This window comes from Kribbella steppae, assembly GCF_004342025.1.
GTDB lineage: Bacteria > Actinomycetota > Actinomycetes > Propionibacteriales > Kribbellaceae > Kribbella > Kribbella steppae.
Window position 1 is genome coordinate 506,640 of the sequence record NZ_SLWN01000002.1, and the last position, 54,857, is coordinate 561,496.

The following is a 54,857-nucleotide window of genomic DNA, read 5'->3' on the forward strand; positions in this document are numbered from 1 at the left end:
GCCTCCGTCCGCCCGCTCACCGCCCCGGAATTCATAGCCCTCGAGGACCCCCACCCAACCCGCAAGTGGCCGCCGCCCCAAGCCGGCTGACCCCGCCGCAAGCACGAGTCCACTGGGGTGCGGCGGCTGACCCCGGCCCGGCCAGGCGCAAGCACAGCCGTCACCTTGGGTCCTGCGCCTGTCGGAAAGCCGACAGGGGTGGGGTGTTGACAGGCGTTGGTTGGTTCGCGAACGATGAGAGCGCTCTCACCTGGTCGTTCGATGATCCACCGTCCCTCGTCGTTCGGACCTGAGCGCCGGTTCGCGGGGCTGGTGTGCCCCGGTAACGCAGCGGCTCGGCCGTGCCGGCGCCTCGCCTTCTCGTACGGGACAACCTGAGGAGGAACTGTGCGCATCAAGCATCACCTGCTGGCGATCGCCGTGGCCGCGGCGAGTATCGCCGGCGTACTGACGGCAACCAACGACAGTCCGGCGGCGGCCGTCCCGGCAACCATTCCACTGCAGATCACCAACAACTCGGGCCGCGGGGACCCGGTGTACATCTACAACCTGGGGACCAACCTGGCCACCGGGCAACAGGGCTGGGCCGATGCCGCAGGCAACTTCCATGCCTGGCCGGCCGGGGGCAATCCGCCGACTCCCGCGCCGGACGCGTCGATCGCCGGCCCGGCCAACGGGCAGTCGCTCACCATCCGGATGCCGAAGTTCTCCGGCCGGGTGTACTTCTCGTACGGCGAGAAGCTCGTCTTCAAACTCACCACCGGCGGACTGGCGCAACCCGCCGTACAGAACCCGAGCGATCCGAACCGCAACATCGTGTTCAACTGGTCCGAGTACACGCTCAACGACTCGGGACTGTGGATCAACAGCACCCAGGTCGACATGTTCTCAGCGCCGTACGCCGTCGGGGTGCAGCTCGCCGACGGGTCGACCAAGACCACCGGCCACCTGAAGCCCGGCGGGTACAACGGGTTCTTCGACGCACTCCGCGGACAGCCCGGCGGCTGGGCAAACCTGATCCAGACGGCGCCGAACGGGTCCGTACTGCGGGCGCTCTCACCCCTGTACGGCGTTGAGACCGGCGCGCTACCGGCGAACGCGATGGACGACTACGTGAACCGGGTTTGGGCCAAGTACAGCTCGGAGACGCTGACGGTCACACCGTTCACGGACCAGCCGAGCATCAAGTACTTCGGCCGCGTCTCCGGCGATGTCATGAACTTCACCAACAGCTCGGGCGTGGTCGTCACATCGTTCCAGAAGCCTGACTCGGTCAGCATCTTCGGCTGCTTCAAGTTGCTCGACGCACCGAACGACCAGGTCCGCGGCCCGATCTCGCGCACTCTCTGCGCCGGCTACAACCGCTCCACTCTGCTGGTGAACCCGAACCAGCCCGACCCCAACAACGCCGGCTTCTACCTCGACACCGTCACCAACCACTACGCACGCAAGATCCACGCCCAGATGGCCGACGGCAAGGCCTACGCGTTCGCCTTCGACGACGTCGGCGCGCACGAGTCCCTCGTCCACGACGGCAACCCCCAGCAGGCGTACCTGACCCTCGACCCCTTCAACTGACCCCAGTCCGCCCCGGTCCACCGCACCCACAGCGCACCGAGCTGCGGGTGCGGTGGACTGCTGTGCGGGCGAGTGGTCCCGAGACCTTGACGCACGCCTTGGTTAGTGGCAGCTTACCGTTCGTGGGGACTTACGGATTGCTCGAGGTGGCCGGACCCGTGCTGGATGCGCTGGGGGATCCGACCCGACGGGCGATTCTGGAGACACTGCGGCGGGGCGGGCCGAGTTCGGTCGGTGGACTGGCCGAGCGGATCCCGGTCAGCCGGCCGGCGATCTCGCAACACCTGAAGGTGCTCGGGGCGGTGGGCCTGGTGGATCACGAGTCACGCGGCACGCGGAACATCTACCGCGTCGACCGCACCGGCCTCGACGAACTGCGGGCCTGGCTGGACCGGTTCTGGGACGACGCCCTCGAGGCGTACGCCGACCACATCCGCCGCACCGAGTCCGGCGGCGAGCAATAGTTGGGAGGAGGAACGGGGATGAGCGTGGATCAAGGGTTGGCGCCGTTGGTGAAGAAGGTCATGGTCCCGGTGGGGCCCGAGCGGGCCTTCGAGGTGTTCACCGCGGAGATGTCTGCGTGGTGGCCGATGGCAACACATTCGGTCGCCCAGGAGAAGGCGCGTGAGGTGCGGCTCGAGGGCGCCGTGGGTGGGCGGATCGTTGAGTACGACGACGACGGAGAGGTTGGGTCGTGGGGGACGGTCTCGGACTGGGATCCGCCGAAGTCAGTCAGCTTCACCTGGCATCCGGGGACTGATCCGCTGCAGGCAGGCCACGTGACGGTGACGTTCACCGCAGTGGACGAGGGGACCGAGGTCGAACTGGTCCACACCGGGTGGGAACGGCGGCCGGACGGCGTTCGAGCCCGCGCCGGTTACGACACCGGCTGGGACTACGTCCTCGGCGCGTACGTGGCGGGCGTGGAGTAGCGCGGGTCCACGGCGGGCGCTCACCAGAAGCGCGCTCGCCGTACCCGACATGCCGATTGCTCGACGGCGGGTGGGTTTGCGGCTGATAGTGGGCGGATGGTGAATGCTCCGGTCGATGCCCGTGGGTTGGAGGCTTCGCTGCGGCCGCATGGGGAGTCGGTGATGCTGCCGCAGGAGGCGTACACCGATCCCGCCGTACTCGCGTGGGAACGACGGCACTTCTTCGCCGGGAGCTGGAGCTGTCTCGGCCGGGTGGACGAGTTGGCGTCGGGTACGACGCATCGCGCGGTGAACGTGGGCGACATCGCGGTCGTCCTGACCTTCGGGGATCGGCCGCGTGCGTTCGCCAACACCTGCAGGCATCGCGGGCATGAGTTGTTGCAGTGTGACCAGGCGAGCGATCGTCGGTCCGTGGTCTGCCCGTATCACGGGTGGTCGTACGAGCTCGACGGTTCGGTGAAGGCGGCACCGCGGATGGGTGAGGCGTTCGACCCCACGCCGTACAAGCTGGTCGAACTGCCGGCCGAGGTCTGGCACGGGTGGCTGTTCGTGAACGCGACCGGTACGGCGGGACCGTTCGCCGAGCATCTTGGCGGGATCACCGAACTGGTTGCGCCGTACCAGCCGGAGACGCTGGTGCTGAAGGCGAGGCATCAGTATGACGTCGCGTCGAACTGGAAGACGGTGGTCGAGAACTACCACGAGTGCTACCACTGCCCGCTGATCCATCCCGAGCTGTGCAAGGTGTCGCCGCCGACCTCGGGTGACAACTGGAACCTGCCGGGCGCCTGGGTCGGCGGACTGATGGACCTGCGACCGGGTGTCGAGACGATGTCGCTCGATGGGCGGTCGGGTGGGGTGACGCTACCCGGGGTGGATCCGCGCCGGGTGAACTACCTCGGCCTGTTCCCGAACCTGCTGCTCTCGCTGCATCCGGACTACGTGATGACGCATCGCCTGGAGCCGCGCGCGCCGGGGGTGACGGCGATCGAGTGCTCGTGGTACTTCCCGGCCGAGGTGAGCGATCCGTCGTACGCCGTGGAGTTCTGGGACGTGACCAATCGCGAGGACTGGGCGGCGTGCGAGTCGGTCCAGCGTGGGGCGGAGTCACCGCATTTCCGGCCCGGGCCGCTGGCACCGGCGGAGGACGCGGTCTACCAGTGGGTGACGATGATCGCGCGCGGATATCTGGGCAAGCCGCTCAGCAACTGAGATCACCCGATCCCGGGCGTCAGCCGCGCTCGCGCCACTCCTGGCCGCCGTCGGCAGGCGGGGAGATTACAGTTCAGCGCCGGCAGATCGGGACTCAACCTTTTGCTCTCGTCCGGTCATCACAAGTCTGACCGAGATGGATGAGATGGGGGTTGGGATGGATCCAGGACGCGACCACGAGTTCGCCGAGTTCGTGGACGGGCGGTTCACCGCACTGCAACGGTTCGGGTATCTGCTGACCGGGGAATGGCATCTGGCCGAGGATCTGGTGCAGACCTCGCTGACCAAGGTGTGGTTCCACCGGAACTCGTTGCGTAGCGGCAACGCGCTGGAGAGTTACACCCGGACGGTGATGGTGAACACCAGCACCCAGTGGTGGCGGCGGAAGTGGCGGGGTGAGACGCCGACCGAGCAACTGCCCGAGCCGCACGCCCGGGAGCAGTACGGCACCGTGGACGACCGCGACTTGTTGCTGCGGGCACTCGCCACACTCCCCCGGCGTACCCGGGCGACGCTGGTTCTGCGGTACTTCGAGGACCTGCCGGAGGCCGAGATCGCCCAGATCATGAACTGCTCGATCGGCACCGTGAAGTCCAACGTCTCCCGCGGGCTGGCCAGGCTCCGCGAACACGAACTGATCACCGCAATCCCCGCCACGGTCCAGAAGGAGGGCTGACCATGACCGACGATCTCAAGCACCAGTTCGAGCAACTTGTCGCCGATCCGCCACCGCCGAGCGGGGTCCCGAGTGAGGCCGTGTTCGCCAGGGTTCGTTCGGTACGGCGCCGTCGTACCGCCGGTGTGGTGACCTTGGCCGCGGCCGCGGTGGTTGCCGTCGCCGTTGCCGCCGGCAACCTCACCGACATCAACAGCAGCCCGCCGGTGACCGGCACGCCGGGCGCACCGACAACGGTCGTCACTGGACCGCCGACCGCCAGCCCGACAACGCCGGCTTCCCCGACCACGACGCCGGACACCAAGACCGGGAGCACCCCGGCGACAACGGCGGGTCCCACCGTTGGGTCGAGCCCGGGCAAGGGGACGACCACGGGCGCGGGGACGACGACCGGCACCGGGACCACGACGACCCCGCCGGCGCAGCCGCCGATCGATGTCGACGTCAAGCTGACGCCGTCCATCAACGGACGGACCGTCACCATGGACGTCACGGTCTCGGGCACCGTGCTCAGGCCGACGACTTCGGAAGGAACGGCCCTGCCCGCCGATACCTCGTTCCTCAACCTGTCCGGCGGCACGAACTACACCTGGGGCGACGGCAAGGATCCAGGCGGTTCGGACGGCGGTGCGGTGACGTGTGAGTACTCGAAGAAGCGGACCACCGGCCGCGAGACCTACCCGATCGATTCACACACCTACACGAAGCCGGGCACGTACACCTTCCACTACACGGTGGAGTACTGCGGCACCGACGGACCGTTCGAGACCACCAAGACCATCAAGCTGGTGATCAAATAGTCCAGGCGTGATCCGAGGTGCCGGTGGTCGGCAGACCGGCCGCCTTGAGGTCACTGCGGAGCTCCCGGGGCAGGGCGAACGTCAGGCTCTCCTCGGCCGTGGTGACCTCTTGGACCTCGGCGTACCCGCGCTCGGCCAGCCAGCGCAGGACGTCGCGGACCAGCACCTCGGGCACACTCGCGCCGCTGCTGACGCCGACCGAGTCGACACCCTCCAGCCAGGCCTCGTCGATCTCGGCGGCGTAGTCGACCAGGTAGCCGGCCTTGGCGCCGTGCTCGACGGCGACCTCGACCAGGCGCACCGAGTTCGAGGAGTTGCGGGAGCCGACCACGATCATCAGGTCGGCCTCCGCGGCAAGCTTCTTGACCGCGGCCTGGCGGTTCTGGGTCGCGTAGCAGATGTCGTCGCTCGGCGGGTCCTGCAGGTTCGGGAACCGCTCCCGCAGCCGCCGTACCGTCTCCATCGTCTCGTCGACCGACAGCGTGGTCTGGGACAGCCAGACCACCTTCTCCGGGTCACGGACCGTCACGTTCGGTACGTCGCTGGGGCCGTCGACGAGGTGGACGTGATCCGGCGCCTCGCCGCTGGTCCCGATGACCTCCTCGTGGCCCTCGTGGCCGATCAGCAGGATGTCGTAGTCGGTGGCGGCGAACCGCTTGGCCTCGTGGTGGACCTTGGTGACCAGCGGGCAGGTCGCGTCGATCGTCTTCAGTTGCCGCGCGGCCGCCTCCTGGTGCACGACCGGGGCGACGCCGTGTGCGGAGAATATCACCGTCTCGCCCTCGGGCACCTCGTCGGTCTCGTCGACGAAGATCGCGCCGCGCGCCTGCAGGGTCTGCACGACGTGCTTGTTGTGCACGATCTCCTTGCGCACGTAGACCGGCGGCCCGTACAGGTCGAGCGCCTTCTCCACCGCCACGACCGCCCGATCCACGCCGGCGCAGTACCCGCGTGGGGCAGCGAGCAGCACCCGCTTGGTCCTCACCGCGGTCGTCGTACCAGGGTCTTCAGGCTGGGCAGTCACGTCCCCCATGGTACGGGCCGGATTCAGGGCCGCCCGAACCGCCCGGATTTGTGACCAGCATCACCACGACAGGTACGTTGCTGACCGCAACGAGGAGCCGTCCGCCCTGTCCGGACGGCTCCCCCGGGAGGTGTTCCAGTGCCTCAATCATGGGGGCGAAACGCCTTGTCCGCAAAGGAATTACGGCTCGCCCAGTCCCGGATCGCCGCGAAGTCCGCCGCGGTCAGCCCACGATCCGCCTCCACCCAATGCAGGAGGTGCGAACGGTGCGCCTTGGCGAGAGCGAAGCGGTCGTGCCGGTTCAGCTCGTCGTCCACCCAGACGAACGGACGGTCGCCGACCCATTCCGCGACGTACGGCGTCTTCCATGACCCTCGTCGTACCCCTGCAATCGATTCCCGAGGCGGCCAAACGATCACCGGCAGCTCAGGCAGGCCGAGACGAGGCCCCAGCAGGCGATTGGCGCCATGCTCCCAACTCGTCGCCCAGACGAGGTCGAACACGTCCGCGAGCGCGTTGAGCTCCACGCCGTGCTGCTGGTTGAGCAAGACCACCCAGGTCTTGTCGCCCTCGACGATCTCGTGCCGCTCGTATCCGGCCGGGATCTCGCGCGCACGGTACGGATTCAGCGGACCGTCGAAGTCGAGCAGCAACAGAGGGCGCACGTGATCAGGCCTTGCGATAGGTGAGTACGGCGACGCCGCTCTGGTAGACCTGGTGATCGGTCAATTCCAGGCGTCGTACGGCGAAATCGGCCCCATCGAACAGTTTGATGCCGGCGCCGATCACCACCGGGTTGACCTTGATGACCAGGCGGTCGATCTCGGGCCAGAGGGTTTCGGCCAGCCCACCGCCGCCGCACAGCCAGATGCCGAGACCGTCCTCCTGCTTGAGTTCGCGGACCTTCGCGACCGGGTCGGTGGAGACGAACTCGACCGTGGGATCGGTGCTTTCGGTCAGCGTCCGGGAGAAGACGTAGTTGCGCAGGCGCGGGTAGCTGTTCGTGCTGCCGAGCGCCTTACCCAGCTCCCAGGACTTCCGACCCATCAGGACAGTGTCGAAGACCGTGTTGGGCGCGTCGAGACCGAGCAGTTCGCGTACGGCGCCCGGCAGCGTCTCGGGGTACGCCGAGATCAGCGGCGCCGAGTGATCGCCCTGGGACAGGAAGAACCCGCCCGGACTGACGTCGGTGGGGTCGCCGCCGCTCGGGTCCGCGATGTAGCCGTCGAGCGTGGCCGCGATGAAGTAGGTCAGTTCTCGCATGGTCGCCTCTCTTGATCAAACCACTTTGATCAAAGTACTCTGATCAAAGTGGTTTCGACAAGGAGAACACCATGAGAACCAATCCGGAGCGGCGGACAGCGCTGGTCGACGCGGCGATCGAAGTACTCGCAGCCGACGGCGCGCGCGGGTTGACCTTCCGATCGGTCGACGTCGCAGCGGGTGTGCCGAACGGGACGACGTCGAACTACTTCGCCAACCGCGACGACCTCCTACTGCAGGCCGGAATGCGGATCCACGACCGGTTGGGCGCTGATCCGGCGCACCTCGATCAGCCGCCGTCCACCGAGTTCCTGACCTCGTTGCTCCACCTGCTGCAGGAACGGCTGTCGAAGGATCGGGTCGGCTATCTGGCGCTCCTCGAGCTTCGGCTCGAGGCCACCCGACGGCCTGCGCTCCAAGAGGCCCTCGCCCAGCGGGTGCGGGAGAACCTGGACGAGAACATCCGGCTGCACCAGGAGCACGGCCTGCCCGGCGATCCACTGCTGCTCTACCTAACCGTCGGCGGGTTCATGCTCGAAGAGCTCACTCTGCCCGGCGTACTCCCCGATGGACTGCTCGAGAAGGTGATCCGGCAACTGGTGGGATCCACGCCCGGGTGAGGTGGCGTGCGGGGGTTTGTCGGCGCGGGGTCGTAGGGTCTGGGCGTGGCATTGGAGACCTCGCCGGATGCGCCTGCAGCCGTTCGCACGATCGCGAACGGTATTGCCAGCTGGATCAACCAGCTCGGCGCTGTCTGGGTCGAGGGACAGCTGACCGACGTGTCGATCGGCCGCGGGACGACCACGGTCTTCGGCACGTTGCGGGACACCGACGCGGATATCTCGTTGCGGTTCACCTGCAACCGCCGGGTGTTCGAGGCGGTCGATCCGCCGGTCACCGACGGTTCGCGCGTGGTGGTGAACGCGAAACCCAACTTCTTCGCCCGTCGCGGCACGCTCGCGCTCGCGGTCAACGAGATCCGGCACGTCGGCATCGGTGAGCTCCTCGCCCGGATCGAGCGGCTGAAACAACTCCTTGCGGCTGAAGGTTTGTTCGCGTCGTACCGGAAGAAGTCTTTGCCGTTCCTGCCGCACACGATCGGGTTGATCTGCGGGCGGGACTCGGCGGCGGAGCGCGACGTACTGGAGAACGCGAAGCGCCGGTGGCCTGCGGTGGCGTTCCGGGTGGAGTACGCGTCGGTGCAGGGGCCGGCGGCGGCCGGTGAGGTGATGACCGCGCTGCGGAAGCTGGATGCGGACGAGTCGGTCGAGGTGATCGTGATCGCGCGCGGCGGCGGGTCGCTGGAGGATCTGCTGCCGTTCTCGGACGAAGGGCTGATCCGGGCAGTGTCTCAGGCGGGTACGCCGGTGGTGAGCGCGATCGGGCACGAACCGGACTCCCCCTTGCTCGACCTGGTCGCGGATCTGCGCGCGTCGACGCCGACGGATGCGGCGAAGCGGATCGTGCCGGATGTGCGCGAGGAGCTGGACGGCGTACGGCTGCTGCGGGAGCGCGGTGTGCGAGCGATCACCGGCTGGCTGGAGCGGGAGATGCATGCGCTGGCGGCGATTCGCAGCCGGCCGTCGCTGGCGGCGCCGGTGACGGATCTGCAGCGGCGATCCGACGAGATCGGAGCTTTGGTCGAGCGGAGCCGGCGAACGCTGACACACCGGCTGGATCGGGCGAGTGACGACATCACCCACCGGTTGGCGAGCGTACGGGCGTTGTCCCCGAAGGCGACGCTGGAGCGCGGGTACTCCGTGCTGCAGTTGGCCGACGGGACCGCCGTACGGGAAGTGGCGCAGGTGGCGGCCGGCGATCTGCTGCAGGCGCGAGTCAGTGACGGCCGATTCGCGGTCGAAGTCAAGTCCGAGGAGGACACGTGAGCGGCGACCGTCCGGAGATTTCCTACGAGCAGGCCCGGGAGGAACTGGTCGAGGTGGTGCGCAAACTCGAAGCCGGCGGCACCTCCCTCGAAGAGTCGCTCGCCCTGTGGGAGCGCGGCGAAGAACTCGCCGCCACCTGCCAACGCTGGCTCGACGGCGCCCGCGAACGCCTGGCCAAAGCCCAAGCCGCCCACGAGGAAAAGCCCAACTGAGCAACACGATCCGAGCGACCTGGCGCTGCTCCGCGCGCTGCGGCTTCACCGAGATCGCCGCGCGAACCTGCTTCTCGCTGACCAATCTACGGAGATCAGGCTGACCCTTCGGGCGGACTAGGGTGCGGGCTTTGCTCGGCACTGCTACGGCGGAGAAGCTGACCGGGAACGCCACCGACATCGTGACGATCAAAGGCAGGTTCAAGCCCCCTCGCCGCCGCTGACCGCGCCCAGCAGGATTGTCGCCACGGTGCGGAGGCCGGATTTCATCCGGCTGAGGTCGAAGCCCTCGTCCCGAAGGGCGTTGTGCAGGTCGGCGGCGAGCGGAGCAAGTACGACGTGGGCCATGTAGTCGGCGTCGAGAGCCGGGCGGGCCTCTTCGATCAGGAGGGCCAGGTGTCGGTGCCAGAGACGGTAGGAGCCGATCCGGTAGCGGGCGCCGTCTGAGGCGTTCTCGCTGTCCATGAACAGCTCGACATGGCGGTCGAGGAGGTCGAGGTAGGCGTCCAGGAACGCCGTCACCCGGTCGACCGCGGGAGCGCCAGGCCCTAGCGGCGGTGGGCCGGTGAGGATCTTGGCCTGGAGTTCCTGCTCCCGCTCGTCGAGGAGCGCCACCGCCAGGCCGGCCCGGTCGCCGAAGCGGCGGAACACCGTACCCTTGCCGACACCCGCCGCCGCGGCGATCGCGTCCAGCGACACGTTCTTCACGCCGTGCTCGGTGAACAGGCGGTCGGCCGCCTCCAGCACCCTCAGCCGGTTCCTCCGCGCGTCGGCTCGTTCCGGGCGCGACTGACCCACGACCGGGAGACCCTGTTGTGAAGCGGACTGTGGTCCGGTACTGTCGTTCATAAGACGGACTGTAGTCCGCTAAAGACCCTGGAGGAAGTATGAGCAACACCCCCGCCCGGATCGCGATCGCTTTCCACTCCGGGTACGGCCACACAGCTCGCCAAGCAGAGGCAGTCGCAGCCGGCGCAGCCAGCGTGCCGGGAGCCGTCGCCGACCTGGTCCCGCTCGACGAGCTCACCGAGGACGTCTGGAGCCGGCTCGCCGCCGCGGACGCGATCGTCTTCGGCGCCCCGACGTACATGGGCAGCCCGAGTTGGGTGTTCAAGAAGTTCGCCGAGGAGAGCGTGCGCGCCTGGGCCGACAACCTGGCCTGGCGGGACAAGATCGCCGCCGGGTTCACCAACTCGAAGGCGATGTCCGGCGACAAGCTGAACAGCCTGGTCGACCTCGCCGTGTTCGCCGCCCAGCACGGGATGATCTGGGTCGGCCTGGACATCTACCCCGGCTGGGCCGAGAGCACCGCGAGCATCGAGGACCTCAACCGGCTCGGCAGCTGGCTCGGCGCGATGGCGCAGTCCGACGCCGACCTGTCGGCCGAGAAGGCGCCGCCGGCGACAGACCTGCGCACGGCGGAGGCCCTCGGCGTCCGGGTCGCGACCGTCACGCTGCGGCAGCTGAGGGGAGCACTGGCGGCCTGATGGCGTGGTTGGTACTGCTCGCGGCGGCCGCGTTCGAGATCGCGTTCGCGCTCAGCCTCAAACCGAGCGAAGGATTCAGCCGGCTCTGGCCGACCGTCGGCGTACTGGTCTTCGGCGTCATCTCCGTCGTCCTGCTGGCGAAGACCTTGGATCGCCTTCCGGTCGGTACGGCGTACGCGGTCTGGACCGGCCTGGGGTCGATCGGCGTCGTGACGCTGGGCGTCCTGCTGTTCGACGAGCCGCTCACGCCGGCCCGCCTGGCCTGCATCGCGCTGATCGTCACCGGCGTGGTCGGGCTACGGCTGGTGGGCGCGGATTAGCGGTCCGCCAGGCCATCACAAATGGCCGCCTGGCCCCGTGCCACGCGTGGTGCCGCTCCGTGGCGCGCATTGTGATGGCCTCGCGGTCCGCCCCTTGTCAGGGTGTTGCGCGGTGGCGGCGGTGTGGGCCGCGGGTCGGCAGTGGCGTGGGGTGCGTGTCGTCGAAAGCGCCGGGCGTGAACGCGCGCAGGGCCGGGTCGTAGCCGGCGACGAGCCGGCGGTAGTCGTCCCAGGTCTCGACCTGGAGCGGAACGTTGCCTATGGCATCAACCTGGGTGACCGGGTGGTGGCCGAGCTCGATCAGCTCCCAGAGCTCGGCGTCGCTGCGGAGCTGCCGCAGCTCGCCGAACAGCTCCCGGCCGAACCAGCACGGGTGCCCGCGACCGTTGTCGTACCGGCTCACTCCGATCGGGGTGGCCGGTCCGCCGACCTCGGCGACCAGCGACCACACCGTGGCCGATGTCACGCCCGGCTGGTCGCCGAGCATCACCACGATTCCGTCGGTACGGCGGTCGACCACGTCCAGCGCGGGCACGATCGACGAGCTGCCGGTGTCAGCGTGCGGTGACTCGACCACCCGCACCCCGTCGAGGTCGATCCGGTCGCGGATCTGCTCCGACGCGGTACCCAGCGTCACGATCAACTGGTCGAAGCCACACTGACGGGCGGTGTCGAGGGCCGCACCGAGCAGGGTGTCGCCGTGGTAGGACAGCAATTGCCGCGGTACGCCGAGGTGCGGCGAACCTGCCGCGGCGAGCAACAGCCCCGTGACAAACATGCTCGGGTCAACCCCCGACCTGGGTTGCAGAAATCAAAGCAGAGCTCCCTCTGATTTCCCCGAGCACAGAACAAGCCGAAGAATCGATGGAACCCCGCTGCTGCCCCAGGTGTCAACGTTCGTCCGGAACGTGGTCAGGAATTGATCAGCGCAGCACCGAAGCAAACGCTTCAAGGGCCGGGTAGCCGGCATTCCCGACCACGATCGTGGTGACACCGGAACCGACCAGCACCAACGCGTTCTCGTTCTTGCGGTCGAGCAGCACCTTGCGCTGCCAGGTGACACCCTCGACGCTCGACGTACCGTCGTCGGTGGTCTTGCCGAGTTCCTCGGACTGGAATTTCGGACCGGTCACGTTGGACTGTTCCAGGCCGACGTACTTCTTCTCGTTCGTGACAATGCCCAGGTGCCAGGTGATCGGGCTCTGTTCGGGAGTGCGGAATTCCACGCTGGTGGCGGACCAGCCGGCCGGCATCGGGGCCGGGCCGCGGACCCAGGGGGCGACCTTCTTCGCGTCCTCCAGCTGCGCGGTGTAATCGATCGCGGTGATCTTCTCCGCCTTCGGCCGCCAGGTGACGATCATCAGGAACGCCACCACGACGAAACAGGCCAGCAGCGCCCAGACCATGTTGGTCAGCGTGCGGGCCTTGGCCCGGTCCTTGCGGTTCTGTTCCCGGTAAGCGATCGCCTCGGCCCGCGCCCGGGCCTTCTCCCGCGCCGCGGCCGCCGCGCGCGGATCCTGCGCCGCCTGCGGGTCCTCCGTCGCCGCGGGTGCGCCGTCGCCGGATGGGCCCTGACCTGTCGAACTCATACGACGAGTGTCGCATCTCGCCTGAACGGGCTCCGAAGGAGTTGGCTACGATCCGGTGCCATGAGCGAGCGCAGCGAGCGAACACGAAGCAGAGCCGACTTATCGCTCATGCTGGAGCCGAGCGCCAGCGAGGTGGAAGCATGAGCGATCCGACGACGCCACCTGCCCACCTCGAGGTCGAGGCGGACGCGCCCGACCGGAACCTCGCCCTGGAACTGGTCCGGGTCACCGAGGCCGCGGCGATGGCGGCGGGCCGCTGGGTCGGTCGCGGCGACAAGAACGGCGCGGACGGCGCGGCCGTGAACGCGATGCGCACCCTGATCGGCACCGTCGGGATGAACGGCACGGTGGTGATCGGCGAGGGCGAGAAGGACAACGCCCCGATGCTGTACAACGGCGAGCAGGTCGGCTCCGGCGACGGCCCGGAGTGTGACGTCGCGGTCGACCCGGTCGACGGTACGACGCTGGTCGCGAAGGGGATGAACAACGGCATCGCCGTGATGGCGGTGTCGGCGCGGAACTCGATGTACGACCCGTCCGCGGTCTTCTACATGGAGAAGCTGGTGGTCGGCCCGGAGGCGGCCGACGTGGTCGACATCCGGCTCCCGGTCGCGGAGAACATCCGCCGGGTGGCGAAGGCGAAGGGCTCCACGGTCGACGACGTCACCGTCGTACTGCTGGACCGCCCGCGGCACGAGGACCTGGCCACCCAGATCCGGGCCACCGGCGCGCGGATCAAGTTCATCAGTGACGGTGACGTGGCCGGTGCGGTCGAGGCGGCCCGGCCGGATACCGGTCTGGACATGCTGCTCGGCATCGGCGGTACGCCGGAAGGCATCATCGCGGCCTGTGCGATGAAGTGCGTGGGCGGACTGATCCAGGGCCGGCTCTGGCCGAAGGACGACGAGGAGCGGCAGAAGGCGATCGACGCCGGCCACGACCTGGACCGGGTGCTGACCACCGACGATCTGGTCTCCGGGGACGACTGCTTCTTCGTCGCCACCGGGATCACCGAGGGCGAGCTGCTGCGCGGCGTCCGGTACGGCCGGTCCACCGCGCGTACCCACTCGCTGGTGATGCGGTCGCGCAGCGGCACGATCCGCAGCATCGAGAGCGTGCACCAACTGGAGAAACTCCGCGCCTACTCCGCCATCGACTTCGAGCACGCCAGATGACAGTGCTCTTGGCCGGGCCTCCGGCGCCGGCAGGGTCACGGGGCTTTGACTCCCGGCCTTCCCTCGTCGCTCCAGTCGCGGTGCTTTTGGCCACGCCTCCGGCGCGGCGGGTCCTTCCACTCCTCAGTCCAGGCCGGGAGGTCCCGTGACCGCGCCCGTCCTCGTTGTTGGGGAGGCTCTCGTGGACATTGTCGGTGCCGCGGGAAAGACCACCAGGAACGGCAACGGCAAGACCAAGGCGACGCCTGGCGGCTCGCCGGCCAATGTCGCTGTCGGGCTGGCGCGTCTCGGCGTACCGACCCAGCTCGTCACCCGCTTCGGCACCGATCCGTACGGCGACCAGCTCGGCGCTCACCTGTTCGGGAACGGCGTCCAGCTCGCGCCCGGCTCGGTGGAGCCCGGTTTCAGGACCAGTACGGCGACCGCGACGCTCGATGCGGCCGGGGTGGCGTCGTACCAGTTCGACATCACCTGGGAGCCGCCGGCGCTCTCGCTGTCGCGGGGTTGCCCGGCGATCCACACCGGGTCGATCGCGACTGTGCTCGAGCCGGGCGCGGAGGCGATCCACGCCTTCCTGAAGTCGATGGCGGAGCAGCCGGTGACGGTGACGCTCGATCCGAACGCGCGGCCGACGATCACACCGGACCCGGTGTCGACGTGGGCCGCCGTACGTGAGCTGGCCGCGCTGTCCGACCTGGTGAAGCTGAGCGACGAGGACTGCGAGTTCCTGCGGCCCGGACAGTCGGCCGACGAGATCGCGGCGGAGCTGCTGAGCGTCGATCGGACCCGGTGCGTGGTGATCACGCGCGGCGGGGACGGCGCGATCGGGATCAGCGCGGACGCGCGCGTCGAGGTGACGGCGCCCGCGATCACGGTGATCGACACCGTCGGCGCCGGCGATTCGTTCATGTCGGCGTTGATCGCGGGCCTGCACACGCGCGGTCTGCTCGGTGCGACGCGGCTGGAAGGACTGACGGCGTCGGACCTGCGTGATGTGGTGGACTACGCGGTGAAGGCTGCCGCGATCACGTGCACGCGGCACGGGGCCGACCCGCCGTCGGCTGCTGAGCATGTTGCGACCTGGGGTGCTTGATGTCAGCTGATACGTGGTCCTCGGAGCTCGAGAGCAAGGGCAGCGTCGTCTTCCCGCCGCGGCGGGGGCGGCTGGCGGTCCGGCTGGCCGGGTTCGCACTGCTGATGGTGATGTCGGCGTGGACGAATCTCGACCATCTGCGCAACGACGACATCTCCGGGACGCTCGGCGTACTGCGGCTGACCGCATTGGCCGCCTTCGTCTACGGCACCGGCCTGACGCTGTGGCAACTGATCACCAATCGGCCGGTCGTCAAGGTCGACGCCGACGGCATCACGCGCGGCCGCAGTCTGCGCTGGTCCGGCATCACCAGCATCGACGACCCGGCCGGTCTGCCCGGCATCCGGACCGTGCAGATTCGCCCCGCTGATCGGCGGGCCCGGCCGTTGACCATCCCGCAGGACAACGTCGGTGACCTGGACGCCCTAACGCCTTGGCTGCGCTCACTCCACGACCGGCATCGCGCCTAGTTGACTGCGCTCCGGACCGCGCTGAGGTGTTCCCGCGCCCTGGTCGCGGCGAGCTCGGGGTCGCGGTCGCGGATGGCGTCGGCGATCGCCTCGTGCGCCGCCTGATCGTGGCGGTGGCGGTGCACCTGGTCGAGCTTCAGCATGTCGAGCATCGCCCGGCGGATCCGCGGTACGAAGGTGTCGAACAGTTCGGTCAGTACGGCGTTGTGCGCGGCGGTGACCACGGCCCGGTGGAAGGCCAGGTCCGCCTCGACGTACCAGTCGTCGGGTGACTTCTCGGAGGCCTTCTTCCGGTCCGTCAGTGTGTACCGGAAGTTCTTGAGATCGGCCGGCGTACGACGGCTTGCCGCCAGCCGGGCCGCCTCGGTCTCGATCGCAAGCCGCCCTTCCAGGACGTCGGTGATGTCGGCCTTGCGGAGGACCTTGTCCCAGTCCTCCGTGGCCTGATGCGCGATGACGAACACACCGGCGCCCTGGCGGCTCTCGAGCACCCGGCGGCCGGCCAGTTCACGGACCGCCTCGCGGATCGTCGACCGGCCGACACCCAGCTGTGCGGCCAGCGTGGTCTCGCCCGGCAGCTTCTGGCCGAGCTGCCACTCGCCGCTGCCGATCCGGCGGAGGAGCTCCTCGGCCGCCTGCTCTGCGAGTGGGTGACGGCGGATCATGCGGCTCAGTCTAGGGCGTCTGAAGTTCTCAGCTTGTCTGAGGAGTTGATCTCGGGTTAGCGTGTTCCGCATGTCCTGGAACCTTCTCCTTCTTGGCCGCCACGGCGGGAGCTGATTCGACCGGCACCCCCACCGTGGAGTGCTGTCGCCTGCCGGTCTCAGTTGCGAGCCGAAGGAAGAGATCGATGGACTGGAACCGCCAGCAGCACTCCACCATGCCCAGCCACCGCTACCGCGACATCTTCGCGAAGGTGCCGGTCGCACCCGTCGACCGCGAGTGGCCGGACCGCCGGATCACCACCGCCCCGCTCTGGGTGCCGGTCGACCTGCGGGACGGCAACCAGGCGTTGGCCGACCCGATGGACCCCGAGCGCAAGCGTCGGTTCTTCGAGCTGATGGTTGCCATCGGCTACAAGGAGATCGAGGTCGGGTACCCGTCCGCCTCACAGACCGACTTCGACTTCGTCCGGCTGCTGGCGACTGGTGATCTCGTGCCCGCCGATGTCACGGTCGTGGTCTTCACACCGGCCCGGCCGGAGTTGATCGAGCGGACCGTCGAGTCGATCGCCGGGATGCGCGGTCAGGTGGTCATCCACATGTACGCCGCCACGGCTCCGACCTGGCGGGACGTCGTACTGCGTCGTACCAAGGACGAACTGGCGTCGCTGATCTACGCCGGCGCCGAGGACATCCTGCGGCTCGCAGGTGCACAGGAGAACGTGCGGTTCCAGTTCTCGCCGGAGGTGTTCAACCTGACCGAGCCGGACTTCGTACTGGAGTTGAGCGATCAGCTGACCAAGCGGTGGGATGCGACGCCGGAGCGGCCGGTCATCCTCAACCTGCCCGCGACGGTCGAGGCCGCAACCCCGAACGTGTACGCCGACCAGGTCGAGTACATGGACAAGAACCTGCCCCGCCGCGACAGCGTCATCCTGTCGGTCCACCCGCACAACGACCGTGGCACCGGGATCGCCTGCGCGGAACTCGCCGTACTCGCCGGCGCGCAGCGGGTCGAGGGCTGCATCTTCGGCAACGGTGAACGCACCGGGAACGTCGACATCGCCACCCTAGCGCTCAATCTGCACGCGCAGGGCGTCGACCCGATGATCGACTTCTCCGACATCGACGGGATCCGCGAGACGGTCGAGTACTGCACCCGGATGCCGATCCATCCACGGCACCCGTACGTCGGGGACCTCGTCTACACGGCGTTCTCCGGGACCCATCAGGACGCGATCCGGAAGGGGTTCGCGGAACACCGGCGGCGGTCCTCCTCCGGCGGTGATGTGGCCTGGGATGTGCCTTATCTGGCGATCGATCCGGCCGATTTGGGTCGCGGGTACGAGGCCGTCGTACGGGTGAACAGCCAGTCGGGGAAGGGCGGGATCGCGCACGTGCTTGAGACGACGTACGGCGTACGTCTCTCGGCTCACCAGGAACGCGAGTTCGCGCGGCACGTGCAGCGCCGTACCGACGAGACGGGCCGGGAGGCGAGTGCGGTGGAGCTGAAGGAACTGTACGAGGAGGTTTTCGGGTGCTCGAACTGAAGGACGTCGACTTCGTCCGGGACGGCAAACTGCTGCTTGCCAGGGTGTCGTTGACGATCGGCGAAGGTGAGCGGTGGGCGCTGCTCGGGCCGAACGGGGCAGGCAAGAGCACACTGCTGGGTTTGTGCGGGGCGGTCACGCATCCGACCCGCGGGACCGTCGAGATCCTCGGCCTGCGCCTCGGCACCGTCTAAAGTGACCTTGCTCCGGGGGGAGTCGAGGGCTGGGGGATGCCATGGCTGTGATGGGGGACGCGTCCGCCGAGGTGTGGGCCGAGGAACTGCGACGCACTGGTCGGGTGGTCTTTCCACAGCGACCGCGAGCCTTCGTGTTCAAGGCCGTCATCACCGTCTGGCCTGCCGTCATGGCGGTGAACGCGTCCCCCAGCATGCTGGAAGAGGGAGGCTTCTCCCGCGTCCTGGCGTTCTTTCTGTTCGCCTTGTTCATCGGCTCTGCCGGCTACCTCGTCTGGCAGGCAATCACCCGGCGGCCCGTTCTGACCGTCGATCGCGCAGGCATTCGCTCCGGCCGGAAGTTCATGCCCTGGATCGAAATCGGCGCGATCGGCATTCCCCACGGCCCCGGATTCCTCCAAACCCTCCCGATCATCCCGGCCAACGTCTGGGCCAAGGACCTCACCCTCAGCCAGGAGAACGTTCGGGACGTTCTCGCTCTTGCCCGTTGGCTGGAGGAAGTACTGAAGGAGCAACGCCGCCTGGCCGTCACCGATGACCTTGCGTCCGACTAGGACACGACGCAGATCCGCAACCCCTAGGCGGCCGGGTCAGGCGAGGCCGAGGCGTTTGGTGAGGCGGGGGCCTCGTTTGATTTTGATTTCGCCGAGGATGGCGGTGCCGCGGATGTGGAAGGTGGTCGGCTTGCCGGGGGTGCTGGGGCCGGCGGGGCCGGACTGTTGTTCGGAGACGGAGCCGAGGATGGGGTTGCTGTCGAGGTGGACGATTGCGTTCTGCGGGACGCGGATCTTCACGTCGGCCAGGATCGACTTCACCTCGACGTACACCTCGTCGTACGGAAGCTGGGCCTCGGTGTAGTCCAGGGTGATGTCGCCGAGGACGGCGTTGACCTCCTGGTGCTGGGGTGCGAGCCAGTTGCCGGTGCGCTTGGTCTCCGACATGAACGCGTTGATCACCGGTCCCGTCTGGACCGTGACCCCGGCGTACTGCTGCGTGCTGACGGCCGGCACACCCGGAACGGCGAGGCCGTTCGGGAGGTCGGCGGTGATCTCGACCAGTTCGCCGTACGTCTTGGAGGCGAACAGGGTCTCGAGTCGCTCCTCGAGCTCGGCGTACGACAGCCGCCCCTCGGCCGCGGCCTCCCGCAGTACGTCGGCGACTTCCTCGCGCTCCAGGTCCGACACCCGGCGCCGCATCGCCAGCTCGTCACCGGTCAGTGGTGCCGGCGGCTGCGCGGGCACGGAATCCTGCGGTCGGTTGTCCTGGGGAACCTCATCCTGAGCCACACCAAAACCTTACGCGCGGGCACGGCGCACGGCAGCCAGGTGTCCTCCCCGATTCAACCCTGATCCGATCCCTGAGGCTGGCCTAACCTCAGTCGGCAGGACGCGGCGAACTAGGCTTTGGGGAGTTCAGACCACTTGTGATGGAGGTACGCCGGTGTCCGCCGACTTCAGTTACTCCGACCTGTTGCCGCTCGGTGCCGACGACACGGAGTACCGACTGCTGACGACCGAGGGCGTGAGCACGTTCACGGCCGGCGACCGGACCTTCCTGCAGGTGCAGCCGGACGTGCTGCAGGCGCTGACCGCGGAGGCGATGCACGACATCTCGCACTACCTGCGGACCGCGCACCTCGAGCAGCTGCGCCGGATCATCGACGACCCGGCGGCCTCCGGGAACGACCGGTTCGTCGCACTCGACCTGCTGAAGAACGCGAACATCTCGGCCGGTGGCGTCCTGCCGATGTGCCAGGACACCGGCACGGCGATCGTGATGGGCAAGAAGTCCGAGGGCGTACTGACCGGCGCGGTCGACGAGGAGTGGATCAGCCGCGGTGTGTACGACGCCTACACCAAGCTGAACCTGCGCTACTCCCAGATGGCCCCGCTGAATATGTGGGACGAGAAGAACACCGGCTCGAACCTCCCGGCGCAGATCGAGCTCTACTCCACCCCGGCCAAGGGCGACCCGGCGTACAAGTTCCTCTTCATGGCCAAGGGCGGTGGCTCGGCGAACAAGTCGTTCCTGTTCCAGGAGACCAAGGCGGTGCTCAACCCGGACGGGATGATGCGGTTCCTGGACGAGAAGATCCGCTCCCTCGGTACGGCGGCCTGCCCGCCGTACCACCTCGCGGTCGTCGTCGGCGGCACCTCCGCGGAGTACGCGCTGAAGACCGCGAAGTACGCGTCCGCGCACTACCTCGACTCGCTGCCGACCTCGGGTTCGCCGCTCGGGCACGGATTCCGCGACCTGGAGCTGGAGGAGAAGGTCTTCGAGCTGACCCAGGAGTTCGGCATCGGAGCACAGTTCGGCGGCAAGTACTTCTGCCACGACGTGCGGGTGATCCGGCTGCCGCGGCACGGCGCGTCCTGCCCGGTCGCGATCGCGGTGTCGTGCTCGGCCGACCGGCAGGCGCTGGCCAAGATCACGCCGGAGGGTGTGTTCCTGGAGCAGCTCGAGCGCGACCCGGCACGGTTCCTGCCGGACACTGCCGACGAGCACCTCGCGGACGACACCGACGTCGTCCGCATCGACCTCAACCGGCCGATGAGCGAGGTCCGCGCCGAGCTGACCAAGCTGCCGGTGAAGACCCGGCTCTCGCTGAGCGGCCCGCTCGTCGTCGCGCGGGACATCGCGCACGCCAAGATCAAGGAGCGGCTGGACGCCGGCGAGCCGATGCCGCAGTACCTGCGCGACCACGCGGTGTACTACGCCGGCCCGGCCAAGACGCCCGAGGGGTACGCATCCGGCTCCTTCGGGCCGACCACGGCGGGCCGGATGGACGCGTACGTCGACCAGTTCCAGGCGGCCGGTGGATCGTTCGTGATGCTTGCGAAGGGCAACCGGTCGGCCAAGGTGACGCAGGCGTGCAAGGAGCACGGCGGGTTCTACCTGGGCTCGATCGGCGGTCCGGCGGCGCGGCTGGCGCAGGACTGCATCAAGTCCGTCGACGTGATCGAGTACGCCGAGCTCGGGATGGAAGCGGTCTGGAAGATCGAGGTCGAGGACTTCCCGGCGTTCGTCGTGGTGGATGACAAGGGCAACGACTTCTTCACCGACACCCGCAAACCCGTCCCCCTCACGGTCCGCCCCCGCAGCTGACATCTCGGTACTGCGAGGGTGCTTGACGACTGCCGGTGATCGCAGGACCCTCGGAAGCGGGGGTGGTGGGGATGAGCCGACGGATGGCGCGGATGGGGAACCGGATCGGGGTGTGGATGTATCGCACCCTCGACGGGCGGCTGGTCAGTGGCAGCAAGGACGTGCACGTCCTGATGCTGACCACGCCCGGCCGCCGGACCGGCGTACCGCACTCGACCTGCGTGCGGTACCTGGAACGGCCCGACGGACTACTGGTCTGGGGAACCGGCTCAGGGTCGAGGAGCGATCCGGACTGGTTCCGCAACCTGCGCGCGGTCGAGACGACCGACGTCCAGATCGGCGCGAAGCACCAGAACATGCATCCGCGCGAACTGACCGGCCAGGAACGTCAGACCGTCTGGACCGACGTCATCCTGGCCGAAGACCCACGCATCGGCCGCTACGCCACCAAAGCAAAGCGCCCCATCCCGGTCGCCGTACTGGAACCCGTCGAGAGCTAGCCGGCCTGGGCTTCGACTGGGTCCGGGAGTCTGAGGAGGAGCATCTTGGCGGCCCGGACGACGTCGGCTTCGTTGTGGCCGAAGGCCTGGAGGTACGACCCAAGCGCGGATCGCAGTAGTCGCAGCTCCTCAGGTTGCAGCTCGATCGTGTACATATTTCCACGGTAAGTCCGAACCGGGAATTAAGAACCCCTCGTGACCCACCCGTTGTTCACGAGATCCAGGCGACATGGGCGAGGATCTCGGCGGCGACCTCCTCCGGGGCCCGGTCGTTGGTGACGGTGTGGTCCTGGATCGGCTCGTGGGTCGCGGCATGGTCCAGGGCGGCTTGGAGGTCCCACTCGGGTCCGCGGGTGGTCCGGGTACGCTCCGCGATCAGGTCCGGCGGAGTGACCACCCTGACCACCTGTACGTCGCAGTCCACCAACGCCGAGGTGTACGCCGCTCGGTGGTCGGCCGTGTCCACAGGACCACTGACGACCATGAAGCGGGCACCGGCGTCGCGGTAGGTGGTCCAGACCGCGGCGAGGTTGTGGACCCGCAACTGGTCGTGGAACGGCAGACCGGCGAGGTGAGCGCGACCGGCGACGGCCGGGCCTGGTCGACCCGCAGGGCCGAACTGGGCGACGGCGTCGAGGTCGAGCACCGCGGTCGGGTGGCGACGGGACGTCAGCAGACGACCGATGGCCTGGCCAAGGGTGGTCTTGCCGACCCCGATGCCACCGCTGAGCAGCAGAGCTTGCGGCATGGTCAACTGTGGAGCTCCTCGGCGATCAGGGTCGGTTGGTGTGTGGTCGGGGCCGTCGGCAGGCGCCAGTGAGCGGGCGCCGTCCAGGACTCCCAGCCGTCCGAGAACGGCGAGCCCCAGGCCTCGATCTCGCGAACCGCCGCATGCGCGTCGGCAATGATCCGGGCGGCCTCGGCGGAGGTGAAACGACCCGCGGTCACCGCACCCTCCAGTTCGTCCTCGTCCTTCCACTCGATCGTCCGATCCGGGTGGATCCAGAGATCGAGGACATGATCGACGGTGCTGGTACGTCGACCAGCGACGTCCCGAACATGCGGCGCCTCGAGGTTCACATACCACCCGCGGAACGTGCCGTCTTCCGCCCAGAAGAGCCAGACCGACCACGGCTTGCCCGGTGGCAGCACCTTCAGGATCCCGGTGCCGCGCCAGACGTCGAGCTTCAGCACCCGCTCCTCGGTGAACATCGCGACCGGACCGGCGTACCTGGTCTCGCGGCCGTCGGTGAGCACCGGCTTGATCAGCGGCGTACCGGGCGCGAGCCAGGCGACCAGCCCGTCCTCGTCGTCTCGCACCACTGTCATCGGCCGGACGTTCGGTTTGTCCTCGTGCCGACCGGTCCCCTGGTACACCCACTCGATCACCGTGCCCGGCTCCCAGAAGCGCCCCGGCTCAGGCGCCGCCGCGGCCGTCACGGCTGCGCCGGATTCTGGGCCGGATTCTGGGCCGACTCCTGGGCCGGCCGAGTCATCGAGAGAACGTCGAGCGCCGCGTCCAACTGCTCCTCGGTCAGATCGCCCTTCTCCACATGGCCATTCTCCATGACCACTTCGCGGATCGTCTTGCCCTGCTTGAGTGCGCTCTTCGCCACCGCGGCCGCGTTCTCGTACCCGATGTAGCGGTTGAGCGGAGTCACGATCGACGGCGACGACTCGGCCAGCGCACGGGCGTGCTCGACGTTCGCGGTGATGCCGTCGACACAGCGCTCGGCCAGCAGGCGGGAACTGTTCGCCAGGAGGGTGATCGACTCGAGCAGGTTGCGCGCGATCACCGGGAGCATCACGTTGAGCTCGAAGTTGCCCCCGGCACCGGCCACGGTGATCGTGGTGTCGTTGCCCATCACCTGGGCGGCGACCATCAGCGTCGCCTCGCAGATCACCGGGTTCACCTTGCCCGGCATGATGCTCGACCCCGGTTGCAGGTCGGGCAACTGGATCTCGCCCAGCCCGGCCCGCGGCCCGGACCCCATCCAGCGCAGGTCGTTGCAGATCTTCGTCAGGCTGACCGCGATCGTCTTGAGCTGACCGGACAGCTCGACCAGCCCGTCCCGCGCCCCCTGCGCCTCGAAGTGATCCGCCGCCTCGCTCAGCTCCAAGCCGGTCCGGCGGTTCAGCTCGTCGATCACCTTGGCGGCGAACCCGGGTGGCGTGTTAATCCCCGTCCCGACCGCCGTACCTCCCAAGGGCAGCTCGGACACCCGGGGCAGCGTCGCACGGACCCGGTCTGCACCGCGACGGATCTGCATCGCGTACCCGTCGAACTCCTGCCCGAGCGTCACCGGCGTCGCGTCCATCAGGTGGGTCCGCCCGGACTTCACCACTTCGGCGAACTCGGATCCCTTGTCAGACAGGGATTGCGCCAACTGCTCGAGCGCCGGCAACAGATCCTGGACGACGCCCGCGGTGGCGGCGACGTGGATCGCCGACGGGAACGTGTCGTTACTGGACTGGGACGCGTTGACGTGGTCGTTCGGATGCACCTCGGTGCCGAGCTCGCGGCTGGCGAGTGTTGCGATCACCTCGTTGGCGTTCATGTTCGTCGACGTCCCCGAGCCGGTCTGGAACACGTCGATCGGGAACTCCGCGTCGTACTCCCCCGCGGCCACCTTGCTCGCGGCGGCGACGATCGCGTCGGCCTGCGCCTGGTCGATGACGCCGAGCTCGGCGTTCACCACGGCCGCCGAGGCCTTGATCTGCGCGAGCGCATGCACGAGCGCCGGTGCCAGCGGCCGGCCGGAGATCGGGAAGTTCTCCACCGCACGCTGGGTCTGCGCCCGCCACAACGCGTCCCGAGGCACCTTGACCTCGCCCATCGTGTCGTGCTCGATCCTGAATTCCACGTTGTCACCCATACCTGCAGAGTACGTCGCTCAGCGCTGTCGGCCCGCCCTGATAAACAAGCTTGTGGACAACGACACAGGAGGACGGATGGCGTTCACCCAGGCTTTCGAGATCACCCAGTGGGAGCAGGCGGCGTACGACGAAACGGGCAAGATCCAGCTCGGCCGGGCAACGGTCGGCAAGACCTTCACCGGCGGCGATCTCGAGGGGACCAGCTCCGCCGAGCTGCTGATGGTCGGGACCGGCGACGGGCCGGCGACGTACACAGCCGTCGAGCGCTTCACCGGCACACTGGCCGGCCGAACGGGCTCCTTCGTCATGGTGCACGGGGCAACGGCTGACCAGACGTCCTCACCGGGCAAGATCGTCGCGGCTGACGGCGACTTGACCGGCCTCACCGGCACGGTCGTCTACGAGCACGACGAACAGGGGCCGCGCCTGACCGTGGACTACAAGCTGCCCTGATAGACGTAGTACGTCTCGGCCCGTCCCTGGAGATCGACGGGGACGGGCTTCACCTCGCACGCGCCGAAGACGGAGGTGACGACCGCCTCCAGGTCCGGAGACGCGGACGACGACCAGACTGTCAGTACGCCGCCAGCTCGTAGCTTGGATCGACAAGTGGTGACGAACGGGGAAGCGTAAACAGCCGAGTTCTCGTTGTACACAAGGAAATCCGGCCCGTTGTCGACATCCAGCAGGATGCCGTCCAGCGACGCACCCTCCTGAGCAACCACCACATCGCGTACGTCGCCCAACACCACAGACACCCGCGGATCGTCCAGCACGGACGGCACCAACCCGGCACGCATCCACGAGACCACATCCGGCTCGATCTCCGCGACGACCACCTCACCCAGCCGCACATCCCTCAACAGCGCGCGCACGGTGTAGCCGAGCCCCAGACCACCCACCAGCACGCGATCAGGACGCCGTACCGACGAGAGCACAGCCGACGCAAGCAACTCCTCGCTGGACGTCTCCACGTCGTCCATCACGAAGACGCCGTTCACCCGCAACTCCAGCGCCCCGTCATCCACGCGCCGCCGCAGCACGAGTTCCCCGCGCTCACTGACCGCCCGCGCCACCTCGCTCACGGGCACATCCTCCCCCACCCCTTACGCCCGCAGAATCGAGGGCTAGAGGCCACAGTCAGAACGAGCGGCAGCGACCGCGTCCTCCGAATCCGCGTCCTCGGCCTCTGGTCTCCCGGCCACTCTCTGACCCAGCTAGCCCGCGTCCTCCGCAACGGCGGTCGGCGCGGCTGAGAGCACACCGTCCCAAGACCTGTGGGCGATAGGCCACAGATCTCCGGACGCAAGGAAAACGAGGGATCAGTACCAGCCCTTTGCTTGGGAGTGGGCCCAGGCGGAGCAGGGGGAGTTGTAGCGGTCCTCGATGTAGTCGAGGCCCCACTTGATCTGGGTGACCGGGTTGGTGCGCCAGTCGGAGCCGTACGCCGCCATCCGGTTGCCGGGGAGGGCCTGCGGGATGCCGTACGCCGAGGAACTCGGGTTGTCGGCGTCGACGCGCCAGCGGGACTCCTTGTTCCACAGCTTCTCCAGGCAGCTGAACTGCCCCTCGCCCCAGCCGTGGTCGGGCAGGAGGTTCATCGCGACCTCCTTGGGAGTGCCCTCGAGCTTCTTCCGCTCGGCGTCCCGGCTGGCGCGCTCGTCGCTGGAGCTCTCGTTGGTCTTCCGCAGCGCCTCATACCGTCTCAGCGCGGCGTTCTTGGCGGCCCGCTTCACTTGGGCCTGGTCCTGCGCCGCCTTCCGGGCCTGCTCGACGGCCTCGAGCTGGTTGCGCAGCCGGGAGACCTCCTTGGCCTGCTCCTCGGCGCTGAGTGGCTTGACCGACGGGGTCTTGACGGCGCGTGCCTTCTCGCTGTTCAGCACGGCCATCTCGGCCCGGCCTGACACCTGCTCCGAGGCATGACTGCTCCCGGGGGAGCTGAAGAGGTCGATACCCGCGACAACGGAGACGACGGCGATCCCAGTCACTGAGAGAGCCGCGAAGGAGCGCTTCGCTTTCATCTGTCCTTCCGAGAAAACCCGACCCCCGTCGGCTGCAACAGGAACATACTCTGGCCTAAACAGACCGTGATCACAAGCAGGTCACAAGGAACGGTGCGGCCGCCTGAGTGGCGGCCGCACCGGGTACAGCGGAAGTCTTACCTGAGCTTTACAGACTCCTATGACCTAAGAGTAGGAACACTCCTTACAGGTGCAGGTCGTCGAGCATCTCGGTCACCAGGGCGGCGATCGGGGAGCGCTCCGACCGGGTCAGGGTCACGTGCGCGAACAGCGGGTGGCCCTTCAGTTGCTCGACCACCGCGACGACGCCGTCGTGCCGGCCGACGCGCAGGTTGTCCCGCTGGGCGACGTCGTGGGTGAGCACCACTCGCGAGTTGGCGCCGACCCGGGACAGCACGGTGAGCAGCACGTTGCGCTCCAACGACTGGGCCTCGTCCACGATCACGAACGCGTCGTGCAGCGACCGGCCGCGGATGTGGGTCAGCGGCAACACCTCGAGCATGCCGCGGTCCATCACCTCGTCGATCACGTCAGCGCTGGTGAGCGCACCGAGGGTGTCGTACACGGCCTGGGCCCACGGCTGCATCTTCTCCGACTCCGAGCCGGGCAGGTACCCGAGCTCCTGGCCGCCGACCGCGAACAGCGGCCGGAAGACCACGACCTTCTTGTGCTGCCGCCGCTCCATCACCGCCTCGAGCCCGGCGCACAGCGCGAGCGCCGACTTACCGGTACCGGCTCGGCCGCCGAGCGAGATGATCCCGACATCCGGGTCCAGCAGCAGGTCGAGCGCGACCCGCTGCTCCGCCGACCGGCCGCGGATCCCGAACGCTTCCCGGTCACCCCGGACCAGCCGAATCCGCTTGTCCGGCATCACCCGGCCGAGCGCGCTGCCCCGCTCGGACAGCAGCACCAACCCGGTGTGGGTCGGGAACTCACCGGCCTGCGGAAGCTCGAGTACGCCGTTCTCGTAGAGGTCGTCCACGTCGTGCGTCTCGACCTCGAGCTCGCTCATCCCGGTCCAGCCGGACTCCAGCGTCAGCTCGGCGCGGTACTCCTCGGCCACCAGGCCGCACGCCGACGCCTTGACCCGCATCGGCAGGTCCTTCGAGACCAGCGTGACATCGCGGCCCTCGGCCTTGAAGTTGCAGGCCACCGCGAGGATGCGGCTGTCGTTGTCGCCGAGCCGGAAGCCGGCCGGCAAGGTCTCCGGGTCCGTATGGTTCAGTTCGACCCGAAGAGTTCCACCCTTCTCCCCCACTGGCAGGGGCGCGTCCAGACGTCCGTGCAGGATCCGGAGCTCGTCCAGCAGTCGCAGCGCGGTGCGCGCGAAGTAGCCGAGTTCCGGGTGATGCCGCTTGCCCTCCAATTCGGTGACGACGACCACCGGGACGACCACCTCGTGCTCGTCGAACCGCATCATCGCGTGCGGGTCGGACAGGAGCACGGAGGTGTCCAGCACGAAGGTGCGCTGGGCCGGTGCGGATGAGGTACTTGACGCCTTGGCGTGGGTGGCAGCCATGTCGCACGTCCTCTCGGGCCGCGACGTGCACCACGCCCGGCCCACCAGTGGTTAGGTGTTGGACCGGGAGTGAGGGTGTCTCCCCCCACCTCCTTCGTGCTGCGCGGCACTCGGCACGGCCTCGCGACTGAAGGAGGTGGGGGGAGACAACCTGGCCCGGGGATCTGGTGCAGATCCCCTCCGGACCGCCGCACGAGCGGATCCGGGAACCAGTGAGATCGAGACCTGGGGTCTCGGGCACTCCGTTCTGCCCCTCATGGGGCAACCGGCTGGCGAACGATTCTCAAGCTGATCGGGCCTCCCGGACAGCCGGCTTCCCCTCCGACCGTCACCACGAGGGTAGATCTGCCGCCCAAACGGCGCAGCCCGACACGCCCGTCCGCGGGGTTAACGGCTTGTTACACCTTGTCCCCCCACGCGGGGGAGGCCGCTCACCCACTGGAGTGATCCGGTACGGCGCCCGCTCGCGGAACGCTGGCGCCATGCGAAAACACTGGCCGGAACTGACCGGATACGCGACAGCCGTCTGGTCCTTCGCGTACGGCGTACTCGGCGTCTACTGGTCACTCGGAGGAGCCGACTACCCGTTCGCGAAGGTGGCCGACGAGCGCGCGACCGGCTCGATCCTGGAGGGGTCGTCAGCCGACGTCGTGGCACCGATCATGGCCGCGGTCGGACTCGGCGGCGCGGTGCTCGCGATCGTGATGACCAGGCGTCGCGCCCGCGGCTGGGTCCTGCAGACGATCGCCGCGGTCCTCGGGGTCGGCCTCGCCCTGGTGATCCCCGACTACACGCTGATCGCGCTCGTCGCGCTCTCCCCCGCCATCATCGTCTTCGCATTCACCGGCATACCCGGCGAACAAGCCGGCGTCGGCGACATCCTGTACTGGCACCGGGTGAACCTGGTCATCCTTTTCGTCGGCGGCCTGCTCTGGGCCGCGACCGCGATCGCGTACCACCGCCGCAGCCGCAACGCCTGTGTCTCCTGTGGCCGCGGCGAGGGACCGGAGAAGGCCTGGACGACACCGGAGTCGGCGCTGCGATGGGGACGCTGGGCGGTAGCCGTCTCGGTCGTGGCGAACCTTCCCTACGAGTTCACCCGGGTGGCCTGGTACGTCGGCTGGCCGCTGGGCATCACCGACGAGTTCCACCAGATGATGGCCGACACCCCCGGAATGCTGGAGATGGGTCTGGCCATGGCCCTGATGGGCATCGGCGGCGGCGTCCTGACCCACGGGCTGGTGCGCCGCTGGGGTGAGGTCTATCCAGGCTGGATCTGGTTCAAGGCGGGCAAGCCGGTCCCACCGCTGCTGGCGATCATCCCCGCGTCGCTGGTGGCCGTCGTACTGATCCCCGCGGGCCTGATGAACGCTCAGCTGCCGACCTACGCGGACAACTGGGCGGTGAACCTCCCCGGTGTCCTGTGGGTCCTGTGGGGAGCATGCCTCGGTGCGGCGACGTACGCCTACTGCCTGAGGCGTCGTACGACGTGCCGTCGGTGTGGACGCGGTGTCACGTCCCGAAGCGACGCTCCCGCTGTGCGTAGCTCCGGATCGCCCGCAGGAAGTCGACGTGCCGGAAGTCCGGCCAGAGCGCCTCGCAGAAGTAGAACTCGCTCAGCGCGCTCTGCCACAGCAGGAACCCGCCCAGCCGCTGCTCACCCGACGTACGAATGACCAGGTCCGGGTCCGGCTGGCCCTTCGTGTAGAGGTGGCGGGCGATGTGCTCGACGTCGACGCGCTCGGCCAACTCCTCGATCGAGATGCCCTTCGCCGCCTCCTCGAGCAGCAGCGAGCGGACCGCGTCGGCCAGCTCACGGCGGCCGCCGTACCCGACCGCGACGTTGACCAGCATCCCGTCGACGGCGTGGGTGTCCGTCTCGGCCGCCTTCAGCGTCTCGGCGGTGGCGCCGGGTAGCAGGTCGAGCGCACCGACCGGGTGGATCCGGTAGCGGCCGATCGCGGTGAGCTCCTCGACCGTCTGCTCGATGATCCGCAGCAGCGGCTCCAGCTCGTCGGCCGGGCGGCTCAGGTTGTCGGTGGAGAGCATCCAGACGGTGACCACCTTGACGCCGACGTCGTCGCACCAGCCGAGGAACTCGGTGATCTTGTTCGCCCCGGCCTCGTGACCGCGCGACACCGGGTCGCCGGCCGCCCGGGCCCAGCGCCGGTTGCCGTCGATGATGACGCCGATGTGCCGCGGGATCCGGTCCGGCGACAGCGACCGGCGCACTCGACGCTCGTACAGGCCGTACACCGCGTCGCGCAGCTTTTGTTTGCCAGGTGTCCGCATGGGCAGGTTGCTCTCCTCGAAGACTCTCGGTCACGAGGCTAGCCGAGATTCACCGCCCTGGTGAGGCCTGCAGCGAGCTCACAGCCAACTCGCAGACACGCCGAACTTTCCCCTGAGTTCGTGCGTCGGACACGCGAGGGGAGGTGTGCATCCGGGTGATCTCGCCTACATTTCATGCTTATGGACCATTGAACCTACGGTTGCGTAGGTTACGGTTGCGTAGGTAAAACCACCGCCCGGCACCTCGAAAGGACGGCGATGACCACTTCCAGCACGCAGGCCCAGGAAGTCGGTCACCGGCTGTCCGGGCGGCTCGGGCCGCTCAAACCCAAGCTCCGCGGCTGGCTGCATGCCGGCACGTTCCCGTTCGCCACCGCCGCCGGCATCGTGTTGATCTGTCTGGCCCCGGGCGCGAGCGCGCGCTGGGCGGCGGCGGTCTACACGATGGGCGCGATGCTGCTGTTCGGCATCTCCGCGCTGTACCACCGGTTCTACTGGGGCCCGGCCGGCGAGGCCGTCCTGCGCCGGCTCGACCACAGCAACATCTTCCTGCTGATCGCCGGCACCTACACGCCGCTCGGCATGGTGCTGCTGCACGGCAAGGACCGGGTCCTGCTGCTCAGCATGGTCTGGGGCGGCGCGCTGCTGGGCATCCTGTTCCGGATCTTCTGGGTGCACGCGCCACGCTGGCTCTACACCCCGATCTACCTGGCGCTGGGCTGGGTGGCGATCTTCTGGATGGGCGACTTCTACCACCAGGGCGGCGCCGCGGTGGTCACCCTGATCGCGGTCGGTGGCGGGCTGTACTCGATCGGTGCGGTCGTCTACGGCACCAAGCGGCCGAACCCGTCACCGCTGTGGTTCGGGTTCCACGAGATCTTTCACGCGTTCACGGTGGCGGCGTTCGTCTGCCACTACATCGCCGTCAGCATCGCGACGTACCGCGCAGGCTGAATCTTCTGACACCTCCGTGCCAGCCCTGAAGACTGGCTGAAGATCCTCCCGCACGATGGGCAGTAGACATCGCTTTGGGGGGACACAGCCATGATCACCGCACTGGAACCGCTGGGCCGCGACGCGCTGGCCGAGGACGCCTTCACCGCGTTGGTCCGGACCATCACCGGCCACCCGGAAGCCGACCCGGGAGACGTCCGGGTCGAAGTTGTCGACTATCCGATCGGTACGCCGAGTACCGAGGCGCTGCTGCGCGTCTTCGGTACGGCGACCCTGCCGACCGGCGCACCGGAGACGGACACCGTCGACTGGTCCTGCTTCGTCAAGAAACTGCAGTCGGCCAGGCACTGGCCGTTCATCGCGATGGTGCCCGACGGGTTCCGCGAGGCGTTCATCCAGAACCTGCCCTGGGAGCTGGAGATCGCCGTCCACCGCAGCGGCATCGCCGAGCTGCTCCCCGACGGGATGCGACTGGCCACGGCCTACCGGATCGACGTGTACGACGACGATCGCGGCACCCTGTGGATGGAGAACGTCGTCCAGGAGCCCGGACCGTGGCCGCTGGAGCGCTTCGAGCGGGCGGGTTACCTGCTCGGCCGGCTGTCCGCCCGACGCCAGCCGCATCTGGTCGAGCCGCTGCTCCCCCGGGGCAACATCACCACTCCCGGCGTCGGACTGCGGTATTACACGAACGGCCGCGTGCTGAAGTCCGCCGTACCGGCCCTCGCCGACCCCGAGACCTGGCGCCATCCGATGCTCGCCGCGGCCGTGTGCCATCTCGGCGACCACCGGCTGCGCGACGACCTGCTCGAGCTCGCCGACCGGCTGCCCGCCGTACTGGATGCTCTCGACACGTTGCCGCAGTGCTATCAGCACGGGGACGCGAGTCCGCAGAATCTGCTGGTGCCGAAGGGGAAACCAGACGAGTTCGTGGTGATCGACTGGGGGTTCGACTGTCCGCAGGCGGTCGGGTTCGACCTCGGGCAGCTGCTGATTGGGCTCGCACACGCCGGCGAACTGGCGCCGGAGGCCCTGCCACTCGTGCACAAGACGATCTTCAAGGCGTTCCTGACCGGTATGGCCGAGGACGGGATGGAGGCGAGCGAGGAGCAGGTCCTGTACGGCTACCTCGGCTCGTTGCTCGCCCGGGCGACCTTCACCGCGCTGCCGCTGGAGCAGATCACCAAACCCGGCGACGAGGCCACGCTGGCGATGTTCGAGGAGCGGGTGATGCTCACGCGCGCACTGGTGGATCTGGTCTCCACAGTGGTCTAACGACCACATTTCAGTCGTGTCACAGCTGCAACGAACGCCCCGTCTGCGTGTATCCATGGTGCGTGAGGAACCTCAGCAGATGCGCAGTGGTGGCCGCCGTCGCGGGCCTCGTCCTGACCGGCTGCGGCAGCGAGTCCGACGGCGGCTCGGGCGGCACCCCGTCCAGCACGCCCACACCGACGATGCCGACAGTGACCCAGTCGACACCGGTCGGTACCGGCCTGCCACTCGTCGTCACCAGGACCGGCGGCTTCGCCGGTTTCGACGACAAGGTGGTGATCGACACCGACGGTGTCGCTACGGTGAGCTCACGTGGCAAGGAGACGGTCCGCTGCAAGCTGGATCAGTCCCTGCTGGCGACCATCACCGCGGCCGCGCAGCAGGTCGACTGGGCCAGCCTCCCGGTGGTCAAGCCGACCGTCCGGCACCCCGACGACATGATCGTCGCGGTGACGGCGAACGGTAAGACCGCCCGGCTGGAGGAACCGCGGGTGAAGGCGATGACGGCCCCGGTGACTACTCTGCTCACCGAAGCCGCCATCCCACCGGGCAAGCTGTGCAAGCCGGTCTGATTCAGCTCGTGGTCACGGCGACGTCGTCGATCACGAAGCTGGTCTGCAACGACGAGTCCTCCTGTCCGAGGAACCGGACCGTGACCGTCTTTCCCTTGTAGGCAAGGACGTTCACGGTCTTCTGCACGTACGACGTGTTCTTGTTCAGATTCGAGTACGTCGCCAGCGTGGTGGTCGTGGAGCCGTCGACGATCTGCACCTTGACCGTGTCGTAGACCGTCGAGCCGGTCGTCTCCGCGGTGTCGATCCGGATCCACAACGACAGCGATGCGGCGGTCGCGGTGGACGGGATCGCCACCGACTGGCCGATGTTCTCGGTAGTGGTCCGGCCGTTGCCCTGCAGCCACGCCTTGTAGCTGCCGCCGTGGGCCGGCCGCGAGGTGCTGTTGGTGATCACCCCGGTGGTGCCGGTCCAGTTCGCCGCCCCCGACTCGAAGCCCGGGTTCTGGAGGAGGTTGTCCCCGGTCGGCGGCGGGCCCTCGCTGTAGTCCTTCTGGGTGTAGTTCCAGACCATGTGGCCGATGGCATCGATCTGGCGGTCCAGCGAGGTCAGGTTGAGGTTGTTGATGTTGTCGCAGGAGCGGTGGTAGCACGGGTCGTAGGCCTGACCCGCCGTACCGCCCCACTTGGCCGCCTGGGCGGACGTCTTCGTCCCCTCGGCGCCGGAGAACGTGCCCGCGGTCGCGATACCGAGCGACCGGAAGGCGGCGTGGTCGGACCGGCCCTGGACATCGATGAACTCGGTCTGCACGCTCTTGCTGGTGAAGTACGCGACCAGATCGTCGCGAGCGCCGTTGCCCGCGGGATTGTCGTCGTACACGAAATAGCCCGGGTTCGGCGACGCGATCATGTCGAAGTTCAGGTACAGCTCGATCTTGTCGCGTTCGGCCGCGGGCAGGTTGTTCACGTAGTACTTCGAGCCGAGCAGACCGAGTTCCTCGGCACCCCAGAAGCCGAACCTCAGCCGGTTCCTGGGGGTCTGGCCGCTGGCAGCGTAAGCGAGGGCGGTTTCTAGTACGCCGGCGCTGCCTGTGCCGTTGTCGTTGATCCCCGGACCGGAACTGACCGAGTCCAGGTGTGAGCCGGCCATCACGACGTGGTTCGCGTCGCCGTGCGGCCATTCGGCGATGACGTTGTACGACGTACCGGCCGACGTGGAGAAGGATTGCAAGGTGGTGGTGTAGCCGGCCGTGTCGAGCTTGGCCTTGACCCAGTCGGCGGAGGCCTTGTAACCGGGGCGGCCGGTGTAGCGGTTGCCGCCGTTGCTGGTGGCGATCGACTGGAACTGGTCGAGGTGCGCCTTGGTGTTGGTGACGGAGATGTCCGGGGACTCGACCGCGCCGGCGACGTTGCTTGGGGCAAGCAATGCGCCGGCCACGAGGACGATGCCGAGACCGGAGTAGAGGGACTTGCGCATGGGCGGATCTCCTTTGGCCTCAAACAAAGAAGAAATCCGGGGCGCGGGCCTGGGCGGGAGGCCGCGCGCCGCGCCCCGGACGAGTGTTACCAGGGGTGGTGGATCAGCCCGCGGTCAGCGAGGTGTCGTCGATGACGAAACTCGTCTGCAGCGAGGAGTCCTCCTGGCCGAGGAACTTCACCGAGATCGTCTTGCCCTTGTAGGCGGTGACGTTGAAGCTCTTCTGCGTGTAGGTGCTGTTCTTGTTGAGGTTCGAGTACGTCGCCAGCGTGGTGGTGGTCGAACCGTCGACGATCTGGACCTTGGCCGTGTCGTACACGGTCGAGGTGGTCGTCTCCGCGGAGTCGATCCGGATCCAGAACGACAGGGTCGCAGTGGTCGCCGACGCCGGGATGGCGACGGACTGGCTGACGTTCTCGGTGGTGGTCCGGCCGTTGCCCTGCAGCCACAGCTTCCAGGTACCGGTCCGGGCCGGACGCCCGCTGTTGTTGGTGATCGGGCCCGAGGTGCCGGTCCAGTTCACCGCACCGGACTCGAAGCCCGGGTTCAGCAGCAGGTTGTCACCGGTCGGCGGCTCCGGGTCGGTGCCACCGCCGCAGGTCGCCGCACCTGCCGGCACGGAGATGCCGGTGAACGCGGCCTCGATGCCCTTGCACTGGGCCGAGTCGGCGCCGTACAACTCCTTGGCCGAGGTGATCGCACCTTCGCGAGCGTCCTTGTAGGTGCTGCCCGAGCTGAGCTTGGTGCTCAAGGTGCGGTACCAGACCTTGGCGGCCACGTCGCGGCCGACACCGGCGATGGTGGCGCCGTTGCAGGCGGTGCTGCTGTGCGTCACTCCCCCGATCACCTTGCTACCGGTGCCCTCGGAGGCCAGGTAGAACCAGTGGTTCAGCGGGCCGGACGAGTAGTGCGGGTCGGCGCCGCCGACCGCGCTGCTCCAGCAGTCGTAGCTGCGCCCGTCCTTCGACGGCTTGTCCATGTAGCGCAGCGGGGTGCCGTTGCCGTTGATGTTGATCTTCTCGCCGATCAGGTAGTCACCCGGGTCGGACGTGTTGTTGGCGGAGAACTCCACCGCGGTGCCGAAGATGTCCGAGGTGGACTCGTTCAGGCCGCCCGCGTCACCGAAGTAGTTCAGGTTGGCGGTCGCCTCGGTGACACCGTGGCTCATCTCGTGGCCGGCCACGTCGATGCTCGTCAGCGGCCGGGCGTTGCCGGAGCCGTCGCCGTACGTCATCTGGCTGCCGTCCCAGAACGCGTTCACGTACGCGTTGCCGTAGTGCACCCGCGAGCGCGCGCCCTGGCCGTTGTTGAAGATGCCGTTCCGGCCGTGGACGTTCTTGTAGTAGTCCCAGGTCAGCTGGGATCCGTAGTGCGCGTCGACACCGGCGGTCTGACGGCTCGAGGTGGTGCCGTTGCCCCAGGTGTCGTCGGGGTCGGTGAACGTCGTACCGGTGCCGGAAGTGGCTCCGTTGAGGTCGGTGGTGTAGTTGCCACCGCGGCTCGGGTCGGTCATCGAGTAGCTGCCCGAGGTGCCGATGCTGACGGTGCCGGAGTACATCGAGTTTCCGGTACCGGTCTTGATCTCGTCTGACTGAGCCAGCACCGCGCCGGTCTTGGCATCGATGTAGGAGTGCAGGACGGACGGGGTCTGGTCCGCCTTCACCCCGGTGGTGACGACGTCGTACGCGAGCACGGGCTTGGTCGGGGTGACGAAGACGACCAGGGAGCCCTTGTTGCCGGTGGCCTTGAACTTGGCGGTCTTGGCGGCGGTGGTCAACGCGGCCGACTGGGACAGAGTCGGCTTGGTCGGCACACCGACGGACTTGGCGCCGCGGTTGTAGGTCACCTGGCCGACGGTCGCGCCCTTGCGCTTGACGATCAGGTCGCCGCCGACGACCGGCAGGCCGTTGTAGGTCCGGTCGTAGCGAACGTACTCGGTGCCGTCGGCATCCTTCGCGACGTCACGAACCTTGAGTACTTCACCATACGCAAGCCCGAGAGCTGCGGCCGTCTGCGCGGTCAGCGCCTGTTCGGCCTGGACGGCGGCCGGCTGGTTGTAGCCGGATGCCGGGAGCGGGGCCGCACGATCAGCGGCTCCCGCGGGCGAGCCGATGAACGACGCCCCGGCAAGTCCTGCTGCCGCGACGATGGCCACCGCCCCTGCTGATGTCAGTCGTTTCAAGACAACATCTCCTCACGGTGTGGTCGCTGTTTGGGCGCAGCGACCAATTCAATTTGGGGACGCCGGATGTCTGGCCCATCAGTGCCACTGCCTCAGTTGTGACACTGCGTGTCAGGACATGCGAGATCTGTTACATCCGACTGAGGGAGGACTCTGGTCCCCGCAGGGCCCCGAGTCAAGGGATTCCGGCGAAACCGCAGGGAAAACCCGCACCGCCGTCGTTGTCAGTGCGAGGGTGTCAACTCACGACGAAGGTCTTCCGGCAACACGACCGGGAGCCGGCAGGTGAACTTCTGACAGACGTACGCCGCCGGCCGGTCACCGACCAGACCACGGCCTTCCATCAGCGGTACGGCGAGACCGGGCGCACCGTGGACGATCGCCGTACCCCAGGGAGCGGCGGCCAGTGCGGTCCGGGTCAGCTCCGGGGACGTGCCGACGATCGCGATCTCGAGCGGGCCGGAGGCAACCGTCTCGGCGACGGCGAGGGCCCGGCCGGCGAACCGGGGCGCGCGCGCGGCGATCGTCGCGGACGCCTGCAGGGCATGCTCTGCGGCGGTCTCATACCGGACTGATCCAGTCAGACTGGCGAGGGTGGTGAAGGCCTCGGCCGCGAGGCTCACTCCGGACGGGCTGGCGTTGTCGGTCGGGTCCTGTGGACGCCAGACCAGCGCCTCGGCATCGGCCGCCGTGTCGAAGTAGGAGCCATCAGCAACGAACTGGTCGAGTGTCCGATCCAGCAGGCTGTGCGCTGTTTCGTACCACTCGATGTTGCCGGTGACACCTAAAAGGGTGAGACAGGCCTGGGCGTACGCCGCGTAGTCCTCGAGCACACCGTGCGCCGTACCGACCGCGCCGTCTCGGGACGTGCGATGCAGCCGACCGGTGTCGTCGATGTGGACGTCCCGGACCAATCTGGCCGCCTTCTCCGCGGCTTCGACGTACTCGGGCTTGTCGAGGAGCACGCCGGCTCGGGCCAGCGCGGTGATGGCGAGACCGTTCCAGGCGGCAACCACTTTGTCGTCGCGGCCGGGGTAGGTACGGCGACTGCGGGACGTGTGGAGGCTCGCGCGGATGCGTTGCCAACGACCGGGATCGTCAGGGTCCTGGCGGAGCTGCAAGACCGACGAGCCGTGCTCGAAGGTGCCGGTGACGTCGCAGAGGTCGATGACCCATTTGGCGTCGTCATCGCTCAGCACCTCGTGGAGCTGCTCCGGCGTCCAGACGTAGTACTTGCCTTCCTCTCCCTCGGTGTCCGCGTCGAGGGCGGAGGCGAAGCCGCCTTCGTCGGTGCGGAGCTCGGCGAGAAGGAAGTCGGCCGTCTCCTCGGCGATCCGGCGGGCCAGCGGGTTCGCGCTGACGGTCCACCAGTGCGTGTAGACGTCGAGCAGGAGAGCGTTGTCGTACAGCATCTTCTCGAAGTGCGGCACGACCCATTGCCCGTCGACCGAGTACCGCGCGAAGCCGCCGGCCAGCTGGTCGTACATGCCGCCGCGGGCCATCCGTTCACAGGTCGCCGCGACCATGGCGAGCGCATCCTCGGAACCGGTACGGCGATGATGGCGCAGCAGGAAGTCGAGCACCATCGACGGCGGGAACTTCGGCGCGGAGCCGAAGCCGGCGTCCACCGGATCGAAGTCGACCTTCAGCAGCGCGGCCGCCCGGTCGAGGTCCACCGTGCCACCCTGCTGGCTCTGCTGAGCGCCCAGCTGCTCGACCACCCGGCGGCCGATGCCGTCGATCTGGTCGCGCTTGGTCCGCCAGGCGTCGGCCAGTGACTCGAGCAACTGCCGGAAGGACGCCATCCCGCTGCGCGGTTCGGCCGGGAAGTACGTGCCGCAGAAGAACGGCTCGGCGTCCGGGGTCAGGAACACCGACATCGGCCAGCCGCCCTGGCCGGTCATCGCCACCGTCGCCGCCATGTAGATCGCGTCCACGTCCGGACGCTCCTCGCGATCCACCTTGATGCTGACGAACTGCTCGTTCAGGTACGCCGCCGTCGCCTCGTCCTCGAACGACTCGTGCGCCATCACATGACACCAGTGACACGCCGAGTACCCGACCGACAGGAACACCGGCACGTCCCGCTCCCGCGCCTCCCGGAACGCCTTGTCGGACCACTCCCGCCAGGCCACCGGGTTATCCGCATGCTGCCGCAAATACGGACTCGTGCTCCGGCCTAGCTCATTGACGGGTGCCATACCCCCACGTTATGCGGTCTGTGAGAGGGCGACTGACAGGCCCAGGGTGAGCGCCATGATGAGGAGTTCGAAGCCGACGACCTGCCAGAAGGCGCGGCCGCTGTTGACAAGGTCGCCGGTGGCGCGGCGGCGGTGCAGCCAGCCGGCGATGATCAGGATCACGAAGGCGGCCACCTTGGCCAGCAGCAGTGCGCCGTACGTGTCCTCGGTGAGGGCGTCGGGGACCGAACCCCAGCCACCGCCCTTCGCCGCGAGCCGGCCGGCCGCACTGATCAGGCCGCTCAGCAGGACGGCGATCGACGAGATGAGCGCGACCTGGTTGAACCGCTCGAGCACGATTGGGAGGCCGGTCCGACTGGCCCGCCCGTACCGGACCAGGCCAGCGAGTCCGCCGATCCAGGTCGTCGCCGCGATGACGTGGAAGACCAGGGCCGTTCCGGCGAGGACGACGTACGACTCGTTCCGCGGGTACGCCGTGAGCGCGGTCGGGATCAAAGCGGTGATGGCGACGATCACGCCGAGCCCGGCCGCGGACGAGGTCTGGACCCGGCGGATGCCGATGGCTAGGGCGACGACGAGGATGCCGGTGATCAGCAGGGCCTTGACCTCCGGTACGCCGAGGGCGTCGTCCAACCGGAGCCGGAGCAGGTCGACCGGGGTGTCGAGCAGGATCGCCGCGGTGACGACCGCACCGGCGAACGCGCAGAGCGCCCAGATGATCGCCGAGTTGCTCGCGTCCCGCACCGCCCGCCGGCCCTGGACCCCGAGCGGTCCGCCTTCGATCCGGAGCAGTACGACGGCCGCCAGCAGCGCGCCGGCGCAGCCGACGGTCGCGAGCATGGAGATCAGCCGGAGGAGCGGCAGCAGCCAGCCGACGAACAGGCTCGGGCCGCCGATCCCACCGATGTCTCGAGGTTCACTGTCGGCGGCGAACAGGGCGACCGCCAGCGCCACCGAGGCGACGACGACCGCGCCCGCACCACCCGCGACCAGCCGACCGGGCATGCGGTGCCGGGCGGCGTGGGTCGCGGTCACAGAGCGATCCCGCCCTCGGCACGATTGAACACGCGCTCACTATAGGGTCAGCCTGAGGTGGGCTGCCCAGTCCGACACCATCTCGTGATGAGGGTGTCGGGTGATGTACGGATTCAGTGCTGAGAGTGCGCCTTGGCGTCACTCTCTGTTGACGACTCAGTCGTCGTCGGTGCGTCCGTCGCCGTCGGCTCGGCATCGCCAGCCGGGGCCGCTGAGCTGTCCGTGCTCGCTGGGCCGTCGGACGGTGCTGGGCCGGGCGCAGAACCGTCGTCGAAGTCGATCTTCTTCAACTGCTTGCCCATGCTGCGCATCAGCAGCACCGTGGCGGCACCGAGTGCGAGCACGATCAGCAGCGCGACCCAGCCGGGACGCACCGAGTTCGGGTCGATCTCGGCCGTCGCAAGGAAGGTCATCGCTGTCACGCCACCATTCTCTCACTGTCCACGCCCGCCGTCAGCGCAACCCCGCGAACAGATCGTCCTCGGGCTGTTCGGACTCGACCAGACTCCGGGCCAGCTCGTAGTCCTCGGTCGGCCACGCCTCCTGGTGCACCTCCAGCGGTACGGCGAACCACGCGCCGTCCGGATCGATCTGGGTCGCGTGCGCGAGCAGGGCCTTGTCCCGGATGCCGAAGTACTGCGCGCACTCGACCCGCGTGGTGATCCGGCGCTCGTTCTCCGGGTCCGGCTTCCAGTCCTTCAGACGGTCGGCGTACGGCGACTCCAGGCCGCGCGCGATCATCCCGTCGTGCAGCGCCTTCATCCGCTCGTAGTGAAACGTGTGGTGGTAGTACAGCTTCAGCGGCTGCCACGGCTCGCCGAGCTCCGGGTAGGCGTCCTTGTCACCGGCCGCCTCGAACGCGGCGACGGTGATCTGGTGGCACATCACGTGGTCCGGGTGCGGGTAGCCGCCGTTCTCGTCGTACGTCGTGACGACCTGCGGACGGAACTCGCGGATCAGCTTCACCAGCGGGGCGGCGGCGTCCTCGACCTTCCGCGCGGCGAAGCAGCCCTCCGGCAGCGGCGGCAACGGGTCACCCTCGGGGAAGCCGGAGTCGACCCAGCCCAGCCACTCCTGCCGGATGCCGAGGATCTCGCGGGCCGCGTCCATCTCCTGCCGGCGGATCTCGGAGATGTTCTCGAGCACCTCCGGCCGGTCCATCTTCGGATTCAGGATCGATCCGCGTTCCCCGCCGGTACAGGTGGCCACCAGGACCTCGACGCCTTCGGCGACGTACCTGGCCGTCGACGCGGCCCCCTTGCTCGACTCGTCATCAGGGTGGGCATGCACATGCAACAACCGAAGATCTCCACTCACAAGACACAATGGTCCTCCAAGCCCGGCCCATCCCCACGACCGACCCCCTGGACCCCCGTTGACCGAGTCATCACCCACCAGTCCGACAGCAGACCTCGACGCCCGGTACGGGCGGAGCGGGCGGTCACGCCGACCGTTGATCATCGGGATGGTCGCCGTCGTCGCCGCGGTCGGGCTGACCTGGTTGCTGTGGGCAGCGTTCATCCAGTCGAACCCGCCGGTGACGTCGCGGCTGCTGGGCTTCGAGATCACCTCGGCGACCTCGGCGAAGGCGACGATCCAGGTCGACCGGACGAAGTCCACCGAGGCCAGTTGCCGCCTGCAGGCCAAGGCCGCCGACTTCTCCATCGTCGGCGAACTGACCCTCACGGTGCCGGCCGATTCCCCTCGTCATCAGACATTGCCCGCCACGCTCACCACCCAGCGGGCCGCCACCTCGGTGGTTCTCATCGGCTGCACGACTCCGGACAACCCCCGGCCGCACTGACAACGGACACCGGGCCGGAGAACGCGCAGGTCAGGAGGCTGTCCGGGCTGGTAGCGGCAACCGATTGCCGCGGAACTGCCCACGATGTGGGAAAAACCACCGGGCAAGCGGTTTCCCCGTGTTTGAGGGGGCAAAGACCTGTGGGGTTCCGGGCTGTAACTTGCTACGCTCAGTGGATTGGTCGCCGTCGACGACGGCGGCCAGAAGCATTTCTGCCCATCCCACCGACGCAAGGAGCAGCCCGTGACGCAGCGGATCGAAGAGGACAGCGTTGTCTGGCTGACGCAGGACGGTTTTGACCAGCTGAAGTCCGAGCTCGAGCACCTCAAGGGCCCGGCCCGCGCCGAGATCACCCAGCGCATCAGCGAGGCCAGGGACGAGGGCGACCTCAAGGAGAACGGCGGCTACCACGCCGCCAAGGACGAGCAGGGCAAGATCGAGGCACGGATCCGGCAGTTGGAGGACATGCTGCGCCGGGCCCGGGTCGGCGAGACCCCGAAGGCCGGCGCCAAGATCGGGCCGGGGATGAAGGTGTCGATCAAGTTCGCCGGCGACGACGACGTCGAGACGTTCCTGCTCGGCTCCCGCGAACTGCTCGCCCTGGACTCGTCGGTCGACATCGACGTGTACTCGCCGCAGTCCCCGCTGGGATCCGCGATCCTCGGCAAGAAGAAGGGTGACAAGGCGACCTACGAGGCGCCCAACGGCAAGGATGTGACGGTTGAGATCGTCGCCGCCGAACCCTTCACCGGCTGACCCACCACAGCTCGAGCGCCCCGGTGGACACCCACCGGGGCGCTTCTCATTCCCCCCGTACGCCGGCCGCCCGACAGCACGCCGGCGATCGCATCGTGGCGTTCTGTAACGGCGGTGCGGCAGGTGACGATCAAGCAGGGGTAGCGGCGTCAGGCCGCTGGGGGGAAGTGCTGGATCATGTCCGACAGCAGTACTGGGAAACGTCCGGGCCGGCTGGAGCATCCGTTGCTGGCCGCGATCGTCGCCGCGCTGGTGAGCGCGCTGATCGGTGCCGTGGCGACGGTCTGGGCCGCCCGCGAGGGCAAGCTCGACGCGATCGCGTCACCGCCGACCACGACGGTCACCACGACAGCGCCCGGCCCGGCCACCACCACAACTGTCACGGTGACGCCCCCGGGCTCGACGGCCGGGGCCGGTACGACGAACACCGGGACGAACACCGGGACCAACACTGCCGGCGACAGCCTCGCGGAGCTTCAGCCGATCGCCGGTGGCTTCGTGAAGGGCTCGTTCGCGATCCACGCGCAGCCGTTCGGTGACGGGCTCTATCGCAACGTCGGGACCTGCAACCGGACGGTCTCGACGACCTGGAACCTGGCCCGCAAGTACACCCGGTTCAACGCCGTGATCGGGCTGACCGACAAGAGCACCGATCCCACCCTCAAGGTCAAGTTCACCGCCTACATCACCGACGGCACGAGCAGGACCGCGACCAAGCCTGTCGTGCTCGGCAAGTATCAGGCGCATCCGCTGCAGGTAACCCTGAATCACGCCGACGCGCTCGAGCTGGAGGCCGTCCTGGTCGCCAGCGAAGGCAGCTGCTCGGGCGCAGGCGCCGCCGCGTGGGGCGACCCCCGGCTGTACGCCGAGTGAGGCCCGACGCGGGACGCCGTACGTCGTACGTCTAGTGCTGGGCCGGGGCGAAGAGTTCCAGCTGGATGTTGTCCTGGTCGCGGAAGACGAGGACGGAGGCGTAGGGCTCGTCGGCGATCGGGGACTGGGTCAGGGGCTTGTCGGCGGTGTCGGCGCGGATCACGCCGTGCGCCTCCAGGTGGTCCTGCCACTGTTCAAGGTCGGCCCGCGAACCGACCGCGAAACCGGCGTGGTCGAGGCCGGTGACGGTCTCCTTGCACAGGGCACCGTCGTTGGTGTCGTGGTGATGCAGTGCGATCATCAGTTGCCGGTCGGCATCGGTGAGGATGCGGCCGACGCCGCCCTCGTGGGGTACGTCGAGCACCGGTTGCACACCGAACACTTCGCCGTACCACTGGACGCTCGCGTCCAGGTCGGTCACGGTCAGGGCGAGGTGGTGCAGTTTGGGCTGGGTCACGCTGGTCATGGTTCCCCCTTGCGTTACTGGGACTTCCCGCTCGCGAACTGAGCCAGGAACATCCGGGTGACCTCCTCGACGAGACGGCTCCACCGGTCGCCGCCAGGGTCGTTGGTGATCTGCTGGCCGACGAGACCGATGTTCACCGCCGTCCAGATGTCGAGGTGTCGCGGATCGTGCACGCCGTTGCGTGCGAGGAGTTCGCGGGTGACGTCGAGCGCCTTGACCGCCAACTCATAGGACTCGGCCGACGGCGTGAAGCCGGGCACCGAGTGCTGGAACAACAGCTGATACCGGGGTACGTCGGACACGCAGAACGTGATGAACGCCCGCGCCTCGGTCAGCAGATCCTGCTGCGGATCGTCCGTCGCCGGCAGCGACGCCTTCAGGTCGACGAACTCCTGCGCCGCCTGCGCGAACATCGCGTCCAGGATGGCGTTCTTGGACTCGAAGTACGCATACACCGTCGGCGTGGTGATACCGGCCCGCCGAGCCAGCTCGCGCAACGACAGCGCGGTGAGCCCGTCGGCCCGCACCAGCTCCCAGGCAGCGGTCAGCACCGCGGCCCGGGCATTCTCCCGCCGCGCCTCCCGCCAGTTCGCCGCCGGTTTCTTTAACATAGTTCGAAGTATTTGCACACTGTATAAATCTTGTCAACGGCTCAGGCGGGAAACGGCGGCCGGACACACAGGTGTCCGGCCGCCGGGTGACTGACTCAGTGCGTAGTGGCGCTGCGGTACTTGCGGACTGCCAGTGGGGCGAAGACGGCGATGATGACGGAGCACCAGATCAGGGCGAGCCAGACCGGGTGCCGCGCCGGAAAGCCGTCCGGACTGGCGAACGGTGACGGATTCCCGAACAGATGGCGGCAGGCCGCGACGATCGAGGAGATCGGGTTCCACTCCGCCACCGGCTGGAGCCCGCCGGGCAGGTTCGGCGTCGGGACGAAGGCGTTGGACAGGAATGTCAGCGGGAAGAGCCAGATCAGGCCGGCCGACGCCGCCACCTCGGGACTGCCGACGGACAGACCGATCAGTGCCCCGACCCACAACATCGCGAAGGCGAACAGCAGCAGGATCGCGAACGCGGCCATCGCCTGCGCGAACCCGTTGTGCCAGCGCCAGCCGACGATGAACCCGCAGATCACCATCACCACCATCACGAACGCGTTGAACGCCAGGTCGCCGATCACCCGCCCGGCGATCACGCCGGACCGCGCCATCGGCAGCGACCGGAAGCGGTCGATCAGGCCTTTCGACATGTCGTCGGCCATCCCGACACTCGCCGAGGCAACCGCGAACGCCATCGTCTGGGCGAAGATCCCGGACATCAGGAACTCCCGGTACGCCTGTGCCCCCGGGAACCCCGGGATCGGGATCGCGTTGCCGAACACGTAGGCGAACAGCAGCACGAACATGATCGGCTGGATGGTCGCGTAGACCAGCATGTCCGGCGTCCGCGGGATCCGCTTGAGGCTCCGCCAGGCCAGCACTCCCGCGTCCGTCAGGGCCCGGCCGAGTGGGTTCACCGGTGCCGGAGCGTCAACCGGCCTCCGGTCAGCGGTCGTACTCATACATGCTCCTTCTGCTCGGCCTCGTGCCCGGTCAGGGTGAGGAACACGTCGTCCAGTGTCGGCCGCCGCAGCCCGATGTCGGCGATCCGGATGCCGGCCCCGTCGAGGGTGCGGATCACGTCGACCAGCTCACTCGATCCGCCGGGCGCCGGCACGGTGATCCGCCGGCTGTGCTGGTCCATCGTGGTGGCCTCCGGATCGGTGATGTCGAGCGCGCTGGTGAGCAACTCCAGCGCCCGGTAGGTCGCCTCCGGATCGTGGACGACGACCTCGATCCGCTCACCACCCACCTTCGCCTTGAGCTCGTCCGCCGTACCGCGGGCGATGACCGAGCCATGGTCGACCACCGCGATGCTGTCGGCCAGCTCGTCGGCCTCTTCCAGGTACTGCGTCGTGAGCAGGATCGTGACGCCTTCGCTGACCCGGTCGCGGATGATCTGCCAGAGGTCCAGGCGGCTGCGCGGATCGAGGCCGGTGGTCGGCTCGTCGAGGAACAGCACCCTGGGATGGGCGATAAGCGATCCGGCCAGGTCGAGCCGGCGCCGCATGCCGCCCGAGTACGTCTTCAGGATCCGGTCAGCGGCCTCGGTCAGGTCGAAGATCTCCAGCAGTTCCTCGGCCCGCTGCTGCGCCTGCTGGCCGCTCAGCCGATACAGCCGGCCGAACATCCACAGGTTCTCCCGGCCGGTGAGCAGTTCGTCGACCGCCGTGTACTGACCGGACAGGCCGACCAGTGAACGGACCAGGTCGGCTTCCTTCACCACGTCGTGCCCGAGCACCCGGGCCGTGCCCTCGTCCGGCGCCATCAGTGTGGTGAGGATCCGGACCGTCGTGGTCTTGCCCGCACCGTTCGGCCCCAGCAGGCCGAGCACACTCCCCTCCGGCACGTCGAGGTCGATCCCGTCGAGTGCCTTCACCGTGTTCTTCCTGGACCTGAACGTCTTCACGAGGCCAGTCGCCTCGATAGCTGCCATGCGTGAACGTCCCCCTTCTGGATGTGACGCAGGCCACCATCCTGACCGAGGCCGTCGACAGTTTCGACACCTTTCTCCCTGAGCAGAAACTTGAGTGCGTTCGACTCAACTTTGTTGATAGTTGAGTCGACACCGCTCAACTCTGCCTTTACGGTCCCGGTATGACGTCCAGCCAGAGCATCCTCAGACACCCCGACTTCCGCCGCCTCTGGATCGCGGACCTGCTCAGCCAGCTCGGCACGCGCCTGAGCATGATCGCGATCCCCCTGCTCGCCGTGCTGACCCTGGACGCGACCACCTTCGAGGTCTCGCTCCTCCGCACGTGCGAGACAGCCGCCTGGCTACTGCTCGGCCTGTTCGCCGGTGCCTGGGTAGACAGGGTCAGATGCCTGCCAGTACTCGTGTTCGCTGACCTGGGCCGGGCAGTGCTCTTCGGCTCGATCCCAGTCGCCGCCCTGTTCGGCGTACTGAGTCTCACGCAGCTGTACGTCGTACTGGCGCTGACTGGGGTCCTGACGGTGCTGTTCGACGTGGCACACAGCTCCTACCCGCCGCGACTGCTACAGCCCGACCAGCTCCTGCCGGGCAACGCCAAGCTGGCCGCCAACCACTCTGTCGCCGCAGTGCTCGGCGCGGGCGCAGGCGGCGTACTGGTCCAGTGGCTCAGTGCCGCGGTGACGATCGGCGTGGACGCCCTGAGCTTCCTGTGGTCGGCGATCTGGCTCCGCTCGATCCGTACGCCGGAACCACGGCCGGCCAAACCGGAGACACCGAACCTGCGGCGGGAGATCGCAGAGGGCATGCGCTACGTGTTCCGGCATCCCCTACTGCGACCGATCGCGCTGAACACCGCGACGACGATGCTGTTCCAGGCCGCGGCCGGAGCGGTGATGATCGTGTTCCTGGTCCGCGAGATCCACCTGCAGCCGAGCACCATCGGCGTACTGAGCATGATCGGCCTGGCCGGCGCCATCGTCGCGTCCGCGGTGACAGAGAAGATCAGCAACCGGTACGGCGATGCGCGCACACTGCTCCTGTCGTCGACAGGCATCGGCGTGGCCTTCACTCTGCAAGCGCTGACCGGACCGGGCTGGCAGGTGAGCTGGTTCGTGGTGGCTACTCTGCTCGCCGGGTTCTGCATCATCATCAGCTACATCCTGCAGGTGAGCACGCGGCAGCGCGTGTGCCCGCCGGAGCTGCAGGGCCGGGTCAGCGCCACCATGAGCTTCGTCGGCTGGGGCGCCGCTCCCCTCGGCAGTCTCCTGGGTGGTGCACTCGGCACTGTCTTCGGACTGCACGCGACCCTCTGGATCGCAGGCCTGGCCTCTCTCGCCGGCACGGCCTTCCTGTACTGCTCGCCGTTCCGCACTCTGCGCACGGTCCCCGACGTACCAGAGCACCAGGCAGACCGTCAGGATCTGCCTGGCACCCGAAGGGACTAGTCGGAGACGATCTGGGCGGTGCCGACCAGGACCTCGACATCGAGGGCGGCCCGGCCGCGACCGATCTCCACGTCCTTGGACTGGCCGGTGACGGCACCGACCCAGGAGACGCGGCCGAGCTGGGACTCGGTGTGGACGCGGACGTCGGAACCGCGGCGCAGGTTCACGTTCGCGGCACCGGACTCGACCCGGACCCGGGAGCGGCCCTTGGTGATCTGGGCGTCCAGGTTGGCCGAGCCGGCCTGGACCAGCAGGTCGATCGGACCGCTCACGTCGGTGACCTTCGCCGTCCCGGCTGTGACGCGGACCCGGGTCAGGCCGGGCAGGCGCTCGGCGTGGACGCTGCCGCCGGTCACCTCGACCTCGACCTGGAGGCTGGGGTTGACCCGGATGGACAGCTCCTTGGCCAGGCCGTTCACGTGCGACTTCAGGTTGGTCGGGTTGCGCAACATGCTGAACCCGTCGATCGAGACGCCCATGTCGCCCTCGCTGCTGATCGCGAGGGTGTCGCCGTCCCGCTTGATCACGTGCGGCCCGTCCACCGCGACACCGTTGATCGCAGGCTCACCGATCAGCCGCACCCGGCGCCCGATAGCCCGCACGGTCACCCGCTGCACCCCTGCGGGCATCGGCACATTGCTGTGCTCCTCTTCGACGTCCTCGACGTCAGCCTCGGCCGCGCCGGCCGGCGTCGTGTCGGCGGGAGCCTTGTCGGCGGCACCACCAGCTGCCGCATCGGCGGGAGCGTCGTCGACCACACTGTCCTGCACCCCGTTGCCCTCGGCAGCAGTCGGCGCGGCGGTGGCCTCGGCACCGTTGGATGCGGCAGTGGCCTCAGCGCCGTTCGGCGCGGGGGCCGCCTCGGTGCCGTTCGGTTCGGCGACTGCCTCGGTGCCGTTCGGTGCGGCGTGCTTGCCGGCGGATACATCGGCTGCGTCTGCGGCGTCCGGGGAGTCGACCGCGTCCGCCCAGACGGACGGGGACGGCAGCTCGTCGGCAGACGGCCACGGCTTGCTCGTCGTGGGGGTGCCTCCGTTGTCGGCAACCGGCTCCTGCGCGACCGGCCCATCCGCTTCGCCCGCCGTACCGGCTGCAGGTGCCGCGGCGCCTTCACCCGCGGCCGCGCCCGGCTGGATGGCGGCGATCAGGGTCGCGCCTTCCTCAGTGGACAGGTGGCCCTTGGCGACCCGGTCCAGGATGTCCTTGACCCGCCGGTCGTAGTCGCTCTGGTTACTCATGCCCCCAGTCCAGCACCCTGGGAGGTCGAAACCAATCCGGGATCGCCCCGAACCGCGACCCGCCGCACCCTGACCCCGGCCGCACGCCCGATCCCCCGGCAGACATTCCACCGCGCGGAATTCTCTCACCTAATACCCGGAATTCACCTCCGGCTGTGAGCTTGACGCGGCAACATCCGTATCATTCCGTGGTCAAATAATCACAATTGCTTGTGGTCACGCAGAGAACCTGAATACATTCATTTCAAGCGAGGCATTGATTGGCCATCATGCCCCGCGGTTTCACATTTGTGCCGGTCAACGGCGACCGGTTTCCCTCCCTCACGTCGTCCGCCCCACCCTCCCGGGGCGGACCACTGACTCCTGCAAGGAGAGCAACATGCCCAACCTCAGGACCCGCCTGATCACCGTCCCGCTGGCGAGCATCACGCTGGCGATCGGCGGCGCCGCACTGGCGGCCTCCACGGCGTCGGCGCACGAAAGCCCGACCCCCGTCGCCAACGTCGGCGACGCGGTCGACTACGCCACCACGCAGGTGCAACTGCACCTGGAGGACGAGATGCTGGGCCTCAACCCGGCCATCGACAACCCGGTCGGCTACACCGGATCGCACGTCTTCCCGGTCGGCGTGAACGTGCTGTCGTACACCCTCACCGGGCACGCGATCGCCGACGACGGCACCGGTCACGGGCACGACCACTGAGGCAGCACCGACCGACGCGCCGGTCGTCCTGACCGGCGCAAGGTCACCACGATCACCCGTGGCCGCGGAGACCGATCCGCGACCACGGGTGATCTGCATCCGGGCCCAAATCCTCACACCAGCAATTTACCTTTGTGAGGTTTCCGGCATATTTCTCCGGCGGCGGAATGTGTTACGAGCCAATAACCAAATAGCGCCACGACCGCCGGACATATTCATTTCCGATATTCCTGACAGGAGGATCCGGATGTCAATGCCCCCGACGTCCTGGCTCCGCTCGCTGCGGCGGAGTTGTCCACCGATCCTGGCCGTCCTCGCCATCACCGCCGCCCTGACCGTCGCACCGGCCGGGGCAGCGAGCGCGCACACCAAACTCACCGCCAGTACGCCGGCCAACGGTGCCCGGCTCGCCTCCAGCCCTTCGGCCCTGAGCTTCACCTTCGACCAGAGCCTGCAACCGGTGCAGGGCTGGGACGCCGTCCTGGTCTCCGGCCCGGACGGGTTCCGGCACGCCGCCCAGTCAGTGCGGGTCGATGGCAACACGGTCCACGCCAGCTGCGACCGGCTCGCCCAGGCCGGCACGTACACGGTCAGCTACCGGCTCATCTCCGGCGACGGCCACCCGATCACGGGCCACATCACCGTCACCCTCGACCGCGCCGACACCGGCTCGCCGATGCTGGCCGCGATGACCCTGCCCACCGGCGGTGTCCCCGCCTGGATCTGGATCCTCGAGTTCGCCACCGCGCTCTTCCTGCTGCACGGCTTCGTCCGCTGGCGATCCGACCAGAGCAGTCCGCCGGCGCCGGCTCAGGTCCTCGCCCGCCTCGACTCCGCGACCCGGGACTAGCCGATGGACCTCGCCGCCCCGCTCGTCAAGGTACGACGCTCGGCCGCAGCCCTCTCGGCCATCACCACACTCAGCGTGGCCGCTCTGGTGTGGGCCATCGTCGTCACCCGGCCGGCACCCGAGCCGGCCATGTCCATCACCAGCCCCGGCATCCTCTACACCACTCCCCTGGCCCGGTTCGTCACCAACGGCTCCGCCATCATCGCGGTCGGCGTCACCCTCTTCCTGCTGCTGCTCGGGGCAGCAGGACGCAGGGAGTACGAGACGGTCAGCCAACGGGCCCGGGTCATCGGCATCGCGGCCGGCATCGCCTGGGTCACCGCCACCACGACGACGTGGTGGCTCCAGGCGGCGGCGATCTCGCAGTCCGGGTCGAAGATGCCGTTCGCCGGCATGGCGTCGTACGCCGTGGAGGTCACCTCAGGCACTGCTCTTGCGCTGACGGTGCTCGCAGCGGTGGCGTACACACTGGCCATGCTCACGCGTACGCCGAGTTCCTGGCCGCTGGTGTGCTTCGGACTCGGCCTGGTCGGACTGGTTGCCGTACCCGTCACTGGTCATGCGTCACAGGGCAACGCACGCTGGCTGACGACACCTGCCATCACTCTGCACATGTGTGCGGTCAGCCTGTGGGTCGGTGGGCTCGCACTGGTCACAGTGCTGGTCGCCGGCAACCGCTCTGCTCTCTCGCTGGTCCTGCCACGATTCTCGACTGTGGCAGGCGGTGCGATCGCCACAGTCGCGGTCACCGGCGTACTGCTCGCAGGACCACGTCTGACGAAGGACGTCACGCCACACCTGTCCGTACTACTTCACGCCCTGTTCGAGACCCCTGCGGGCTGGCTGGTACTCGGCAAGCTCGCAGGCCTGACACTGCTGGCTGCAACAGGTGGCTTCATCAGACAGATCCTCCTACCCGCAGTCCGCCGCAAGGAGACCGTCGCACTCGCCACCCTGGCCACGGTCGAGCTCACCGTGATGGCAGTGACCATCGCGATCGCCACGGTGCTGGCCCGACCGCTCTGAACACACAGCAGTGCGGGCCACATCTGTGACCCGCACTGCTTGTTCTCTATCACCGCACAGCCCCGCAGCCGGAGCTGGTTGTTGTCACGCGGCCGGGGACATCTCCTCCTCGGCCAGTTCGTTCTGTACGGCGGCCAACTCAGCTGCCTCAGTTGCCTCTGCAGCCCGCCGTGCCCGCAGCCCGCGCAGACCGGTCAGCGCGATCACGAGTCCGAGCGCGGAGATACCGGTCACCACGGCCAGACCCGGCTTGTACGCCGACAACATCCCGGCCGGGTTGGTGACACCTACCGACTGGCTGCTGATCACCGCGGTCACGATCGCGAGGACCACGGCGCCACCGACCTGGTTCGAGGTGTTGAAGAGCCCGGAGGCCAGGCCCTGCTCGTGGTCCGGCACACCCGACACCGCCTGGATGTTCAGCGCCGGGAACCCGATCGCGAACCCGAGACCGATCAGCATGATGGTCGGGAACACGGTGGAGAAGTACGCCGACTCCGGGCCGATCCGCAGCGACAGGCCGTACCCGACGACGAACAGCGCCATCGCGGCGACGATCATCGCTTCGGTACCGATCCGGTCGGCCAGCTTGCCCGCGTTCGGCGACAGCGTGGCCACCAGCAGACCGGCGGGCAGGAAGGCCAGCGCGGTCTCGAACGACGACCAGCCGAGCAGGTTCTGCAGGTACAGCGTGCCGATCAGCTGGAAGGCGACGTACGCACCGAACACGGTCAGGATGGCCAGGTTCGCCCGGCGCAGCGAGGCGTTGCGCAGGATGCCGAGCCGGACCAGCGGGTGCTTCGACCGCAGTTCGATCGCGACGAATCCGGCCAGCAATGCGGCGGCCAGCGCGAACATCCCGATGGTCTGGACCGAGACCCAACCGGCGTGCTCGGCCCCGACGACGGCGTACACGAGCGACAGCATGCCGGCCGTGACGGTGATCGCACCGGGGACGTCGTACCCGCCGGCGGCGTTGTCGCGCGGGCTGTTCGGGATCAGCTTGATCGCGAACAGCAGCACGATCAGGGCGACCGGGCCGGGCATCAGGAAGGTCCAGCGCCAGCCGACCTCGGTCAGCGCGCCACCGAGGATCAGGCCCATCGAGAAGCCGGAGGCGGCGCAGGTGGTGAAGATGCTGAGGGCGCGGTTGCGATCCGGGCCTTCGTGGAAGGTCGTGGTGATGATGGAGAGCGCGGCCGGCGCGGTGAACGCGGCGGCGATGCCCTTGACGAACCGCGCGGCGATGAGCAGTTCGGGACTGGTGGCCAGCGAGCTCAGCATCGAGACGACGGCGAAGACGGCCAGCGCGATCAGGAACACCCGGCGGCGGCCGAGCAGGTCGGCGGCGCGTCCGCCGAGCAGCAGCAGGCCGCCGTACCCGAGCACGTAGCCGGTCACGACCCACTGCAGGGAGGACAGGGATACGCCCAGATCGGCGCCGATCGAGGGCAGGGACATACCGACCATGGACACGTCCAGGCCGTCGAGGAAGATCACGCCGCAGACCACCAGAAGAGCGCCCCAGAGGCGCGCGTCCCAGGTCATGCGGGCCGGTGCAGTGCCGGCTGGTGATGGGGTGTGCGTTGTCTGTGTCACGAGGGGAGACTATTCCATGCACATGCATCTAATGTCTAGGCATTAAATGCGCTTGCATTGAATGCGCCTGCATGATAACGTCCCCTCCATGACCGCTACGAAGGTCAGCGCAGGTCCTGGTGAGACCAGCGCCGATGCCAGTGCTGATGTCAGGAAATGGCGCGAGCTGCTGGCTCGCCACGCCGACCTGACCTGCGCGCTCGACCGCGCACTGCAGGCTGGTCATTCGCTGGGAATGAGTGAGTACGAGGTGCTCGAGCGCCTCGCCGAGCTGCCCGAGCAGTCCGCGAAGGTGCAGACGATCGCCAAGTCGGTCCACCTCAGCCAGAGCGCGCTGTCCCGCGTGATCGGCCGGCTGGAGACCGCCGGCCTGGTCGAGCGGCACATGTGCCCCGAGGACCGCCGCGCGGTGAACGTCCGGCTCACCGAGGCCGGCCTCGAGCGGCAGACCGAGGCCAAGCCGACCCAGCGCCGCGTTCTCGCCGAGCGGCTGCACGCTCCCCTGGTGAAGGCCTGCGAGCCCCTACCATCGGTGGATGGCTGAGGAACCGCCCCTGTCCGCCGATGAGGCTCGGGAGATCATCGCGGACCTGCAACGCATCGTCGCGCCCAGCGGCATCCAGGAGACCTACCAGCTGACGGCCGGCGGCATCGACCACTGGGTGTACGCCCGTGGTCAGGATCGCTCGAATCCCGTCATCCTCTTCGTGCACGGTGGTCCCGCGTCGCCGCTGGCGCCTGCCTGGTGGCAGTTCCAGCGACCGATCGAGGAATACTTCACCGTCGTCACCTACGACCAGCGCGCCGCCGGCCGGACCCTGCATTCGGTGGACCCCGACAGCATCGCGGACACGCTCCGGATCTCGCAGTACGTCGACGACGCGATCGAGCTCGCCGAGCAGATCCGGGAGCGGTACGGCGTCCGCAAGATGATCCTGATCGGGCACAGCTGGGGCACCGTGATCGGCATGTACGCCGCCCTCGCGCGACCCGACCTGTTCCACGCGTACGTCGGGATCGGCCAGGTGATCAACTCGCGGACGAACGAGACCCTGTCGTTCGAGTACGCCCTCGACCAGGCCCGGAAGCACGAGCACACCGAGGCGCTCGAGCAGCTCGAGTCGATCGCGCCGTACCCCGGTGACGAGCCGCTGACCCGGGAGCGGATCATCATCGCCCGGCAGTGGGCGCAGTACCGCGGTGGGCTGAGCGCCTACCGGGACGACTCGCTCTACTTCTTCCAGGCGCCGCTGCTGTCCCCCGAGTACACCCTGGACGAGTCCGAGACCATTGGCGAAGGCAACCAGTTCACGCTGGGCCGGATCCTGGACGAGTTGCTCGACGTCGACTTCACCGGGGTCACCGAGTTCCCGATCCCAGTGCTGATGTTCATGGGCCGGCACGACTACACGACACCGTCCGAGCCGCCCGCGACCTGGCTGGCCAAGGTCCAGGCGCCGTACAAGCAGGCTGTCTGGTTCGAGAACTC

The 54,857-nt window shown here is 68.0% G+C and carries 61 protein-coding genes (2 of these 61 cut by a window edge); 33 read left to right on the forward strand and 28 right to left on the reverse strand.

The genetic code is table 11. The annotated features are described in order from the left end of the window. From EV652_RS07285 to EV652_RS07315, 7 genes are all read left to right on the forward strand, one after another. On the forward strand, positions 1-90 hold the 3' portion of the coding sequence (locus EV652_RS07285) for a DNA recombination protein RmuC (protein ID WP_132208210.1). 1,080 nt of this gene lie to the left of the window's left edge; the window shows 90 of its 1,170 coding nt (coding positions 1,081-1,170); the start codon falls outside the window, past its left edge; the stop codon is at positions 88-90. A gap of 297 nt (positions 91-387) precedes the next feature. Then, on the forward strand, positions 388-1,578 hold the full coding sequence (locus EV652_RS07290; RefSeq protein WP_132208211.1) for a glycoside hydrolase family 64 protein: 1,191 nt from the start codon (positions 388-390) through the stop codon (positions 1,576-1,578). Positions 1,579-1,700: 122 nt separating this feature from the next. Continuing rightward, positions 1,701-2,042, forward strand: a complete 342-nt coding sequence (locus EV652_RS07295; protein ID WP_242001616.1) for an ArsR/SmtB family transcription factor — start codon at positions 1,701-1,703, stop codon at positions 2,040-2,042. Between the two features lie 18 nt (positions 2,043-2,060). Continuing rightward, positions 2,061-2,510, forward strand: a complete 450-nt coding sequence (locus EV652_RS07300) for an SRPBCC domain-containing protein (RefSeq protein WP_132208213.1) — start codon at positions 2,061-2,063, stop codon at positions 2,508-2,510. 96 nt (positions 2,511-2,606) lie between these two features. Beyond that, entirely contained in the window at positions 2,607-3,722 is a 1,116-nt protein-coding gene (locus tag EV652_RS07305; RefSeq protein WP_132208214.1) for an aromatic ring-hydroxylating oxygenase subunit alpha, read from the forward strand. A gap of 136 nt (positions 3,723-3,858) precedes the next feature. Beyond that, positions 3,859-4,398 (forward strand): SigE family RNA polymerase sigma factor, encoded by a 540-nt coding sequence (locus EV652_RS07310; RefSeq protein WP_132208215.1) that lies wholly within the window; start codon positions 3,859-3,861, stop codon positions 4,396-4,398. A gap of 2 nt (positions 4,399-4,400) precedes the next feature. Then, entirely contained in the window at positions 4,401-5,198 is a 798-nt protein-coding gene (locus EV652_RS07315) for a hypothetical protein (RefSeq protein ID WP_132208216.1), read from the forward strand. On the opposite strand, the gene EV652_RS07320 is transcribed toward EV652_RS07315, so the two are convergent. The 3 genes from EV652_RS07320 to EV652_RS07330 form a co-directional block, all read right to left on the reverse strand. Beyond that, positions 5,191-6,231, reverse strand: a complete 1,041-nt coding sequence (locus EV652_RS07320) for a 4-hydroxy-3-methylbut-2-enyl diphosphate reductase (RefSeq protein WP_132208217.1) — start codon at positions 6,229-6,231, stop codon at positions 5,191-5,193. The two genes, EV652_RS07315 and EV652_RS07320, sit on opposite strands and share 8 nt — an antisense overlap. Positions 6,232-6,365: 134 nt before the next feature. Further along, entirely contained in the window at positions 6,366-6,887 is a 522-nt protein-coding gene (locus EV652_RS07325; protein WP_132208218.1) for an HAD domain-containing protein, read from the reverse strand. Positions 6,888-6,891: 4 nt separating this feature from the next. Continuing rightward, positions 6,892-7,485, reverse strand: a complete 594-nt coding sequence (locus EV652_RS07330) for a dihydrofolate reductase family protein (protein ID WP_132208219.1) — start codon at positions 7,483-7,485, stop codon at positions 6,892-6,894. 71 nt (positions 7,486-7,556) lie between these two features. Between EV652_RS07330 and EV652_RS07335 the strand changes: the two genes are divergently transcribed. Genes EV652_RS07335 through EV652_RS07345 form a run of 3 tightly spaced genes read left to right on the forward strand, consistent with a single transcriptional unit; the run spans position 7,557 to position 9,583 of the window. Beyond that, positions 7,557-8,105: a TetR/AcrR family transcriptional regulator gene (locus EV652_RS07335; protein ID WP_132208220.1), complete on the forward strand. Its 549-nt coding sequence runs from the start codon at positions 7,557-7,559 to the stop codon at positions 8,103-8,105. 45 nt (positions 8,106-8,150) lie between these two features. Further along, positions 8,151-9,371 (forward strand): exodeoxyribonuclease VII large subunit, encoded by a 1,221-nt coding sequence (gene xseA / locus EV652_RS07340; RefSeq protein ID WP_132208221.1) that lies wholly within the window; start codon positions 8,151-8,153, stop codon positions 9,369-9,371. Beyond that, positions 9,368-9,583: an exodeoxyribonuclease VII small subunit gene (locus EV652_RS07345; RefSeq protein WP_132208222.1), complete on the forward strand. Its 216-nt coding sequence runs from the start codon at positions 9,368-9,370 to the stop codon at positions 9,581-9,583. Before xseA ends, EV652_RS07345 begins: the two co-directional genes overlap by 4 nt. 201 nt (positions 9,584-9,784) lie before the next feature. On the opposite strand, the gene EV652_RS07350 is transcribed toward EV652_RS07345, so the two are convergent. Beyond that, complete coding sequence (locus EV652_RS07350) at positions 9,785-10,432, reverse strand: TetR/AcrR family transcriptional regulator (protein WP_132208223.1); 648 nt, start codon at positions 10,430-10,432, stop codon at positions 9,785-9,787. Positions 10,433-10,470: 38 nt separating this feature from the next. Here EV652_RS07350 and EV652_RS07355 point away from each other — a divergent pair, with 38 nt between their 5' ends. Beyond that, complete coding sequence (locus EV652_RS07355; protein WP_132208224.1) at positions 10,471-11,070, forward strand: flavodoxin family protein; 600 nt, start codon at positions 10,471-10,473, stop codon at positions 11,068-11,070. Beyond that, on the forward strand, positions 11,070-11,390 hold the full coding sequence (locus EV652_RS07360; protein WP_132208225.1) for a DMT family transporter: 321 nt from the start codon (positions 11,070-11,072) through the stop codon (positions 11,388-11,390). The genes EV652_RS07355 and EV652_RS07360 overlap by 1 nt, the downstream gene beginning before the upstream one ends. Before the next feature lie 97 nt (positions 11,391-11,487). On the opposite strand, the gene EV652_RS07365 is transcribed toward EV652_RS07360, so the two are convergent. Further along, positions 11,488-12,168, reverse strand: a complete 681-nt coding sequence (locus EV652_RS07365; protein ID WP_132208226.1) for a nucleotidyltransferase family protein — start codon at positions 12,166-12,168, stop codon at positions 11,488-11,490. Between the two features lie 145 nt (positions 12,169-12,313). Next, positions 12,314-12,979 (reverse strand): DUF4245 domain-containing protein, encoded by a 666-nt coding sequence (locus tag EV652_RS07370; protein ID WP_132208227.1) that lies wholly within the window; start codon positions 12,977-12,979, stop codon positions 12,314-12,316. A 140-nt stretch (positions 12,980-13,119) separates the two neighbouring features. Here EV652_RS07370 and glpX point away from each other — a divergent pair, with 140 nt between their 5' ends. The 3 genes from glpX (at position 13,120) to EV652_RS07385 (ending at position 15,717) form a co-directional block, all read left to right on the forward strand. After that, positions 13,120-14,154, forward strand: coding sequence for a class II fructose-bisphosphatase (gene glpX / locus EV652_RS07375; RefSeq protein ID WP_132208228.1), 1,035 nt, complete (start codon positions 13,120-13,122; stop codon positions 14,152-14,154). A 145-nt stretch (positions 14,155-14,299) separates the two neighbouring features. Then, positions 14,300-15,247 carry a carbohydrate kinase family protein gene (locus EV652_RS07380; protein WP_132208229.1) on the forward strand — a complete coding sequence of 316 codons (948 nt, stop codon included), beginning with the start codon at positions 14,300-14,302 and terminating at the stop codon, positions 15,245-15,247. Then, positions 15,247-15,717 (forward strand): hypothetical protein, encoded by a 471-nt coding sequence (locus EV652_RS07385; RefSeq protein ID WP_132208230.1) that lies wholly within the window; start codon positions 15,247-15,249, stop codon positions 15,715-15,717. The genes EV652_RS07380 and EV652_RS07385 overlap by 1 nt, the downstream gene beginning before the upstream one ends. Here the strand turns inward: EV652_RS07385 and EV652_RS07390 are convergent. After that, a complete protein-coding gene (locus EV652_RS07390; protein WP_242001618.1) occupies positions 15,714-16,382 on the reverse strand; it encodes a FadR/GntR family transcriptional regulator in 669 nt (222 codons plus the stop codon). The two genes, EV652_RS07385 and EV652_RS07390, sit on opposite strands and share 4 nt — an antisense overlap. Positions 16,383-16,567: 185 nt before the next feature. Here EV652_RS07390 and EV652_RS07395 point away from each other — a divergent pair, with 185 nt between their 5' ends. From EV652_RS07395 to EV652_RS07405, 3 genes are read left to right on the forward strand one after another with little or no spacing between them, the layout of a single operon-like run. Further along, entirely contained in the window at positions 16,568-17,929 is a 1,362-nt protein-coding gene (locus EV652_RS07395) for a 2-isopropylmalate synthase (protein WP_242001619.1), read from the forward strand. Continuing rightward, entirely contained in the window at positions 17,917-18,123 is a 207-nt protein-coding gene (locus tag EV652_RS07400; protein WP_132208231.1) for an ATP-binding cassette domain-containing protein, read from the forward strand. The genes EV652_RS07395 and EV652_RS07400 overlap by 13 nt, the downstream gene beginning before the upstream one ends. Before the next feature lie 41 nt (positions 18,124-18,164). Further along, complete coding sequence (locus tag EV652_RS07405; RefSeq protein ID WP_132208232.1) at positions 18,165-18,677, forward strand: hypothetical protein; 513 nt, start codon at positions 18,165-18,167, stop codon at positions 18,675-18,677. Positions 18,678-18,713: 36 nt separating this feature from the next. Here EV652_RS07405 and EV652_RS07410 read toward each other — a convergent pair whose 3' ends face one another. Continuing rightward, complete coding sequence (locus tag EV652_RS07410; RefSeq protein WP_132208233.1) at positions 18,714-19,409, reverse strand: DUF1707 SHOCT-like domain-containing protein; 696 nt, start codon at positions 19,407-19,409, stop codon at positions 18,714-18,716. Between the two features lie 154 nt (positions 19,410-19,563). Here EV652_RS07410 and EV652_RS07415 point away from each other — a divergent pair, with 154 nt between their 5' ends. Together EV652_RS07415 and EV652_RS07420 are read left to right on the forward strand one after the other, a co-directional pair. Continuing rightward, entirely contained in the window at positions 19,564-21,228 is a 1,665-nt protein-coding gene (locus tag EV652_RS07415; protein ID WP_132208234.1) for a fumarate hydratase, read from the forward strand. A gap of 71 nt (positions 21,229-21,299) precedes the next feature. Continuing rightward, positions 21,300-21,728 (forward strand): nitroreductase/quinone reductase family protein, encoded by a 429-nt coding sequence (locus EV652_RS07420; RefSeq protein ID WP_132208235.1) that lies wholly within the window; start codon positions 21,300-21,302, stop codon positions 21,726-21,728. Here the strand turns inward: EV652_RS07420 and EV652_RS43960 are convergent. Genes EV652_RS43960 through EV652_RS07435 form a run of 4 tightly spaced genes read right to left on the reverse strand, consistent with a single transcriptional unit; the run spans position 21,725 to position 24,604 of the window. After that, complete coding sequence (locus EV652_RS43960; RefSeq protein ID WP_158441108.1) at positions 21,725-21,883, reverse strand: hypothetical protein; 159 nt, start codon at positions 21,881-21,883, stop codon at positions 21,725-21,727. The genes EV652_RS07420 and EV652_RS43960 overlap by 4 nt on opposite strands. A 56-nt stretch (positions 21,884-21,939) precedes the next feature. Next, positions 21,940-22,482 (reverse strand): P-loop nucleotide/nucleoside kinase family protein, encoded by a 543-nt coding sequence (locus tag EV652_RS07425; protein WP_158441109.1) that lies wholly within the window; start codon positions 22,480-22,482, stop codon positions 21,940-21,942. Beyond that, complete coding sequence (locus EV652_RS07430; protein ID WP_242001620.1) at positions 22,479-23,168, reverse strand: ribonuclease FAU-1 family protein; 690 nt, start codon at positions 23,166-23,168, stop codon at positions 22,479-22,481. Before EV652_RS07430 ends, EV652_RS07425 begins: the two co-directional genes overlap by 4 nt. Further along, the gene (locus EV652_RS07435) at positions 23,165-24,604 is read right to left on the reverse strand and encodes a class II fumarate hydratase (protein ID WP_132208237.1); all 1,440 of its coding nucleotides are present in this window, start codon (positions 24,602-24,604) and stop codon (positions 23,165-23,167) included. The genes EV652_RS07430 and EV652_RS07435 overlap by 4 nt, the downstream gene beginning before the upstream one ends. Before the next feature lie 76 nt (positions 24,605-24,680). On the opposite strand from EV652_RS07435, the gene EV652_RS07440 reads away from it, so the two are divergent. Beyond that, positions 24,681-25,058 carry a DUF3224 domain-containing protein gene (locus EV652_RS07440; RefSeq protein WP_132208238.1) on the forward strand — a complete coding sequence of 126 codons (378 nt, stop codon included), beginning with the start codon at positions 24,681-24,683 and terminating at the stop codon, positions 25,056-25,058. Here EV652_RS07440 and EV652_RS07445 read toward each other — a convergent pair. The 4 genes from EV652_RS07445 to EV652_RS07465 all read right to left on the reverse strand — a co-directional run bounded on the left by EV652_RS07445 (position 25,043) and on the right by EV652_RS07465 (position 30,437). Continuing rightward, a complete protein-coding gene (locus EV652_RS07445) occupies positions 25,043-25,690 on the reverse strand; it encodes a spermidine synthase (protein ID WP_132208239.1) in 648 nt (215 codons plus the stop codon). The two genes, EV652_RS07440 and EV652_RS07445, sit on opposite strands and share 16 nt — an antisense overlap. 237 nt (positions 25,691-25,927) lie before the next feature. Beyond that, positions 25,928-26,626 carry an aggregation-promoting factor C-terminal-like domain-containing protein gene (locus EV652_RS07450; protein WP_132208240.1) on the reverse strand — a complete coding sequence of 233 codons (699 nt, stop codon included), beginning with the start codon at positions 26,624-26,626 and terminating at the stop codon, positions 25,928-25,930. A 184-nt stretch (positions 26,627-26,810) separates the two neighbouring features. Continuing rightward, entirely contained in the window at positions 26,811-28,145 is a 1,335-nt protein-coding gene (gene phoH2, locus EV652_RS07455; RefSeq protein ID WP_132208241.1) for an RNA 5'-3' helicase PhoH2, read from the reverse strand. Between the two features lie 1,512 nt (positions 28,146-29,657). Next, entirely contained in the window at positions 29,658-30,437 is a 780-nt protein-coding gene (locus EV652_RS07465) for an isoprenyl transferase (RefSeq protein ID WP_132208242.1), read from the reverse strand. A 258-nt stretch (positions 30,438-30,695) separates the two neighbouring features. On the opposite strand from EV652_RS07465, the gene trhA reads away from it, so the two are divergent. The 3 genes from trhA (at position 30,696) to EV652_RS07480 (ending at position 33,238) form a co-directional block, all read left to right on the forward strand. Beyond that, positions 30,696-31,391 (forward strand): PAQR family membrane homeostasis protein TrhA, encoded by a 696-nt coding sequence (gene trhA / locus EV652_RS07470; RefSeq protein ID WP_132208243.1) that lies wholly within the window; start codon positions 30,696-30,698, stop codon positions 31,389-31,391. 90 nt (positions 31,392-31,481) lie between these two features. Further along, on the forward strand, positions 31,482-32,666 hold the full coding sequence (locus tag EV652_RS07475) for a phosphotransferase (protein ID WP_132208244.1): 1,185 nt from the start codon (positions 31,482-31,484) through the stop codon (positions 32,664-32,666). A 62-nt stretch (positions 32,667-32,728) separates the two neighbouring features. Beyond that, entirely contained in the window at positions 32,729-33,238 is a 510-nt protein-coding gene (locus EV652_RS07480) for a hypothetical protein (RefSeq protein WP_132208245.1), read from the forward strand. A gap of 1 nt (position 33,239) precedes the next feature. On the opposite strand, the gene EV652_RS07485 is transcribed toward EV652_RS07480, so the two are convergent. From EV652_RS07485 to mca, 6 genes are all read right to left on the reverse strand, one after another. After that, entirely contained in the window at positions 33,240-34,655 is a 1,416-nt protein-coding gene (locus EV652_RS07485; protein ID WP_132208246.1) for a M28 family metallopeptidase, read from the reverse strand. Between the two features lie 103 nt (positions 34,656-34,758). Continuing rightward, positions 34,759-36,837 carry a M4 family metallopeptidase gene (locus tag EV652_RS07490; RefSeq protein WP_242001621.1) on the reverse strand — a complete coding sequence of 693 codons (2,079 nt, stop codon included), beginning with the start codon at positions 36,835-36,837 and terminating at the stop codon, positions 34,759-34,761. Between the two features lie 224 nt (positions 36,838-37,061). Further along, positions 37,062-39,038, reverse strand: a complete 1,977-nt coding sequence (locus EV652_RS07495; RefSeq protein WP_132208247.1) for a thioredoxin domain-containing protein — start codon at positions 39,036-39,038, stop codon at positions 37,062-37,064. A 9-nt stretch (positions 39,039-39,047) separates the two neighbouring features. Next, positions 39,048-40,073, reverse strand: coding sequence for a CopD family protein (locus EV652_RS07500; protein WP_132208248.1), 1,026 nt, complete (start codon positions 40,071-40,073; stop codon positions 39,048-39,050). Between the two features lie 113 nt (positions 40,074-40,186). After that, positions 40,187-40,495 (reverse strand): hypothetical protein, encoded by a 309-nt coding sequence (locus EV652_RS44510; protein WP_199238053.1) that lies wholly within the window; start codon positions 40,493-40,495, stop codon positions 40,187-40,189. A 31-nt stretch (positions 40,496-40,526) separates the two neighbouring features. After that, positions 40,527-41,390, reverse strand: a complete 864-nt coding sequence (mca, locus tag EV652_RS07510; protein WP_132208249.1) for a mycothiol conjugate amidase Mca — start codon at positions 41,388-41,390, stop codon at positions 40,527-40,529. A 58-nt stretch (positions 41,391-41,448) separates the two neighbouring features. On the opposite strand from mca, the gene EV652_RS07515 reads away from it, so the two are divergent. The 3 genes from EV652_RS07515 (at position 41,449) to EV652_RS07525 (ending at position 43,506) form a co-directional block, all read left to right on the forward strand. After that, a complete protein-coding gene (locus tag EV652_RS07515; RefSeq protein WP_242001622.1) occupies positions 41,449-41,877 on the forward strand; it encodes a DUF4307 domain-containing protein in 429 nt (142 codons plus the stop codon). Between the two features lie 243 nt (positions 41,878-42,120). After that, positions 42,121-42,633 (forward strand): transcription elongation factor GreA, encoded by a 513-nt coding sequence (gene greA / locus EV652_RS07520; RefSeq protein WP_132208250.1) that lies wholly within the window; start codon positions 42,121-42,123, stop codon positions 42,631-42,633. Between the two features lie 177 nt (positions 42,634-42,810). Beyond that, a complete protein-coding gene (locus EV652_RS07525; RefSeq protein ID WP_132208251.1) occupies positions 42,811-43,506 on the forward strand; it encodes an NPCBM/NEW2 domain-containing protein in 696 nt (231 codons plus the stop codon). Positions 43,507-43,537: 31 nt separating this feature from the next. Here the strand turns inward: EV652_RS07525 and EV652_RS07530 are convergent, their stop codons facing one another. From EV652_RS07530 to EV652_RS07545, 4 genes are all read right to left on the reverse strand, one after another. Further along, positions 43,538-43,972: a VOC family protein gene (locus EV652_RS07530; RefSeq protein ID WP_132208252.1), complete on the reverse strand. Its 435-nt coding sequence runs from the start codon at positions 43,970-43,972 to the stop codon at positions 43,538-43,540. Positions 43,973-43,986: 14 nt separating this feature from the next. Continuing rightward, positions 43,987-44,583: a TetR/AcrR family transcriptional regulator gene (locus tag EV652_RS07535; RefSeq protein WP_132208253.1), complete on the reverse strand. Its 597-nt coding sequence runs from the start codon at positions 44,581-44,583 to the stop codon at positions 43,987-43,989. 95 nt (positions 44,584-44,678) lie between these two features. After that, positions 44,679-45,536 carry an ABC transporter permease gene (locus tag EV652_RS07540; RefSeq protein WP_132208254.1) on the reverse strand — a complete coding sequence of 286 codons (858 nt, stop codon included), beginning with the start codon at positions 45,534-45,536 and terminating at the stop codon, positions 44,679-44,681. Next, the gene (locus tag EV652_RS07545; protein ID WP_132208255.1) at positions 45,533-46,510 is read right to left on the reverse strand and encodes an ATP-binding cassette domain-containing protein; all 978 of its coding nucleotides are present in this window, start codon (positions 46,508-46,510) and stop codon (positions 45,533-45,535) included. Before EV652_RS07545 ends, EV652_RS07540 begins: the two co-directional genes overlap by 4 nt. A 161-nt stretch (positions 46,511-46,671) precedes the next feature. On the opposite strand from EV652_RS07545, the gene EV652_RS07550 reads away from it, so the two are divergent. Further along, positions 46,672-47,952: an MFS transporter gene (locus EV652_RS07550; protein WP_132208256.1), complete on the forward strand. Its 1,281-nt coding sequence runs from the start codon at positions 46,672-46,674 to the stop codon at positions 47,950-47,952. Here the strand turns inward: EV652_RS07550 and EV652_RS07555 are convergent. Further along, positions 47,949-49,190 (reverse strand): hypothetical protein, encoded by a 1,242-nt coding sequence (locus EV652_RS07555; protein ID WP_132208257.1) that lies wholly within the window; start codon positions 49,188-49,190, stop codon positions 47,949-47,951. The genes EV652_RS07550 and EV652_RS07555 overlap by 4 nt on opposite strands. Before the next feature lie 379 nt (positions 49,191-49,569). Here EV652_RS07555 and EV652_RS07560 point away from each other — a divergent pair, with 379 nt between their 5' ends. The 3 genes from EV652_RS07560 (at position 49,570) to EV652_RS07570 (ending at position 51,769) form a co-directional block, all read left to right on the forward strand. Continuing rightward, positions 49,570-49,893 (forward strand): hypothetical protein, encoded by a 324-nt coding sequence (locus tag EV652_RS07560; RefSeq protein WP_132208258.1) that lies wholly within the window; start codon positions 49,570-49,572, stop codon positions 49,891-49,893. 247 nt (positions 49,894-50,140) lie between these two features. After that, complete coding sequence (locus EV652_RS07565) at positions 50,141-50,743, forward strand: copper resistance CopC family protein (protein WP_132208259.1); 603 nt, start codon at positions 50,141-50,143, stop codon at positions 50,741-50,743. Positions 50,744-50,746: 3 nt separating this feature from the next. Then, positions 50,747-51,769 carry a CopD family protein gene (locus EV652_RS07570; protein ID WP_132208260.1) on the forward strand — a complete coding sequence of 341 codons (1,023 nt, stop codon included), beginning with the start codon at positions 50,747-50,749 and terminating at the stop codon, positions 51,767-51,769. 84 nt (positions 51,770-51,853) lie between these two features. Here the strand turns inward: EV652_RS07570 and EV652_RS07575 are convergent, their stop codons facing one another. Continuing rightward, positions 51,854-53,368 carry an MFS transporter gene (locus EV652_RS07575; protein WP_132208261.1) on the reverse strand — a complete coding sequence of 505 codons (1,515 nt, stop codon included), beginning with the start codon at positions 53,366-53,368 and terminating at the stop codon, positions 51,854-51,856. A gap of 88 nt (positions 53,369-53,456) precedes the next feature. Here EV652_RS07575 and EV652_RS07580 point away from each other — a divergent pair, with 88 nt between their 5' ends. Further along, a complete protein-coding gene (locus EV652_RS07580; protein ID WP_242001623.1) occupies positions 53,457-53,912 on the forward strand; it encodes a MarR family winged helix-turn-helix transcriptional regulator in 456 nt (151 codons plus the stop codon). Further along, on the forward strand, positions 53,905-54,857 hold the 5' portion of the coding sequence (locus EV652_RS07585; protein ID WP_132208263.1) for an alpha/beta fold hydrolase. Its footprint extends 142 nt past the window's final position; only the first 953 of its 1,095 coding nucleotides appear in the window; its start codon is at positions 53,905-53,907; its stop codon lies off the right edge, out of view. Before EV652_RS07580 ends, EV652_RS07585 begins: the two co-directional genes overlap by 8 nt.

Excerpts from the sequence above, each read along its gene's own strand:
- EV652_RS07545 (WP_132208255.1), bottom strand. The coding sequence starts at position 46,510 with ATGGCAGCTATCGAGGCGACTGGCCTCGTGAAGACGTTCAGGTCCAGG.
- EV652_RS07420 (WP_132208235.1), top strand. The coding sequence starts at position 21,300 with ATGAGCCGACGGATGGCGCGGATGGGGAACCGGATCGGGGTGTGGATG.
- glpX (WP_132208228.1), top strand. The coding sequence starts at position 13,120 with ATGAGCGATCCGACGACGCCACCTGCCCACCTCGAGGTCGAGGCGGAC.
- EV652_RS07440 (WP_132208238.1), top strand. The coding sequence starts at position 24,681 with ATGGCGTTCACCCAGGCTTTCGAGATCACCCAGTGGGAGCAGGCGGCG.
- EV652_RS07320 (WP_132208217.1), bottom strand. The coding sequence starts at position 6,231 with ATGGGGGACGTGACTGCCCAGCCTGAAGACCCTGGTACGACGACCGCG.
- EV652_RS07390 (WP_242001618.1), bottom strand. The coding sequence starts at position 16,382 with ATGATCCGCCGTCACCCACTCGCAGAGCAGGCGGCCGAGGAGCTCCTC.
- EV652_RS07335 (WP_132208220.1), top strand. The coding sequence starts at position 7,557 with ATGAGAACCAATCCGGAGCGGCGGACAGCGCTGGTCGACGCGGCGATC.
- EV652_RS07535 (WP_132208253.1), bottom strand. The coding sequence starts at position 44,583 with ATGTTAAAGAAACCGGCGGCGAACTGGCGGGAGGCGCGGCGGGAGAAT.
- phoH2 (WP_132208241.1), bottom strand. The coding sequence starts at position 28,145 with ATGGCTGCCACCCACGCCAAGGCGTCAAGTACCTCATCCGCACCGGCC.
- EV652_RS07355 (WP_132208224.1), top strand. The coding sequence starts at position 10,471 with ATGAGCAACACCCCCGCCCGGATCGCGATCGCTTTCCACTCCGGGTAC.
- EV652_RS07310 (WP_132208215.1), top strand. The coding sequence starts at position 3,859 with ATGGATGAGATGGGGGTTGGGATGGATCCAGGACGCGACCACGAGTTC.
- EV652_RS07305 (WP_132208214.1), top strand. The coding sequence starts at position 2,607 with ATGGTGAATGCTCCGGTCGATGCCCGTGGGTTGGAGGCTTCGCTGCGG.
- EV652_RS07465 (WP_132208242.1), bottom strand. The coding sequence starts at position 30,437 with ATGCGGACACCTGGCAAACAAAAGCTGCGCGACGCGGTGTACGGCCTG.
- EV652_RS07405 (WP_132208232.1), top strand. The coding sequence starts at position 18,165 with ATGGCTGTGATGGGGGACGCGTCCGCCGAGGTGTGGGCCGAGGAACTG.
- EV652_RS07360 (WP_132208225.1), top strand. The coding sequence starts at position 11,070 with ATGGCGTGGTTGGTACTGCTCGCGGCGGCCGCGTTCGAGATCGCGTTC.
- EV652_RS07540 (WP_132208254.1), bottom strand. The coding sequence starts at position 45,536 with ATGAGTACGACCGCTGACCGGAGGCCGGTTGACGCTCCGGCACCGGTG.
- EV652_RS07525 (WP_132208251.1), top strand. The coding sequence starts at position 42,811 with ATGTCCGACAGCAGTACTGGGAAACGTCCGGGCCGGCTGGAGCATCCG.
- EV652_RS07580 (WP_242001623.1), top strand. The coding sequence starts at position 53,457 with ATGACCGCTACGAAGGTCAGCGCAGGTCCTGGTGAGACCAGCGCCGAT.
- EV652_RS07350 (WP_132208223.1), bottom strand. The coding sequence starts at position 10,432 with ATGAACGACAGTACCGGACCACAGTCCGCTTCACAACAGGGTCTCCCG.
- EV652_RS07395 (WP_242001619.1), top strand. The coding sequence starts at position 16,568 with ATGGACTGGAACCGCCAGCAGCACTCCACCATGCCCAGCCACCGCTAC.
- EV652_RS07300 (WP_132208213.1), top strand. The coding sequence starts at position 2,061 with ATGAGCGTGGATCAAGGGTTGGCGCCGTTGGTGAAGAAGGTCATGGTC.
- EV652_RS07475 (WP_132208244.1), top strand. The coding sequence starts at position 31,482 with ATGATCACCGCACTGGAACCGCTGGGCCGCGACGCGCTGGCCGAGGAC.
- EV652_RS07530 (WP_132208252.1), bottom strand. The coding sequence starts at position 43,972 with ATGACCAGCGTGACCCAGCCCAAACTGCACCACCTCGCCCTGACCGTG.
- EV652_RS07435 (WP_132208237.1), bottom strand. The coding sequence starts at position 24,604 with ATGGGTGACAACGTGGAATTCAGGATCGAGCACGACACGATGGGCGAG.
- EV652_RS43960 (WP_158441108.1), bottom strand. The coding sequence starts at position 21,883 with ATGTACACGATCGAGCTGCAACCTGAGGAGCTGCGACTACTGCGATCC.
- EV652_RS07555 (WP_132208257.1), bottom strand. The coding sequence starts at position 49,190 with ATGAGTAACCAGAGCGACTACGACCGGCGGGTCAAGGACATCCTGGAC.
- EV652_RS07450 (WP_132208240.1), bottom strand. The coding sequence starts at position 26,626 with ATGAAAGCGAAGCGCTCCTTCGCGGCTCTCTCAGTGACTGGGATCGCC.
- EV652_RS07485 (WP_132208246.1), bottom strand. The coding sequence starts at position 34,655 with ATGCGCAAGTCCCTCTACTCCGGTCTCGGCATCGTCCTCGTGGCCGGC.
- EV652_RS07495 (WP_132208247.1), bottom strand. The coding sequence starts at position 39,038 with ATGGCACCCGTCAATGAGCTAGGCCGGAGCACGAGTCCGTATTTGCGG.
- EV652_RS07370 (WP_132208227.1), bottom strand. The coding sequence starts at position 12,979 with ATGAGTTCGACAGGTCAGGGCCCATCCGGCGACGGCGCACCCGCGGCG.
- EV652_RS07560 (WP_132208258.1), top strand. The coding sequence starts at position 49,570 with ATGCCCAACCTCAGGACCCGCCTGATCACCGTCCCGCTGGCGAGCATC.
- trhA (WP_132208243.1), top strand. The coding sequence starts at position 30,696 with ATGACCACTTCCAGCACGCAGGCCCAGGAAGTCGGTCACCGGCTGTCC.
- EV652_RS07570 (WP_132208260.1), top strand. The coding sequence starts at position 50,747 with ATGGACCTCGCCGCCCCGCTCGTCAAGGTACGACGCTCGGCCGCAGCC.
- EV652_RS07315 (WP_132208216.1), top strand. The coding sequence starts at position 4,401 with ATGACCGACGATCTCAAGCACCAGTTCGAGCAACTTGTCGCCGATCCG.
- EV652_RS07330 (WP_132208219.1), bottom strand. The coding sequence starts at position 7,485 with ATGCGAGAACTGACCTACTTCATCGCGGCCACGCTCGACGGCTACATC.
- EV652_RS07550 (WP_132208256.1), top strand. The coding sequence starts at position 46,672 with ATGACGTCCAGCCAGAGCATCCTCAGACACCCCGACTTCCGCCGCCTC.
- EV652_RS07365 (WP_132208226.1), bottom strand. The coding sequence starts at position 12,168 with ATGTTTGTCACGGGGCTGTTGCTCGCCGCGGCAGGTTCGCCGCACCTC.
- EV652_RS07565 (WP_132208259.1), top strand. The coding sequence starts at position 50,141 with ATGTCAATGCCCCCGACGTCCTGGCTCCGCTCGCTGCGGCGGAGTTGT.
- EV652_RS07385 (WP_132208230.1), top strand. The coding sequence starts at position 15,247 with ATGTCAGCTGATACGTGGTCCTCGGAGCTCGAGAGCAAGGGCAGCGTC.